This is a genomic window from Finegoldia magna (assembly GCF_003182075.1).
Taxonomy (GTDB): Bacteria; Bacillota; Clostridia; order Tissierellales; family Peptoniphilaceae; genus Finegoldia; species Finegoldia magna.
Genome location: NZ_QGTH01000001.1, coordinates 173,014 through 230,684 on the forward strand (window position 1 = coordinate 173,014; position 57,671 = coordinate 230,684).

The window sequence follows — 57,671 nt, forward strand, 5'->3', positions numbered from 1 at the left end:
CATGACTGAATCAGAAATATCCTCATTAATTAAAGAACTTGAAAAAATTGACGGCAAAATCGACCAAGAAAAAAAGGCAATACTACAAGCAAAATTACTTGCAGCACAAAGAGCTCAAGCTGAAAAAAGAAGACGTGAAATGTTGCAAAGAAACAAGGCATTCAATACTAATATTTCAGCACCAGTCATCAATAATGACGGAGCATACTTACAATGGCCAGTACCATCATCTCACAGAATGACTTCTTTTTACGGATGGAGAAGTGATCCATTTGGACATGGTTCAGGATTCCACACAGGACTTGATATTGCAGCACCATTGGGAACACAAATTGTATCTGCAGAAGATGGAGTTGTAGTTCATGTTGGATGGAGCGGTGGCTACGGAAATCTTGTAAAAGTTCAACACGATAATGGAGCATTGACATACTATGGACACTTGAGTGGATATAACTGTAGCGTTGGTCAAAGAGTAAAACGTGGACAATTAATTGCTTTTATGGGATCAACTGGATATTCAACAGGATCTCACCTTCATTTCGAAGTAAGATTTAATGGTCAACACACTGATCCACTAAATTATTTAAGATAATTATGAAACTAAGTTAGCAATAACTTAGTTTTTTTATTGCAATAAATCTCCAGAAAATATTTGGAGAAATATATAACCAAATGTTTGACAATTAAGTATTTTATTTGTAAGATGGAATTGTAGAAAACGATTGACAATATTTAAGAGGAACTAAAATGAAAAAAACTAAGAGAATTCAAAAAATATTTTTATTCTTACTAACGTGCATTCTTGCATTAAATATGCAAACACGAGGATTTGCAAAGAATGAATTGGATAATGAAATTCTTACATTTCCAATAGAAGATAATTTGAAATTAGAAAATTACAATCCCGATGATTTAAGAGTTAAACAATTGGGGAAAATTGAATTAAACAGAGTACTTACGAAATCTGAGTATGAAAAAGATATGAAGAATTTTATCAGTTATTATTTGGAATGGCAAGCTTATTTAGGAAATTCTACAAGAGAAGAATTAGAAAAACTTGGGGAAGAACTGTTGAAAACATCGGATAATAAAACGGTATCTGATTTAAACTTGGATTTTGCAAAATTAATTGCAAACACTCATGATGGACATACATCAGCTATGTATGAAATAGGGAAAAGCTGTATGCCAATTAAGATTAGAATTATTAATGGAGATTATTACATAATTAATACAACACCTGAATACGAAGATTTATTATATTCTAAGATAATAAAATTTGATGATATTGATACCAAGGACATAACAAAAAGATTATACAAATACACTTCAGCAGAAAATAAATATTTCAAAAATACGATAATAAAAGATTTCTATCTATATTATGGAGATGCACTAGAAAAAGAAAATATAATTAAAAATGGAGAATTAAAATTACAGATAGAAACTGATGGCAAAAAACTTAATAAAACAATCAAAATGATAGATTTGCCAGATGTTAAAATAAATAAATATCATTATGAAAATACGGATTTTTCTCAAATCATATACGATATGACAGATATCGCAAAAGATAAATTCATAAAAAATGACAAGATGAGATACATGCAAATGAAACCATTTCATTATTATATAAACGATAATAACTTAATTATCCAATACAACAATTGTTATAATACTGATAAAGATAACATCTTGGAAAATATGATAGAAAAAATGGATAAAGATGTTTCACAAAATAATGTAGAAAAAATAATTGTAGATGTCAGATACAATACAGGTGGTTGGCCAACACATGCAAGAGAACTTGAATTGGCACTGAAAAGATATCAACTATTGAATCCAAAATTGGAAATAAAATTATTAACTGGATCAAAAAATTACTCTGCTGGATCCTTTTTCGTAGATGGAGTCAAGAGAAATTTTGATAATCTTCAGATAATTGGGGAAAATACTGGAGGACCTTCTGGTTGGACGACAGAAACGTCAACAATTATGTATTTAGGAAATAGTAAATTATTTGTCAAAAAATCAAGTGGAGTTAGAAGATACGATTATACATTAGAAGACGTAGTACACTGTTCCAATCTTAATAAAAGAGATGGATTAACGTGGTATCCCGATATGTTTATCGAAAATCAAATCCAAGATTACGCCATTGGCAATGACAGGGTTATGAATTACGCATTGAGAAATCAATAAAATTAAATATAGGAGGAGATTTATGAAAAAATTAAAAACAATAACTTTGGTGTCTGTGTTAATAATAGGTCTGTTATTAACAAATACAAACAGTTTTGCAGATAGTGAATTAGATGATGTTGAAGTATTAACAATAGATGTAAATTCTATGTTTCAAGATGAAAATGTAGACTACAGTAAGCTTAAGACGACTGTTGTACAAAATATAGATTTTAATAAGACTTTAACTGATAAGGAATATAATACAGATTTATCTAATTTTCTTCATTATTTTAATCAATCTCAGTCTTATCTTGGGTATTCTACAGAAGATGAAATGAAAAAAGAATTAAATAAAATTATACAAAACAAAACAGGGCGAACGGTTGCTGATTTGAAGTTTGATATGGATAAAATTATCGCTATGACTAATGATGGTCATGCTCTTGGCATGTTTAATGTAGGTAGTGCTTATTTACCGATAAAAATGAAAATTATTGATGACGATATTTACATAATTAATACTACAGAAAATTACAAGAATTTACTGTATAGTAAAATTATTAGCATCAATGGAGAGTCTGCAAAAAGTTTGCTTGATAAGTTTTATAAATATGTTTCAGGAGAAAATGAATATTTTAAGAAAGCTAAACTTGAATCATATTACTTGAGTTATATTGATATATATAATAAAGAAAATATAAGTAAGAATAACAGGTTATCACTAGAACTAGAAAATGATGGCAAGATTCAAAATATCGATATAGAAGCTATAAAAATGGAACCTACTAAAATCTTCAAACAATATTTTGAAGGTAGTGAATCAAAGAGATTTGTTTATGATATTAATGATAAAATAGGTAAAAAATTCGTACAAAATAATAAGGAAAGATTTACCGATGACGAAGCATTTTATTGTTACGAAAGAGAAGGAAGCCTCATTGTAAAATATAATCAGGCAGCTGATAAAAGTGATGAGATTAGTTTAAAAAATCTAGAAAAAAATATGGATAGTATTATCAAGAAAAATAATACGAACAAGATCATATTAGACCTTAGATACAATAATGGAGGAGAAACGACACATTTTAGAGAGCTATCTAGAAAATTACAAACATATCAAATATCAAATCCACAACTTGAATTCAGAGTTTTGACAGATTACAATTCTTATTCAGCAGCGACATTTTTAATTGATGATATTAAGAGGGGGTTAAATAATGTTACTATAGTAGGTAATTTTACAGGAGGACCATCTGGTTGGACAACATCTGCAGGTTCTATGTTGTATTTTGGAAATAGTCACCTATTTATTTCATCTGCATCAAGTTATTTATTTAGATTTGACTATAACTATAATGATATAATGCACTGTTCTAATCTTAATAAAAGAGATGGTTTGACGTGGTATCCTGATATGTTTATCGAAAATCAAATCGAAGATTACGCCATTGGCAATGACAAGGTTATGAATTATGCTATTAACAATTAATAATTTAATTAATATCTTCTTTTATTTATTAAAAGAGGATATTTTTTTAATTAAAAGCACAATAATCTTAGACAAATTGTAACTCAATTTTAATACAAAAAATCGTTAATCTGTTATACTATATATTAGTTAGAGGTGATTTATGAAAACATTTAAAAAAGTTTTTATTGGATTGGGGCTTTGCTTATTGGTGTATCTAAGTTTTTCTGTAGGAAATGCTACAGGAAAAAGAACAGCGATTGCCAATGAAAATGGTATTCCATTAGCGAAGATCAATAAGATTGAAAACTTGATTGACCAATATTATCTTTTTGATATAGACAAGAACAAGCAACAAGAAGGAGCTGTTGAAGGCTATGTAAAAGCTTTGGGAGATCCTTATTCTGAGTTTTTGACTAAGGAAGAGATGGATAGTTTGAATCAACAAACTGAGGGAGAATATGCAGGTGTTGGAATTGTGGTTACTCCTTCTGAAACTGGTGCTATAACTGTTGTTAGCGCTATTAAAGGCAGTCCAGCTTTTGAAAAAGGCATCAAAAAAGATGATATTATACTTAAAATTAACGGCAAGGATTACAATGCATCACAAATGAATGATGCAGTGAAGGTTATGAAAGGTAAACCTAATACAGATGTTAAGCTTACTATTGCCAGAATGGAGAATAAAACTAGTAAGATTTTCGATGTAAATATTACGCGTCGTATGATTAGTTTGACTACTGTTAATTCTCAAAAAATTGGAGATATTGGATATATCAACATAACTCAATTTGATAGGAAAACTGACAAGGAGTTTATCGAACAATACGAAAATTTGAAAAAGCAAAATGTGAAATCAATTGTTTTGGATTTGCGTAACAACCCTGGTGGTTTATTGGATTCTACGGTTAAAATAGCAGATTATCTTCTTCCACAAGGAGTAATAGTTAAGACTGTAGATAAGAATAAAAAAGAAGATGTCCAAAAGAGTGATTCTTCGGAACAAAATCTACCAATGGTAGTTCTTGTGAATGGTTCAAGTGCATCTGCATCTGAGATTTTGACGGGGGCTTTGAAGGATTACAAGAAAGCTACAATTGTCGGAGAGAAAACTTTCGGAAAAGGTATTGTTCAAACGATTATTCCGATGGAAAAAGGCGAGGGATTGAAGCTTACAATTAGCGAGTATTTTTCACCAAAGGGTAACAAAATTCACAAACAAGGTGTTAAACCAGATGTTGAAATTAAATTAGATGAAAAATCTAAGGGTATCGGAGTTGAGTTTATGAAAGAAGATAATCAACTTCAAAAAGCTTTAGAGATTTTAAATAAGAAATAGGAGAAATTATGAGAGAAGAAAGAGAAGCGAGAAGAAAACGCAAGAGAAGAAAAAAAATCATCAATTCAATAGTTCTTTTGGTTTTTGTGTTGGCTGTAGGAAGTTTTATTGCAGTAAAAGTGGCCAACAGCGAACAAAGTCTTAATCCAAAAGTAGCTGAGAGTTCTTCCAAGAAATCAAGCAAAAAAACTGCTGATAAAAAAGAAGAGCCAAAACCAGATCCTAATAAATTAATGAAGGGTTCAAATCATATTTTAAAAGCAGATTCTTATGCTTATGATGCCAAAACAATTAGTCAATTTATTAGACCTACAAAGTCTGAAGGCTATGTTAAAAATACAGACAACAAAAAAATTTGTTTCTTGACTTTTGATGATGGTCCAAATCACAGCATAACTCCACAAGTTTTGGATGTATTAAAGAAAGAAAATGTTCCTGCTACATTTTTTGTAGTTGGTAAACATATCACACAAGATGCAAAAGATATTTTGGAACGCCAATTAAATGAAGGTCACGCAATTGCTCTTCACTCTTTTGAACACGATTATTCAAAATTATATCCAGGAAGAGTTGCAAACGCTGATAGAATTAAAAAAGAAGCTGAAATGGCACAAAAAGCATTGCAAGATGTGCTTGGTCCTGATTTTAAAACGAGTGTGTGGAGATATCCGGGCGGACACATGAGTTGGCAACAATTAAAGCCAGGCGATGATGCATTAGAATCTTTGGGCATTCACTGGATAGATTGGAACAGTTTAGTTGGAGATGCTGAACCAAAAAGCAGAAGACCAACGACAGTAGAAGGTATGGTTGAATTTGCAAATACTTCATTAACTTATCAAGCTGAGCAAGATTTAGTTGTAGTTTTGTGTCACGATGCACCAGGAAAACAACTAACTGTTGATTCACTTTCAGCAATTATTAAAAATTTTAAAGATAAGGGATATGAATTTGGAATTTTAAAATAATTTTAAAATTATAAATATTAGCTTAAATTTGCCACAATTAAATTATTATGCAGAGCACCTTTTTGATAAGGTGCTTTTTTAATGTTTTAAATCCTACTAACTATATATAGTATGAATAAAAATCAAAAACCCACATATTGATACTATCTGTAGTATTTGATATAATAAAGCAGTATTAGGAAATAGTAAAAAAATAATTTAATCTTATAAAAAAAGGAAAGAGAAGAGGGATTGCAAATGCTAACTGTAGAAAAAAGAGACGGACGACAAGTTGAATTTGATGCTAAAAAAATTGTCGTTGCGATAGAAAAAGCTATGAATAGTAGTACAGGAATTTACGAGGAAAATTTGGCTGAAAAAATCGCCAAAGAAATTGAAGGATATGCCAAAACGATTGGAAAAGTTTTGAGTATTACCGATATCGAAGACCAAGTGTATTATAAGTTAATTCAGTACAACAATCCCGCTACGGCAAGAGCATACGAAAACTATAAAGCCGTACAAAAATATAAAAGAGAAACTAACACGACTGATGAAAGTATAATCGGTTTATTGGAAGAAAGTAACAAGGATTTGTTAGAAGAAAACTCCAACAAAAACGCTGTGATAGCTTCTACTCAAAGAGATTTAATCGCTGGTGAAGTTAGCAAGGATATTGCTAGAAGAAAACTTATTCCACAAGATTTGCTTCAAGCTCACGATGAAGGAGCAATTCACCTTCACGATATGGATTACATAATTCAACCTATGTTTAACTGTTGTCTTGTAAATATGAAAGATATGCTTGACAAAGGAACTGTTGTAAATGGCAAATTAATCGAATCGCCAAAATCATTCCAAGTTGCTTGTAATGTAATGACTCAAATAATCGCGCAAATAGCAAGTAATCAATACGGTGGTCAAAGTATCGATATTAGATGTTTGTCAAAGTATTTGAGAAAATCTTACGAAAAGAATTTGAATTTGTGTATTGAAACTCTTGGAGACATCGATATGGCTGAAAAAATGGCAGATAAGATGACTCAAAAAGATTTGGAATCGGGAATTCAAACAATCCAATATCAAATCAATACATTGATGACTTCCAATGGACAAGCTCCATTTGTGACTTTGTTTATGTTTATTGAAGATCACGATGAATACAAGGAAGAAACTGCAAAGATAATAGAAGAAATTTTGAAGCAAAGAATTCAAGGAATTAAAAATGAAGCAGGAGTGTATGTTACACCAGCATTCCCTAAATTAATTTACGTTTTGGATGAAAATAACATTCACAAGGACAGCGAATTTTATCATTTGACTTCACTTGCAATTCGTTGCACAGCTAAGAGAATGTACCCTGATTACATTTCGGCTAAGAAAATGAGAGAAAACTACGAAGGAAATGTCTTCAGTCCAATGGGATGCAGAGCGTTCTTGTCTCCATGGAAAGATGAACATGGAAACTATCAATTTGAAGGTAGATTTAATATCGGAGTTGTTACGATTAATTTACCACAAATCGGAATTTTGGCAGATGGAGACGAAGATAAATTCTTCGAAATATTAGACAAAAGATTAGAAATGTGTAAGCGTGCAGGAGTGTTGCGTTACGATTTACTAAAAGATGTCACTAGTGATTCTTCTCCAATTCATTGGCAACACGGAGCTATCGCGAGACTTAAACCACACACACCAATCAAAGATTTGTTGATAGGAGGATATGCGACTGTGACTTTGGGTTACATTGGAATTTACGAAGCAACGCTACTAACAATTGGTGAAAGCCACACAAATCCAAAAGGCAAAGAATTTGCAATGAAAATAATGGATATCATGAATGAAAAAATAAAACAATGGAAAAAGGAAACTAATCTAGGATTTGCATTGTATGGAACTCCAGCAGAAAGTCTAACTCACAGATTTAATAGTATCGACAGGGAAAGATTCGGAGTAATCGAAAACATCACAGATAAAGGTTACTACACAAATTCATTCCACGTTGATGTAAGAGAAGAAATATCTGCTTTTGAAAAGTTCTCATTTGAATCGAAATTCCAAGACAAATCATCAGGCGGATGTATTTCTTATGTAGAAATTCCAAACATGAGCAAGAATTTGAAAGCTTTGGAAACTCTTGTCAAATACATTTACGATAATATTCAATACGCAGAATTCAACACAAAAAGCGACTATTGTCAAAACTGTGGTTTCGATGGAGAAATTACAATCAACGAAGATGGTGATTGGCAATGCCCACAATGTGGAAACAAAGACCATGCTACGATGAATGTTGTTAGAAGAACTTGTGGATATCTTGGAGAAAATTTCTGGAACGAAGGAAGAACAAAAGAAATCAAAGATAGGGTATTACACATTTAATGAATTACGCACAAATCAGACAATACGATGTGGCAAACGGCCCTGGAATTAGATGCACGTTTTTTGTAACAGGATGCAGCCTCAATTGCAAGAATTGTTTTAACAAAGAATATCAAGATCCCAATTTTGGAGAAAAATGGACCGATACGCAAACAAATCAAGTAATAGATTATTTGAATCGAGAAGAAATTGATGGACTCACAATTTTAGGTGGAGAACCATTCGAATCATGCGATGATTTGATAGAAATTGTGGCAAAAATCAGAGAAAATACGAACAAAAGTATCTGGATTTTTTCGGGATACACTTACGAAACACTTTCTCAAAAACAAAACTGCAAAAAACTATTGGACATGTGCGATGTACTTGTTGATGGAAGATTCGTAGAAGAATTAAAAGATTTGAGATTGAAGTTTCGTGGATCTTCAAATCAAAGATTGATTGATTTGAACAAAACCACAATGGACGACATCATATTAGTTGATGAAAATAAATTATAAATAAACCGTTAGAATCAGCTGGTTCTAACGGTTTCGTTTTGCAATTAATTACATATTAGATATTATATTTTTGATAAATGAGCCGACGGTTTTGCTAAACATTTCAGGAGATTTAATGTAGCAGAAATCATTAGTGAAGATTTCCTTCTCAAAAGTCAAATCGTCTTGTGATCCAGTGAACACACCTAGTAATTTTATTTTTTGCATTCTAGTCAAGAATACTTCTTTTGCGCTGTCTTTTACTGCCAATTCTCCGACATAATCTTCTGCTTTAAATCTGGTTTTGCCAACAAAATTGAGATTTACAATATTGTTGGGCTTACCATCTGTTAGCATTATCAAAAGTTTGGACTCCATTTGTTCCGTCATAATATTTCTCATAAATTTGAGTGCCAATCCATCTCTGTTTGAGCCTTCTGGATGATAATGAAAAATATTTTTGCAGTTTTGCTCGTCGTAGTCTTTGAATTTTGTAATTATCAAATAATCGTACATATTTTGAAAACCAAGTACACGAACTTTTATGGACAAATCACTTAATGCTTTCGCTATAACATAAGCTTGTGCTGCTATTATTTCCTTCTTCCCACTTTGACTCGCAGACATATCCAGCAATAAATCAACAGACATTGGACTGTTTTCGTTTTTGTAGATTTTGTTAAAAATTTTATTGTCGTTTAGTTTGGTGTGACGCCATGCTCTTTTGATATCGATAGTTCCGAACGTCGACCTTCTAACATCATCATCTTCATTTTTGAGAAGAGCAAGTTTCAGCATTTCACTTAAAACATTGACTTGGCGATTGTAAATGAGGATATTTTTCTCGAAATGTTTAATATTCTCATTGTAAGATTCTACCAAAAGATTCGTTCTGTAGTTTTCAATTCTAGTGGAATTGGCATTCACTATGTGAAAATTTATATCAGAATGAATATCGGTAGACAGTTTATTTTTCAAAGAATTCAAAATAGATTGATCGACGATACTTTTTCCGTACAATCTTTCGATATTTTGATGAACATCCTTAGTACGGGAAGTTTTTTGAGTGGAAGAGTCGTTGTCGACATCCTCATCTTCCAATAATTTGTACAAATCTTCAGTAAATTCTTGTGATCCAATGGAATATTTTTCAAGTTGAGATACATTTTCTTGTTTTGTTATAATTTTCTGATTAGTTTTCTGGATAACTGGTTTGACTTCTTTTTTTATCTTTTCGAAATTATCATTATTGCTAATATCTTTATATGAGTAGAAATATTTATTTATAATCTCAATCAAAAGATTTATAAGAGACAAGCTATCATTGCACTTTGTTTTAGTCAACATCAAGATTTCTCTGATGGATTTTGTAGTTGTCCAGGGCTTATCAGTGTAATGATATTTTTCCAATTCTTCAGAAATGTTTCTAGGATTGGACCTATAATACTTGTCAGAATAGTATAATTTCTGTAACTTGTCAAAATCCTCAAGCCCATTTCTTTCATTTAACATTTTTTCTTTTAGATTGTTATCTAAAATTATCATCAAAATAGTAAAAATATCCGTTTTATTTGACACATTATCAATTATTTTCATAACGGAATTCATATCGTAGAATCTGTGGGCAAATCCAAAAAGCGCAGTCTGAAAAATCTCTGAATTGACATTTTCTTTTGTAATAAAATCTAAATTAGGGTTAATGTTGTAATCTTCACTCAACAACCAAAATAGATTTTTGGACCTTGAATCTTCCATTATTCAAATATCTCTTCCGGTTTTAAATCGTCCTTAAATATAGTATCGATAATATCTTGCACGATTGTTTTTTCAAATTCATCAAATGTTTTATTGACAATTCCAAGTTTTAAGCTTGATTTAACGCTCAAACCTCTTTTCATAGCATGGATTGAAGATAACAAACCACGCAAGTCGATACATCTTCCAGAAATTTCAGAATTCAAACTTTTTTCTTGTAAATCCATAAAAAATCTCACGAACATTTTTTGAGCGGTGTCTGTCAATGAAAATTCTTCTGAAAGTATCTTGTTCAAAGTTTTTTCGTCTGTTTTTGGCATATCTATGACAAAAAATCTGGACAACAACGCTTCATTGATTTCACGAGTACCAGCGTATCCGTAATTCATTGTAGCTAAGAATCTTGTTTTATCGTGAATATCTACTTTTTCAAAACCAGGTATATCTATAATTCGACGATAATCCAAAACGGAGTGCATAATAGCAACAGAATCGTTCTTAGCCATATTAATCTCATCGAACACGCAGAAACCTCCATTCAATGAAGATTCCAACACCGGACCTGCTCTGAAAATAACTTCATCGTTTTTCAAAGTATCCATACCAATCAAACTTTCAGAATCCGTGTTCACATGAAAAGAAATATTCCATTGTGGTCTTTGGAAAATATATGCCAAATTATCGCACAATATATTCTTGCCGGTAGCTTTAGGACCAACCAATAGCAAATTATTCGCTTCCAAAATGCTTGTTATAGCCATCTCCAAAACTTCTTTTCCATAGTAGTTAAATCGTGGTTTAGGAATTCTGGATTTGAATTTGTCATTTACATCATTGTCCTTCAAAAAGTTTTCTACATCTTTTATTAAATTTTTATTTATATTTTGTGATTCAAGTAAATTAATCATATTACCTCTTTCATAAACTATCTAATTTGTGTCATTAGTATGATATAATAAATTAAAAGAAATTGGAAGTAGGTGAATAAATGAAGAAAGCATGGGGAGGTTTCGTAAAAGGATTTGCGAAATTTTTAGATGGATTTTTCGGATTTTTAATAGCATTTATAGAAACATTGGTGAATTTAACTGTGGGATTTAGGTATGTACTAGGATCCATATTATCCTTCGGTTGTATATTTATATTGTTCTTTCCTTATATATTTTTCAAATACAAATGGATTACATTTACGGTTTTGTTCATAACGATATTTCCTATTTTGGGTAAAGGATTCGTCAATTATCTAAAATATGTAAAATATTCTATGGTTGAATTCTTACTTGGATACGGGGATTATTATCTCAATAATTCACAAACAAAATACACCTCTTATTCTGATTACAAGAAAAAATACATCTTCAACAAACAAGAAGAAGAAAGAAAAGCGCGTGAAGAACGACAAAGACGTGAACAAGAAGAATGGACTAGAAGATTTAACGAATGGTTCAATCAAAACGGATTTGGCTTCGATGATTTCGGGTATTACCAACAACAAGGTCAATACGGTGGATACAACCAAGGTTATGGTCAACAAGGATATGGATATCAAAATCAATACCAAAATCCAGTAGACGATTTTGTGAGAACTTACGAACAACATTGTGACACGTTGGGAGTTGGATACAACGCAGACAAGTACGAAATAAAATTGAACTACAGAAAACTTGCCAAGAAATATCACCCTGATATAAACAAGGCAGCTGATGCAACTGCTAAGTTCCAAGAAGTTAACAACGCATACGACTTTTTGTCCAATGAACAAAACATAGAAAGATACAATAGAATCAAAAACAAAAAATAGTTTATCGCTGGGAGAATATCTCCCAGTTTTTTATTGGGGAAACTTAAAAAAAAGTCTTGACACATTACGAGAAATGGTATAAATTAAAGTCAATACAACATAAATAATATAATCAATAATGAAGTTTAAGAAAAAACAAAATGCTCAACATTGTTATATAATTTAACAATAAAAATGAAAAAATGAAAGGAAATTAAAATGAAAAATTATAATAGTAGAGAAAAATCAACAAAAAAATTAACTATTGTTTTATGTATGGTTGTTTTTGCAATTGTGTTTAGTTCAACAGTTTATGCGGTTAAATTAGTTAATGAACAATCTAAGGTTAATGAATTAGAATTACCAGAATTAGATTCTATGAAGATTACTAAACAAATAAAAAATAGAGAAAAAAATATTAAACAACAATCTATTTCTAGAATGAATTACAAACAAATTCAAGAACAATTGGAAGTTTCCCTTTTAAATAGTGAACTTTCAAAAGACGATAGATATATGATTACAGATGTTGAAACTGACAATAAAGATTATGCGATAATCAAGTGTGATAATTATATTCTTGGAGACACATCAAACTATTCATATAATGATGAAGGATTTTATAGTTTTGATGAAGGGAAATTGTACAAATCTCCAATATCACTACAAGCAGATATAGTTTTAAGTGAAACTCAGCTTAATAATTTATGGACTACTGATTATTTAGGAATGTATAGTTTCGTAGAGCAGTTCGTTTCAGAACAAGGATATAAGGTTAATTTAATCGAAGAAAAAAATGACGGTAATCAACCACAAGATTTCGTATCTAAAAAGATAGCTGTTTTTGTAGCGGATGGAATTAGATATACATTGACAGGTAGAACAACTGTTGACAATATGAAACAAATAGTAAATTCAATGAAATAAAGTATTTGGGTGCTGCACAATAAAAAGTGCAGCATTTTTTATTGAAAAAATTTTAAAATTTCAATCACAAAAAGCAAAACTTTGTCTAAATTTTTAAAAATTTATTTTTCATTTTAGAAAAAGTAAATTAAAAATATCAAAGTTACAGCAATCAAAAAAATATAATAAAAATGTTTTCATTTATATATATAGCAATTTTTATAAAAAATTCAACAATATATCTAAAATCAATTTAGATTTAAAAAATTATATGGGTTATAATAGTTAGATGTGAGGAAGTGAGTTTATGAAAGATGTAATCAATAAAATAATTGAGATTGATAAAAAAGCACAGGATTTGGATGAAACTTTTCAAAATGATCTTGTGACTGAACAAAAAAAACAAAAAGAAGCTATAAGAGAGCTTGAAGACAAATATCAATCAGAATCTGTAACTAAACTTAATTCTGTCCATGAAGATATTATTAATAGCCAAAACAATAATATCGAAAATCAAAAGAAGAGTATTGAAGAAAAGAAAAATCACTTGAAGGAAATCTTCGATAAAAACGAGGATAAATTGGTGGATAAATTCTTCAACATTATTACGGAGTAATTATGGGATCTGCAAGATTATATAGTGCGCTTAATACTAAGATTTCTAAGATTAGCTCAGAGCTTTTGTCTGATGAAGATTTTAAGAAATTATTAGAAGCTGATACTAATAAGGATCAATATGATTATCTTTTGAAATTGGGAAAGATTGAGGGTGAATACGCAAACGAGGGCGTGAGTCAGTTTGAAAATAGTCTTAATGATAAGATGATTAGAACTGAAGAAAAGTTGAAGTATTATATGAACGGCAGATACAAGGATTTTTATAATTCTTTGTTGGAGTATTATGTCGTTGAAGATATTAAAACTTTGGCGCGTGTTATCGTTAGAAGGGAATACACCGATAGGTTGAATGATAATCTTATAGTTCTCAAGGATACAAAATTTTCTCGAATTTCTTCGTCGACTACGATTCAAGATTTTGTGGATATGTTAGATGAGCCATACAAATCTATTGTCGATAGGTACAAGGAAGAAAATCGTCACAGAATTTTGTTTTTTATTGAGATGAACTTGGATAGAAATTATTATTCAAACATTATCAAGATGAGTCAAGGTTTATCGAAACAAGATTCTAAGATTGTCCAAGATTATTATGGTGAAAAAATCGACTTATTGAATTTGGAATGGATTTATAGAGCTAACAAATATTATGAAATCAATAGCGAGATTATTTTCAACTTTACGATTTTGGGCGGTAAATTGTTCCAATTGGACGATTTGAAGAAGATTTCGTATATGGATTTTGATGAGTTAATGAAGTTTATTTCCGAAAGCAAGTATTCTTTCTTAGTTAATACCGAAAATGATATTGATTTGTACATGGATAGGAGAGTTTACAGATATCTTTATTTCAAGGCTATGGATTTGCTACATACTAATAAGTACAATATTTCGAAACTTATTGCGATTGGCGAATTACTTGAGTTTGAAAAATTTGATATTGAAAAAAGTGTGGAATCTAAGAGATTTAATTTGGATTTTGAAAAGTCCAAGTCTTATCTGATTAGAAGAGTTTAAGGAAGTGGTAAATTGAGAGCAGAAAAAATGTACATGATGAATGTAGTTGGAAATCTGAAGTATCTTGAATCCACTATAAAAGATTTGTTGGATATTGGAAGTGTCGAACTTACTGATAGTTTGAGCCAAATCGAAAACAATACTTTTATCGTTAATATCAATAGTGAAAATATCGAAAAAACTATGGAGTTTAATAATGTTACTGGTTTTGAAAACAGGGATGTTAAGGATTTGAACTCTATTGCTGACAATTTGAAGGATATTTTCAAAATTGATTTGAAAGATGAGAGATTAAAAAGAGAGTACAACGAAGATGAAATCAAAGACTTCTACGGTTCTATTAAATCTAAGGTGGACAAGATCTACGATTGTGAAAACCAAATTGATGAAAATAAAAAAGAATTGGAAGATTTGTATTTGATAGAAGATTTGGATGTATCTATTGAAAGCTTGTGTGATATGAAGTATTTCGATTATCGCTTTGGCTATTTGTCTAAGGAAAATAGATTAAAGTTGAAGAAAAACTACGATAATATCATGGCAAGTGTACTTCATTTGGCAAGTAAGAACAAAAAGGAAGTTTATGTAGCTATTTATCCAAAAGATGTGTCCATTGAAACAGACAGAATTTTGAGATCGTTGAATTGGACTGATATCAATATTAATAAAAATAGAAAAGAGGTTCCAAAAGAAATAATTTCCAAAATTGAATTGGAAAATGAAAACTTGGGAGCTGAAATCTCAAAATTAAATCAAAGCTTAAATGAGATTTACAGAGATAACAAAAGCAAAATCATTGATATGGTGATTTCTGCTAATTTGTTGATTCAATTAGAAGATGTGAAGAGTTTACTGGCAAGAAGTGAAAACTACTTTTACTTGGCAGGATGGGTTCCTGAATCAGCTAAGAGTGTTGTTCAAGAAAAATTATCTGCATACGATGATATGTTCATTAATTTCTTGGATGCAGATGACAGTGGACTAACTCCTCCCACCAAGCTCAAAAACAACAAATTTTTTAAGCCGTTTGAGCTTTTAGTTAATATGTATGGCACTCCAAATTACAAGGAAATCGACCCTACTGTATTTTTTGGGTTGACTTATATGTTGTTGTTCGGTGCTATGTTTGGGGATTTGGGACAAGGCGCTGTGATGTTTGTAGCAGGTGTCTTATTAGCGAAATTCAAAGATAAGATGATGGGCGGACTTCTTGAAAGAATTGGTGCAAGTTCCATGGTGTTTGGAATTCTTTACGGTTCTTTCTTTGGACTAGAAGGAATTATTCCGGCATTGTTTTTGAAACCATTTGAAAATATCAACAAAGTTTTGATTATAGCTATTGGACTTGGTGTCGTACTTTTACTGATAGCTTACATTTTGGGATTATGTAACAATTACATTTTCAAAGATGTGCAAGAAGGACTTTTCGGACAAGAAGGTTTGGCAGGATTTTTGCTATTCTTGTTATTCTTATTATTAGCTGCAACAGTTGCATTAGAATTGCACATTGTTTCTGTTGGAGTGATTGCGGCGTGTATGTTGATTGTGATTTTTGTCATGATTTTCAAAGTTCCATTAACACAGCTTTTGTACAAGAGACGACCTCTTCACAATGGTTTGGATGTTACAGGTTATTATGTTGAAAGTTCATTTTCAATTATTGAAACTTTGATTTCAATGTTTTCTTCAACTGTATCATTCATAAGAGTGGGTGCTTTTGCTATCAACCACGTTGGTTTGTTCTTGGCATTTACATCTATTGGTAAAATGATTGGAACTAATGCAGGTAACATAGCTATGATAATCGTAGGAAATATCGTGATTTTGGGTCTTGAAGGTTTGATTGTGTTCATTCAATCATTGAGACTTGAATATTATGAATTGTTTAGTAAATATTTTAAGGGTGATGGAATTTTGTTCCAACCAACTATAAAGAGAATTTAAAGGAGATAAATTTATGTATTTTATTTTAATTTCAACAGCAATAATAGTTTTATTGACTATAGGTTCAGGTGTTTATTTGTTATACAACAACACTGATTCATCAAAAACAAAATTAAAGAAAGCATTAAGAACTAATCTTTTTGCTATAATTCCATGTCTTGTAATGGCATTTGTATTCTTAATGCCTAACTCTGCATTTGCAGAATCTGCTGCTGGTGCAACTAATGGTCTTGGACTTTTGGCAGCTGCTTTGTCAACAGGTCTTGCAACAATTGGTACTGGTTATGCAGTAGGTGTTGTAGGCTCATCAGCATTGGGAGCTGTTAGTGAAGATCCATCATTATTAGGTAAATCATTAATTTATGTAGGATTAGCAGAAGGTATTGCAATTTACGGATTGGTTATTTCAATTCTTATTTTGCAACAATTATAATTATGAAATCCGTAATTATAAGTGCGGATAATGTTACAAATCTTGGTATGCGCCTTGCTGGAATCACAGGTTTAGTTGCGAAAAACGAAGCTGAAATGAAGAGAGCTTTTAAGGCTGCAACTATTGATGATACTTTGGGCGTTGTCATTATCACTGAAGAAGTGTTCAATACTATAAAAGATGAAGTGACAAAACACAAAGACAAGGGTAAGAAGCCGTTAGTTGTAACAATACCCGGAAGAAAAGGACTTGAAGACAAAGATTTCTTAATGAAATACATTAAGGGGTCTATAGGAATTAAGGTAGATTAGAGGTAGAAATGATTTTATTAGAAAAGAAATTAGATATTTTTAACAAAATAATCTATGCAAATAAGAAAAAAGATTATGAAAAGAAACTTCTTGAAGTAAAAAACTCTAATCAAAATGAGCTAAAAGAATACGAACAAAAATTAATTGATGAATACAATTTAAATTTGAAAAAAAGAACCAGAAAAGCTGAACAAAAATCTATCGAAAAATTGAGAACTGCTGAACAAGAAAGCAGAAGAGAGCTTTTGGTTTTAAAAGAAAATGTATTGCAAAAATTGTTTGATAATGTTACTAAAAAAATATTGGATTTTGTGAAGACTGATGAGTATAAAGAAAGATTAATCAAGAACATTGAAGAAAACTTGACTGATTTGGATTACAAGGTAGTGTTGTTGGTTTTACAAAACGATTATGATTATGTAACTAAGAATTTCAGTTCAGAAAAAGTCGAAGAAATCAAATCCATTGCGAACAATTACTTGGGTGGATTTATGATTCAAGATGTAGAAGAAACGGTGAATTTTGATTACACTTATTTGTCAAAAATGCAAGATTGCAAACATGAAATGGGTGAAGATATTCATAATCTAATGACAGGCGGTGATATCAATGAATAATGGTAAGATTTTTTCTATTAATGGTCCTGTAATAAAAGGAAGAAATATGACCGATTTCACAGCGAAAGAAATGGTGTTAATCGGTGAAAAGAAATTAATCGGAGAAGTTATCAGCCTTGAAGATGATATCGCAGTTATCCAAGTTTACGAAGAAACTGAAGGATTGAAAAAGGACGATGAAATTTATCACACTAATAAACCACTTTCATTAAAATTAGGACCTGGTTTATTGAAAAATATGTTTGATGGAATAGAAAGACCATTAAAAGAAATAAGAGATAAATTTTCAACTTTTATCCCAGAAGGTATCGGACTTATTTCCATCGACGAAGAAAAATTATGGGATGTCACTATAAAAGTTAAAAATGGTGATACAGTTACTCAAGGACAAATAATAGCAGAAGTTCCAGAAACAGAAGCTATCGTTCACAAAATTATGATTCCAGTTGGAGTTAATGGTACTGTAAAAAATGTTCTTGAAAATGGCAAATACAATATTGAGACTACTATTATGCAAGTGGAAGATGATTTTGGAAACTTAACAGATATAAAATTGTACCAAGACTGGCCAATCAGAATTCCAAGACCTTCCAAAGAAAGACTAGATGTCGATCGCTTATTGGAAACTGGTCAAAGAATTTTGGATGTGTTCTTCCCACTTGCAAAAGGTGGTACTGTAGCAATTCCTGGTGGATTTGGTACAGGAAAGACAATGACACAACACCAATTGGCAAAATACGCCGATGCAGATATTATTATTTACATTGGTTGTGGTGAACGTGGTAACGAAATGACAGAAGTATTGGAAGATTTTCCAAAACTTATCGACCCTAATAACGGGAAACCACTTATGGAACGAACTGTATTGATAGCCAATACTTCCAACATGCCAGTAGCAGCCAGAGAAGCAAGTATCTACACTGGAATTACAATGGCAGAATATTTCAGAGATATGGGATATGATGTCGCTATAATGGCGGACTCTACTTCTCGTTGGGCAGAAGCTCTTCGTGAAATTTCTGGAAGACTTGAAGAAATGCCTGCAGAAGAAGGATATCCTGCATATCTTCCATCTAGAATTGCACAGTTCTACGAAAGAGCGGGAATTGTGAAAACTTTGAACGACAACGAAGGATCAGTTACAATTATCGGAGCTGTTTCACCAGCTGGTGGAGATTTCAGTGAACCAGTTACAGAAAACACTAAGAGATTCGTAAATGTATTCTTGGGTTTGGATAAGGACTTGGCATATTCAAGACACTATCCAGCTATTAACTGGATGAGCAGTTATTCTTCTTATGTAGAAAAATTAAGAGATTATTACGAATCTAAACTTGGCGAAGATGTTGTAGATTTGAGAAATCAAATGCTTAAATTGTTATACGAAGAAGACAAATTAAAAGAAATAGTAATGCTTGTTGGTGAAGATGTTCTTCCAGACGATCAAAGATTGATTTTGGATATTTCAAATGTAATGAAGCTAGGATTTTTGCAACAAAATGCTTTTAGCAAGGTGGATACTTATGTTCCTCTTAAGAAACAAGTTGAAATGCTTAAAACTATAAAATTACTATACGAAGAAGGACACAAGGCAATCAAAGAACAAATTCCTATTTCTCAAGTAAAAAATGCAGATTTGTATTCAAAAGTTATCGCCATGAAGAACACAATTTCCAACGAAGATTTAAGTGGAATAAAAGATTTGAATGACGAAATCAAAGAGTTTTACAGCGATTTGATTAGCAAATACGAAAAGTAGGTGATTTTATGATAAAAGAATACATTAAATTAAAAAAAGTTGAAAGTTCAATTATAGAAGTTGAAAATGTAAATGAAGCATCTTTTGGTGAAGTTGTCGAAGTAAAATCATCTGCATCAGATAAATCAATGGTCGGTAAAGTTGTAAATATTAACGATGATACTGTTACTATACAAGTTTTTGGTGACAGTACAGGAATGAGTACACAAAATACTAAAGTTAGATTTTCACAAAGGCCATTTGAAATAGCTTTGTCAGAAGATATTTTGGGAAGAAAATTCAACGGAATTGGTCAACCAATAGATGATGGAGGAGATATTTACGCAGCAAAACGCTACAACGTAAATGGACGTGCCATCAACCCGGTTTCCAGAGTTTATCCTAGGGATTTTATCCAAACAGGAATTAGTTCGATAGATTGTTTGATGACTTTGATTAGAGGACAAAAACTTCCAGTATTTTCTGGATCTGGAATGAGTCACAATAGATTGGCTGCACAAATCGTTCGTCAAGCCAAAATCAAAGGCGCAAACGAAGATAACTTCGCTATTGTATTTGGAGCGATTGGTGTAAAACACGACGAAGCAAGATTTTTCGAAGATACTTTCAGACAATCCGGTGTATTGAATAATGTGTGTATGTTTGTAAATTACGCTGACGATTCAATAATGGAAAGAATTATTACTCCAAGGGCGGCACTAACTGCAGCAGAATACTTGGCTTTCGAAAAAAATTATCACGTATTGGTTATCATTACTGATTTGACAAGTTATGCAGAAGCTCTTCGTGAAGTTTCATCAAAAAGAGAAGAAGTTCCTTCCAGAAAGGGCTATCCAGGATATTTGTATTCTGATTTAGCGTCATTGTACGAAAGAGCAGGTATGATTAAAGATGCAGAAGGCTCTGTAACTTTGATTCCGATTTTGACGATGCCTAATGACGATATCACTCATCCTATTCCGGACTTAACAGGATATATTACTGAAGGACAAATTGTTTTGGAAAGAAGTTTGATGCAAAAAGACATATATCCACCAATCAATGTTCTTCCATCATTATCGAGACTTATGAAAGATGGTATTGGTGAAGGATACACAAGAGAAGATCATCCGGATGTAAGTAGCCAATTATTTTCAAGTTATTCTCACGTTCAAGAAGTCAGAGATTTGGCACAAATTATCGGAGCAGATGATTTGAGTGAAGCTGATCAAAAATATTTGAAATTTGGAGACGAATTTGAAAACAAATTTGTAAAACAAGATTATTATGAAAACAGAGAAATAGAAGAAACACTAGATCTTGCGTGGGATTTATTGAAGATATTACCAGAAAACGAATTGGACAGATTATCACCAGAAATGATAAAACAACATATGAACAGGTGATTATATGGCAGTTTATAAGATGACTCCTACAAAGGGGAATTTAATAAAAGCTAAAAAGACATTGGATTTTTCCAAAAAAGGTTACAATCTTTTGGATAAAAAAAGAACTGTCCTCATCAAAGAAATGATGGGACTAATGAAAAAAGCACAAACTCTTCAAGATTCCATCGAAAAAGAGTTCGATGAGGCTTACGAGATTTTGACAGAAGCATCCATAACAGTTGGAACTGATAGACTTGAAGAAATTTCCCATTCGATTAGTCACGAAAAAGAATTCGATATAATTTACAAATCAGTAATGGGAGTTGAAGTTCCGAATATTGTATATCCAAAATCAAAAGCCGAAGCACAATATGGTTTCTTCAGAACTAATGCCTCATTCGATAGGGCGGTTCTTGCATTCAACAAAATCAGAGAAACTATATACGAATTGGCTGAAATGGAAAATGCAGTGTATAAATTGGGTAAAGAGATTAAAAAAACTCAAAAACGTGCCAATGCATTGGATAAAATACAAATTCCAAAATACGAACAATCCATCAAAGATACTGAAGATATCTTAGCTGAAAAAGAAAGAGAAGAATTCTTCAGATTGAAGATGGTAAAAAAGAAGAAAAAATAAATTTCGGTTGGGCAGTTGATTTGCCTGACCGTTTTTTTGTTATAGTATAGATATAACAAATCAATTTAAAGGAGAGATGAGAACTTGATAAAATTTTTAGCACAATGTATTTGGTGGCAAGATATTAGAAAACCAAAGAAAATTTCTGAAAATATTTTAAGAATATTGTATATTGCATTAGAATTATTTATCAGCTGGTTATTGATAATATATTTGACAAATTTCAGCTTGAATAAAGTTGTTTATGTGATTTTGTCTGTTTATGTAGTGTTATCTTTATTGACATTCGGGGCTATTAAATCGTATGAGTTGGAAATATATGAAGACAAACCTCTTTTATCTTGGGGATTGTGGATTTTAGGATGGCCACTTTCTTTAATCGGCTTATTCTTTTTAGCTTTTAATAAAGAAAATATTTTGAAAATAACTGAAAAATAATTTTAGGGAATTCTAAAACGAATTCCTTTTTTGTTTGTGATTGATGTGTGTTTGAGGTATTATATAAATAGAGGTGATTTTATGTGTAATTGGGATTTGTCCAAGATGTATAAGGACAAGAACGCAATCGAAAAAGATATTAAATTAGTTAACGAAAATATTAATAAAATTGATGAATTGAAGAAAAATGAAAAGGATAATTTCGTAGAAATATTGGATTTACTTTTCGAAACTGACAGAGTAATGGATAATTTGTACACTTACGCTTCAATGAAAAAGGATGAAAACAGCAAGGTTTCAGATAGTGTAAAATTGGAATTGGAATTATCATCATTGTACAACAAGCTACAATCTAGATTTTCTTTTGTTGAACCATTTGTTTTATCATTAAAAGAAGATGAACAAGACAAACTTATAAAAGAAAATCCAAGTTATGAAATATTCTTCAAGAAGATTTTGAGATTTAAGGAACATACTTTATCTGCAGAAGAAGAAAACATTATTTCTCTTATGAGTGAAGCTATGTCAAGCCCACACAATGATTTCTACAGTTTGCAAAACACAGATATGGAATTTCCATATGTAGAATCAATCGATGAAAAGCTTACAAATGCAAATTTTGTTCCACTATTATCTAAGCTTCCACGTGAACAAAGAAAAGAAGTTTTTGAAAAATATTACGATGAATTAGCGAAGTACAACAATACTTTTGGCTCTACTTTGTATGCAAATATCAAAAACTTGGTTATACTATCTAAAATCAAAAAATACGACAGTGCAAGACAAATGGAATTGTTCAACGACGATGTTGAAGAAGTTGTGTACGATAATTTGATCGACATTGTGCACGAATATTTGCCATACATGTACAAATACTACAAGGCAAGAACAAAATTGTTAGGATTAGATGAGCACCACATGTACGATGTTTATGTTCCATCTACAAAAGGTTTTGACCGTGAAATCCCATTTGAAGAAGCTAAGAAAATGGTGATTGAAGCTGTAAAACCAATGGGAGAAGAATATCAATCTATTATGAAGAAAGCTTTTGATGAAAACTGGATTGATGTTTATCCAAAAGATGGTAAGAAACCAGGCGCTTACAGTTGGGGATCATACGATTCTTATCCATACATTTTATTAAACTACACAAATGATGTGGATTCTGTGTTCACTTTGATTCACGAATTGGGTCATTCAATTCATTCATATTATTCAAGAGCTAACAATGAGTTCAAATATGCAGGCTATACTATATTTGTTGCAGAAGTTGCAAGTACTTGTAACGAAATGTTGTTGTTGGATTATATGATTAAAAACGCTAAGAATGACGATGAAAAACTATACTTGTTAGATCATCACATCAACTCATTCAAATCAACAATTTTCAGACAAACTATGTTTGCAGAATTTGAACGAGAAACTCACAAATTAGTTGAAGAAGAAAAGGCATTAACTGGAGAAGATTTCAACGAAATCTACCTTAACTTAAACAAAAAATACTTCGGAGATAGTGTTGTATCAGATGATTTGATTAAGTACGAATGGTCAAGAATCCCTCATTTCTACACTAACTTCTATGTGTATAAGTATGCTACAGGTCTTAGTTCATCATCAATCTTGTCACAAAAGATTTTATCGGGAAATGAGCAAGATTTGGAAAACTACAAGAATTTCTTAAAAGATGGTAACAAAAACTATCCTCTAGTACAACTTAAAAACGCTGGAGCAAACATCCAAGATAAAGAAGTTTTGAGAACTGCTTTTGAAGTTTTTAAAGAAAAAGTATTAGAATTTGAAAAAATTGTCAATAAATAGGGGAGAAATTCATGAAATATAAATCATTACACACATGTATCAGAGTAACTAACTTAGAGAAATCAATCGAGTTTTATGAAAAAGCTTTAGGTATGGAAGTTACTAGCAAAAAAGATTTCCCTGAAGATGAGTTCACACTTGTGTATATGACAAGCGATCACGACTACGAAATTGAATTGACTTATAATTACGGAAAAACAGATTATACTCATGGAGATTTCTACGGTCACATGGCTTTTGAAGTTGAAGATTTGAAAAAATCACACGAATATCACAAATCTTTAGGTTATGAAGTTGATGAATTAGGTGGACTTGAAGGTGTTGCAAAATTTTATTTCATGAAGGATCCAGATGGATTTAACATCGAAATAATTGGTAAATAGTATGAATCTTGAGTTAAAACATGTGAACAAATCTTTTGGAGATAACAAAGTTTTAACCGATATTTCATTTAAAGTTGAAAGCGGACGTGCTTTTGGGTTTTTGGGTAGAAATGGAGCCGGAAAAACTACAACTATGAGAATCATTACGGATGTTTTGAGTGCTGATAGTGGACAAGTTTTGATTAACGGCTCTCCCATTAATTATAATGAAGTTAATATCGGATATCTTCCAGAAGAAAGAGGGTTGTATTCCAACGAAAAAGTGTTTACACAATTGTATTATTTTGCCAGACTCAAAGGTACAGATAGAAGAAGTGCTCTTCAAAATGTAAGATATTGGTTGGATAGGTTTGATTTGGCAAAATACAAGAACAGAAAATTGTCCACTTTATCCAAAGGTTTAAGGCAAAAAGTTCAAATCATTTCTGCTCTTTTAAATGATCCAGATATTTTGGTTCTTGATGAGCCGTTTTCTGGACTTGATCCAATCAATGCCCACGAACTAAAATTGGCTGTTGGAGAATTTATACAGAATCAAAAAATAGTTATATTCTCCAGCCATTTGATGAGTTATGTAGAAGAATTTTGCAGAGATATATGCGTTATTGAAGAAGGTAGAGTTATTTTGAATGGGGATTTGAATGAAATCAAAACTTCTATGGCTGAGAAGAAAATGCTACTTAATGCAAACAACATGGGAATTTGGGAATTAAAAGAACTGTTAGAAGCAGAAAAATTGATTTATCCAGATGCGGTTGTCAGAGAGTTCAAACTTTTGGTTAGACTTACTGAAAATGTAACAAAAGAAGATATATTGGAATTCATGATGCTCAATCAGATTGACATCAATTGTTTTAGCCAATATGAACCAAGTCTTCAAGATGTGTTCGTGTCAAAGGTTGGTGTTACGGAATAATGAAAAAATTCAGTAGAGTATTTAATTTTGAATTCAACTCCATAATCAGACACAATTCTTACTTGATTGCGACACTGGTGATTACGGTATTGGTATTTGCTTTGTCTTTTTTGCCAAGATTTATGCCATCTATTTTTAATAACGCCAATGCAGGGGCAAACAAAAACGCAACCGTTGATATTAATGCACTCACATTTAAAAACACATGCATTTATTCATCTAATAAGGATATTGATGTTGAATATTTGAAGACTATAATGGGTTTGGATAGCAAAGATGTGCTTACATCTGAGGCTGATGTAAAAAAATCTGTAGAAAATGGTGAATACAATATAGGATTTGTAGTAGAAACTCCAACAAAGTTCAATTCTTATATCAAAAACAAAGAATTTATGGACGATCATTCCGAAAGGTTCACAAGGACTTTGGAAAAGTATAATTACGACAAAAGTTTAATTAATAATGGAGTAGATCCTGGAATAATTGAGAAAAATTCAAAAGCGGAGATTAATTTTACAGAAAAAGTTTTGAATAAAGACAGGTCGCATTCATTTGTGTTTTCCATTGTTTTTGTTATTCTTTTCGATTTGATGATACTATTTTATGGAAGCGTTATGAGTAACAATATTTCAAGAGAAAAGAAGGACAAGACAATTGAAGTGCTCTTATCATCTGCAAAGCCAAGTGTGTTTGTATTTGGTAAACTTTTAAGTTCAGCAGTTTTGGGAATAATCCAATACTTTATATTTATTATTGCGGGAATAATCGGAATATTTGTCAATAAAAACTATTATCCAGAAGGCATATGGACGTTTTTCACAAATACTTTGAGTCTAAAATTCTTGTTGACTATACTTTTGTTTGTAGTGTTTGGATTTGTTTTGTATTTGATATTGTTCCAAATTCTTGGCCTTGCTGTAAAAAGAGCGGAAGAAGTTAATTTCCTAATAGTTCCAATATTTTTGGTACTCGTTGGATTATTCTTTGTAATAATCAATTCATTAGGAAAAGACAGCGATATTTTGATTAAAATATTATCGTTTGTGCCTTTTTCATCTGCAACCTTGATGCCAGTTAGATTTTTATTGAATGATGTGAAGTTATTGGAAATAGGAATATCATTTGGATTGATGCTTGTAGTGATAGTTTTGTTGTTAATAAAAGCAATAAAAATGTATCGAAAAAGCGCAATGGAAAATATCGATTAAAACACTTGACAGAATATGCAAATAGTGTTAGTGTTATATTGTAACAATTAGATAATTATCTTATTAAGAGTAGTGGAGGGAATGGGCCCTATGAAACTCGGCAACCTATTAAATTAGGTGCTAAATCCCACAGGAAATCCTGAAAGATAAGTTTACACATCCTTACCTTTTCAGGTGAGGATTTTTTTATGGAGGTATTATGAAAAACATATTTTTAACATCTGAATCAGTAACAGAAGGTCACCCAGACAAAGTTTGTGACCAAATTTCAGATGCAATATTAGATGCAATAATTAAAGAAGACAAAGATGCAAGGGTTGCTTGTGAAACTTGTTCAACAACAGGACTTGTTATGGTAATGGGAGAAATCACTACAACAAGTTATGTAGACATCAGATCAATAGTTAGAAAAACTTTGGCTGAAATTGGCTATGATAATGCAGATTATGGTATTGATGCAAGAACTTGCGCAATCATCACTTCATTAGAAGAACAATCTACAGATATCGCACAAGGCGTTGATGAATCTGAAGAATACAAGGGCAACAAATCAGACGAATACGATAGATACGGTGCAGGAGACCAAGGAATGGTATTTGGTTATGCAACTAATGAAACAGAATCAGGATTGCCATTGCCATTGGAATTATCACACAAATTAGCTAGAAGACTTGCTACTGTAAGAAAAGAAAAAATCTTGAATTATTTGAGACCAGATGGCAAAACACAAGTAACTGTTGAATACGAAAATGACGCTCCAAAAAGAATTGAAGCTATAGTAGTTTCAACACAACACGATCCAGATGTTGATTACGAACAATTAAAAGAAGACATCAAAAGAGAAGTTATCTTGAAAATCGTAGATGAATCTATGATTGATGAAAACACAAAATTCTTCATCAACCCAACAGGAAAATTCGTAATTGGGGGACCAATGGGAGATGCTGGACTTACAGGAAGAAAAATAATAGTAGACACTTACGGTGGATTCTGTAATCACGGAGGTGGAGCATTCAGTGGAAAAGACCCTACAAAAACTGATAGGTCAGCAGCATATTTTGCAAGATATATTGCAAAAAATGTCGTAGCAGCTGGACTTTGCGACAAATGTGAAGTAGGTTTCTCTTATGCAATCGGAGTTGCAAAACCAATCAGTATGTTCATCAATACATTTGGAACGAATAAAATCGAAGAAGAAAAAATTATTGAAGCAATAAATGAAAACTTTGATGCAAGACCAAAAGCAATAATCGACAAATTGGATTTACAAAGACCTATTTACAGAGATGTTGCAAGCTACGGACATTTTGGACGTAATGATTTGGATTTATCATGGGAAAAATGTGACAAAGCTGAAGCTTTGAAGAAATATTTATAAAATAAAAATCAGTGAATGTTGAAATATTTTAACATTCACTGATTTTTTTAGTACTTTTTTAGTACTCCAAAAAAAATAGATAGCTAATTTTAGCTATCTAGAGTATGTATGGCGGGAAATGGTAGGAATCGAACCTACCCGGGCAGCTCCTAACTACCTGAGACGGTTTTGAAGACCGCAGGGCACACCAGCACCCATCAATTCCCAAATACCTTAATATTATACCAAAAACAAAGTTAATTTACAAATTATTTTACAATCAATTCACAAAACTGTAATAAATATAATAGATTAGGGCAATGCACAAGCAAAGCCCAGCTCTATTATTTAAAATCTTTTACTTTAACCCTGTCATTTTCAATTCTTTTAGTGTAGCCTTTAATGTCCAATGTTTCTAGAAGAGTGATTGCACTTTTTCTTGACATATTGAGCATATCTTTGAGTTCTTTTACATTCAAAGTTTTGTTGTTATTGAAATGATCATCGACAGTTTTGATGAATTTGTCGTAACATTTTTTAGAAATCAAAAAGTTATCTCTTAAAATTACGACGTCTTTTTGCAATAAAATTCCCAAAATAGTCTTGTCCTTTTGGTTGTGAACAACATTGTCTATCTTCAATAATTTGTCGAACTGGTTTTGACAAATATCTTGAAGCATTTTCTTTCTGATTTTTTCATCTTCATCACTTAATTGAACTTTGTGAGATTTAGAAGATATTATACCACTTTCTTCCATCAAAACCTCTTGGTCGTTTAAGTCTTTAAGCATGTAATTGAAGAATGGTCTATCGTCATCAAGTTGTAATTTTTTAAGAAGTTCTTCTTTGTTAATACCAGGTAATAAAGGATTTGTCTTGTGGAATGATATCACAAACATTTTTAATTTACCTAATAATTTTAAGTAAGCTTCTTTTTCTAATACTTTATCATTTCTAATTACAACTTTATCTTCTTGTTTTAGTTCGTCTAATTCTTTTAAAACTTTGTCTTTTGATTCAGAAGAATAGAATACCAAATCATCAATTTTAGTAGGAAAAATCTCGTCTCGCAGATAATTTAAGATGATGTCTTTGATTTTACCTTCTTCTTTGATTTTTAGATTTTCAATGATTTCTTCATCGAATAATTTATGTTTTCTAACAGAACCATCTATTATAATGCCGCCACCAATTGTAACTTGTGGTGAAAATTGTCTCAAAATAAATGGGTCGGACGTTTTTGCATAAATTTTTTCTTCAAGTCTTATTTGAACCAAAGCTTGAGTTCCTGGTTGTATTACTTGCTTATCAAGAGGGACAACTCTTCCGAAAATTTCTTTTGTTCCGTGGAATAATCTAACTCTGTCCCAGTGGTTAAGAGGTGAGGCACTTTCAAGTAGCGTAAGCCTAACATCTATCATATTAAATGCTTTCAATGAGTTTTTCTTAGCTATTACATAACCTCTATCTATTTCATCTAAATTAAGATTTATATTCAAAGCAACCCTCTGTGATGGGTGAGCTACATTCACATTTTTGTTATGGACTTGAATATTTTTAATGTTGATATCTTTTTCTATTGGATAAATGAAAGATTCTCCCTTATGAATATCTCCGTCTAATAAAGTTCCTGTAACAACTGTTCCAATTCCTTTTACGTTGAACTTTCTGTCAATATTCATTCTGTAATCTCTTTCTGCATGTTTTTGCTTTAAATTCTTGGATTCAGAATCTATCATTTGAATCAAATTATCTATTCCTCTTTTCGAAATAGAATCTACTTCGCAAATAGGACAATTTTCAAGGAAAGTTCCTTTTACTAATTCTTTAACTTGTTCGATTGTTTTTTCAGTTTCTTCATCAGTTGCCAAGTCTCTTTTGGTTAAAACGACAATGCCTTCGGTTTTATTTAAAAATCTAAGTATATCCAAATGTTCAACAGTTTGTGGCATAACGCCTTCTTTACTGTCAATGCATAAAAGGATCATATCCATTCCAAAAGTACCGGTCATCATATTTTTTACGAATTTTTCGTGACCTGGTACGTCAATTATTCCAGCTCGTTGACCACTTGGAAGATCAAAATAGCTAAAACCTAAATCGATAGAAATTCCTCTCTTTTTTTCTTCCGGTAGTCTATCAGTGCTATTTCCGGTTAAAGCTTTTATTAATGTAGTTTTTCCATGATCAATATGGCCTGATGTACCTATAATAAAATCCATATAACCTCCAATTAATTTACTAATTCATATTATATCATATTTTTCTATTTTGTATAAAACATAAGGAAATTATTTTCATAAATTTTTGTACAAACATATTAATTTAATTAAATGAAGTAATAACAATTCAAACTTATCAATTACTTTATCAATATAACAAAGTTGATTATCCGAACAATGCATTACAAAGAATACATATGCAATAAAAGTGCGGAAATATGATAATATTTAAAATGATAATGAATATTAATGTGGTTTTTAAATATAATACTAATTTACTTTAGGCAATATAAGTGGTATAATTAAGAATATAAAAGAAAAAATAATTTTAATAACGGAAGGAAAACAATTTTATAGGAGGATTTTAATGAGTTTTACATTTGACTTAAAAGAACATGCTTCTCAAGTCGAAGAATTTCGAGAATTTGTAAGAAGCAAAAAGGATATTAAAGGTCCTTTGATGCCCGTTTTACAACGTGCACAAGATGAATTTGGTTATTTGCCTAAGGAAATTATTACAATGATTTCTAAAATATTAGACATTCCTTTGTCAGAAATTTACGGTGTTATAACTTTTTATGCACAATTTTCTTTGATTCCAAAAGGAAAATACGATATTCAAGTTTGCGAAGGAACTGCTTGTTATGTAAAAGGAGCTCAAAGAGTTTCTGAAAAACTACAAGAGATTTTGAAGATTCCAGCAGGTAGCACTACTGAAGATCAAAAATTTTCTATCACACCATGTAGATGTGTTGGTTTGTGCGCATTAGCTCCAGTTATTGTTATTAATGGCGATGTGTACGGTAAGGTAGCTGTTAATGAATTAGAATCAATTGTTAGTAAATATAATTAGTTATTAGGGGATTTGTTATGAATATTGAAAAACTTAATGAGATAAGAGAAGAGTATGCAAAAAATATCAAAATGCGTGAACTCGTAAAGGATAAAATTTATGTTGAACATACTAATCCAAAAGAAAAACAAATAGTTGTGTGTGGTGGAGCTGGTTGTGAAGCTACAGGCGCTAAATCTTTGATTGATGAGTTTAACAAATATATAGAAGAAGAAAAAATCGAAAACGTAGTGGTTGTTCCAGTAGGATGTATTGGACTTTGCGAAACTGGTCCTAACGTTGTTGTATATCCTGAAGGAATTTTCTACACAAGAGTTAAATTATCAGATGTTAAGAGCATTGTCGATAAATCTATTGTAAATGACGAAGTTGATGAAGATGTAGTTTACGAAAATGCAAAACAAGACGATAAGATTTTGAAATACAATTCAGTTGATTTCTACGATAAACAATTTAAGATAGCTTTAAGAAATGTAGAAAAAATTCAATTAGAATCTTTAAATGAATATATTGGTGCAGATGGTTATCAAGCTTTACATAAAGCCATTTTTGATTTAGACCAAAAAGAAATAATTGAAGAAATGAAGAAATCAGGATTGAGAGGTCGTGGAGGAGCAGGTTTCCCTACAGGTAGAAAATGGGAATCAGCTTATAAAGTAGAAAATAATCAAAAATATGTAATCTGCAACGCAGACGAAGGAGACCCTGGTGCTTTCATGGACAGAGCGATTCTTGAAGGAGATCCTCATTCAGTATTAGAAGGTATGGCTATTTGCGGTAGAGCGATTGGCGCTAATCAAGGTTTTATCTATGTAAGAGCAGAATATCCAATTGCTGTTAAAAGATTGAGAATTGCGATACAACAAGCAAAAGAAATGAATCTTTTAGGAAACAACATTTTTGGATCTGATTTTTCATTTGATATCGAATTGAGATTGGGTTCAGGAGCTTTTGTATGTGGTGAAGGTACTGCCTTGATGGAATCTATCGAAGGAAGACGTGGAATGCCTCGTACTAAAATATTCAGAACTGCTGAAAGAGGATTGTGGGATAAACCAACTATTATCAATAACGTTGAAACATTTGCTAATGTTCCAGCAATTATGTATAAAGGTGCAGATTGGTTTACAAGTTTTGGTACAGAAGGTTCACCAGGAACTAAAGTATTCGCTTTAGGTGGTAAAGTTGTAAACACTGGTTTGGTAGAAGTTCCAATGGGATCTACTTTGAGAGAAATAATATTTGATATCGGCGGCGGAATTAAAGATGGCAAGAAGTTCAAAGCTGTTCAAACAGGTGGACCATCTGGTGGATGTATTCCAGAAGAATTCCTGGATACTCCAGTTGATTTCGAATCATTAGGAAAAATCGGTTCAATCATGGGATCAGGTGGAATGATTGTAATGGATGAAGACGACTGTATGGTTGATATTGCTAGATTCTTCCTTGAATTTACTGTAGATGAATCTTGCGGTAAGTGTGTTCCATGTCGTGAAGGTACTAAGAGAATGCTTGAAATTCTAGAAAAAATCACTTCCGGAAAAGGTGAAGATGGAGATATCGAAGCATTAGAAGAATTGTGTGATACTATCACATCAGCTTCACTTTGTGGTCTTGGACAAACGGCTCCAAATCCAGTTATCTCAACATTAAAATACTTCAGAAATGAATATGAAGCTCACATTTACGATAAGAAATGTCCTGCTCATGCATGTAAGGCACTTTTATCATATGAAATTACAGACAAATGTATAGGTTGTACAAAATGTGCAAAGAATTGTCCTGTAAGTTGTATTGAAGGAGAAGTTAAGAAACAACACGTTATCGACAAATCTCAATGTATTAAGTGTGGTAACTGCGAAACTGTATGTCCTGTTCATGCTGTAGTTAGGAGATAGATAGTATGATTACTGTAACTATTGACGGAAAAGTAATTAAAACTGATAAGCCTAAATTCATTATTGAACTAGCAAGGGAAAATGGAATAGATATTCCAAACTTATGCTATGACAAAAACTTGGATGTAGTGAGTGCGTGTAGACTTTGTTTAGTTGAAGTTGAAGGAAGCAAAAAATTAATGACTGCTTGTTCTACTTTGGCAAAAGACAACATGGTTGTTCATACTAAAACAGATAGATTAATAAAACACAGACAAAGAATTCTTCAAATGTTGTTGGATTCTCATCCAAATGATTGCTTGACATGTCAAAAATCTGGAGAATGTCAATTACAAAAATATTCTTATGAATACGGAGTAAAATTCAGAGAACATGACGGAGCAAGAAGAGAAAAATTAGTAGATGATTCTTCTCCATACATCATTAGAGATGATAGCAAGTGTATACTATGTGGAAAGTGCGTAAGAACTTGTAATGTCATGGATGATAGAAAAATTCTTAATTTCTCAAATAGAGGATACGAAACAAGAATTAACTTAGATATTAACGATACATTTGAATCTTCTTATTGTATATCTTGTAATAGATGCGTAGTAGCTTGTCCAGTAGGTGCATTGATGGATAAGAGAGCTATGAATTTAGGAAGAAAATGGGAGTTAGAAACTAAGAAAGTTCAATGCAAAGTTTGCGAATACGGTTGTGAATTTGAAGTCTTGAGAAAAAATGGAAAGAATCTTGCATTAAGAGCATTAAGTCCAGAAAATGGGAGACCACTTTGCTTAAAGGGTAGATTGACTACAGAATTATTGAATGTGGATAACCCAAAACAACCTTACAAAAAGATAGGTGGAGAATTTGTCGAAGCTAGCTGGAATAATGTATTAGGTTTGGATAAGATTCTAGACAAAATCGAAAAAATAGATAATTAATATATAAATAAATAGAATGAATAGGTGAAATAATGAATAGAGAACAATTAATATCAATTATTGATGATGCTGTAAATAGAGAAGATGATTCATATACATTTTACAAAGATGCAGCTGAAAAAGCTAAAGATCCTCAAACTAAAAGTCTTTTTGAAAGGCTTAGCAAGGAAGAATTGAAACACAAAGATTACTTACAAAAATTCTTAGAAACTAAAGCTGAAACTATCAAAATTGATGATAGTGAAGATTATAATTTATCACAAGATATTGATAGACCAAGAATGACTACGGAAATGGACTTCAGAGATGCTATCAAATTAGCTATCAAAAGAGAAGAAGAAGCTATGCAATTGTACGCTGATATTGCAAATTCTTGCTTAGATAAAGCTGAACAAGATATTTTTGCTGGATTATCTAAAATGGAAAAATTGCATAAAACTGAACTAGAAGAAATATTTTTGAATGTAGGATTTAACGAAGTTTGGTAGGTGTAATATGTTAAATATAAATATTGATGGTATTGATGTTCAAGTTGAAGAAAATACCACTGTATTAGAAGCGGCGCATAAAATAGGGATTGATATTCCGACATTGTGCCACGATAAATACCTGAGCGAATTTGGCGGTTGTAGAATGTGCTTAGTTGAGATAGAAGGATCCAGAAAACTTCAAACGTCATGTTCTACCATGGTCAAAGACGGAATGGTTGTTAAGACAGAAACTGATCGTTTAGTAAAAACTAGACAAAATATACTTAAACTTTTGATGATGAATCACCCTAAAGATTGCCTAACTTGTTCAAAAGTTGGTAGTTGTAGATTACAAGATTTGTGCTACAGATATGGTGTTAAAAATCCAGAAGTATTAGGCAAATACGGTAATTATGACATAGAAGTTCAAAATCACGAAGTTGATGACACAAATCCATTGATTTTTAGGGACCAAAACAAATGTATTTTGTGTGGAAAATGCGTCAGAGTTTGTGAAGAAGTCCAATGTACACATACAGTAGATTTTAAAAATAGAGGATTTGATTCTTATATTTCTACAGCTTTTGATCTTCCTTTATCTAAGGAAAACTGTCGTATGTGTGGACAATGCATAAGCGTGTGTCCAACAGGTGCATTAATCAATAAACAATTAAAAGATACAAGACCTTGGGAAGTTGAAAAAGTTAAGACAACTTGTCCATTCTGTGGAACTGGATGTCAATTCAATTTAATTGTAAAAAATGGAAAAGTTCAAGGTGTTGAACCCTGTGATGGTTATGTAAACCAAAATGCTCTTTGTATCAAAGGTCGTTTCCATACAGATATGATTCACTCAGACGAAAGATTGACTACTCCATTGATTAGAAAAAATGGAGAACTAGTTGAATGTAGTTGGGATGAAGCTATAGGTTATGTTGGAAATAAACTAAGAGATATTAAGATGGAATTTGGCCCAGATTCTATTGCTGGTCTAAGTTCTGCTAGATGTACAAATGAAGATAACTTTGTATTCCAAAAAATGATGAGAGCAGCGATTGGAACAAATAACGTCGATCACTGCGCCAGAACCTGACACGCTCCAACAGTTGCAGGTCTTGCAGCTACATTAGGAAGTGGAGCTATGACAAACTCTATCGAAGAAATTCTGGGTGCAGAATTATTGTTTGTTATAGGTTCTAATGCTACTGAAGCACATCCTATTATTGGTAATAAGATGAAACAAGCAGTTAAAAAAGGAACTAAACTTATAGTTGTAGATCCAAGAAAAACTGGCTTGGCGGAAGAAGCGGATATTTGGTTGAGATTAAATCCAGGTACGGATGTGTTCTTATTGAATGCAATGATGAAAGTTATCATAGAAGAAGGATTAGAAGCCAAAGATTATATTGAATCTCGTGTTGAAAACTTTGAAGGCTTGAAGAAAACAGTAATGAAATACGATTTGGATGAAGCTGAAAAAGTTACAGGTGTGGACAAGGAATTAATCAGACAAGCAGCTTTGTTGTACGCAAAGACTGAAAAAGCTGGTATATTTTACACGCTTGGTATCACAGAACACACTCATGGAACAGAAAACGTAATGAGCTTGGCAAATCTAGGAATGCTAACTGGACACGTTGGAATTGAATCTGGCGGTATAAACCCTATCAGAGGACAAAACAACGTACAAGGAGCATGTGATTTAGGAGCATTACCTAACACTTATCCTGCTTATGCAAAAGTTACTGATCCAAAAGCTCGTGAATTTTTCGAAAGCGTATGGAAGACTCCATTGAGTCCAAATCTTGGATACCAAATCCCTGAAATGTTTAATCAAGCAGTTAAGGGAAATGTTAAAGCAATGTATATAATGGGAGAAGATCCTGTTTTATCAGATCCAGATGCAAATCACGTTAAGAGAGCTTTGAACAATTTAGATTTGTTAGTAGTTCAAGATATATTTATGTCTAACACAGCAAAGCTTGCAGATGTTGTATTCCCTGCAACTTGCTACGCAGAAAAAGATGGAACTTTTACAAATACTGAAAGAAGAGTTCAAAGAGTTAGAAAAGCTGTTGCTCCTCCGGGACAAGCTAGAAATGACTGGTCAATTTTATGCGATGTAAGTAAAATCATCAATCCAAATGTATTCTTTGATTATGAAACAAGTGAAGATGTATTTGAAGAAATGAGAGTAACTATGCCAAGTTACAGAGGTATGACTTACGAAAGAATTGACAAAGTTGGATTACAATGGCCATGTCCTACAACATCTCACCCTGGTACAAAATACTTGCACAAAGGAATATTTGCAAGAGGTCAAGGTCAAATGATGGAAATAGAATACAGACCATCAGAAGAATTGCCAGATGAAGATTATCCAATGATTTTAAGTACAGGAAGAATGTTGTATCATTACAATATAACTACGAGATACTCAAAAGATTTGGATGGAGTAAGTCCTTACGAACTTGCAGAAATCAATCCAGTGGATGCAGAAAGATTGGGAGTAAAAGATTTGGATACTATTAGAGTTACATCCAGAAGAGGAAGTATCGTAACTCGTGTTGTAGTAACTGATAGAGTATTACCTAATATGATATTCATGACATTCCACTACAGAGAATCTCCAGTAAACGAAGTGACATCAAATCACTACGATCCAATTACAGGAACTGGTGAGTATAAAGTGTGTGCAATTCATGTTGAAAAAGTTGATTTGCATCCAGATCATGAGGATACAATTCAAAGATTTGTTAACATGGCAACTTTATTATCAGACGAACACAAAAAAGATAAAAAAGTAATTTAAATAAACAAAAAAAGATCTCAGATTTTTAAAATCTGGGATCTTTTAAATTGCGATTATTTTAAAATATCTTCAATCAATTTTAGCAATTTGTTGTTTGATTGCTCATCCAAAATACAAAATCTAAAAAAGTATTCATTCAAATTATTAAACGATGCACAGTCTCTTATGATAAGAGCATGAGGAATTAGTTTTTCTCTTAATTCATGTGCAGTTAATTTTTTGTTCAATATTTCGCATAGTACGAAATTTGATTTTGAAGGATAAACTTTCAAGCAATCTATTTTTTCTAAAGTAGATATCATTTTTTCTTTTTCACTATTAATAAATTCGAACACGTTTTTGTGGTAATCAGTATCCGTGAACATCTCGCCACCAAGAATATCGGCAAAGATATTTATGTTCCACAAATTGGTGTGTTTATTTATTTCATCGTAAAGTTTTTTATTTCCAGTTATTCCGTAACCCAATCTTATTCCTGCAGCTGCGAAAAACTTCGATGTAGAGCGTATAACAAGTAGGTTGTCGCATTTTTCAGTTAAATTTACTGCTGAATATTTGTCTACATCTGAAAACTCAACATAAGTTTCATCTATCATAAAATAGCAATTGCTTGATTTGATGAGTTCTTCAAGTTTTCTGTTTTCAATAGCGTATCCTGTTGGATTGTTAGGATTGGTTAATATTACAAGACTTACGTCATTTTCTTTTATCATTCTCGATAATTTCTCACAATCTATCGCAAAATCATTTGATTTATCCAAATCGTAAGAAATTATATTGGAGTTGATTTTGTTGAGTTCTCTTTCGTACTCAGAATAACTAGGGTTGAATATTATTGCGTTTTTTGGATTGATTAGAGATATAAATGATGAAATCAAATTAGTGCTACCAGATGTAAGCAAGATTTTGTCTCGTGATACGTTGGTGTATTTTTCAATAGATGATAATAATTGATCGTAATTTGGGTCAGGATATACTCCGACTTTATTAAGATTTTTTTCAAGCTTAGTCATGGCTTTAGGACTTGGTCCCAAAGGATTGACGTTTGAACTGAAATCCTTGATTTCATCTATATTAAATCCGTATTCTTTTTGAATTTCAAAAAGATTTGCTCCATGAGATGATTTCATTTTTTCTCCTTATAAAATATTAATACCTCTGGTTTTATCTAATAAAATTGAGATAGATTCTTCTCTGTTGATGTGGTGAATAAATTCACTCATCAATTCGCTCATATCTACAGCGTGGAACCATTCTTTGTTTTTGATTGATTCTGGTACGTATGTTAAGTTTGTAGAATAAACTCCGTCAATGTATCCTTCTTTATTCATTTGATCGAATTTGTCAGGACCTTCAGTAAATAAAGCGAAACTTACTGCGCAGAATATTCTGTTTGCGTTTTGTTTTTTCAATTGTTTTGCAATATCGATAACAGATCCACCAGAAGCAATCATATCATCTACGATTAATATGTCTTTGCCTTCTACTTCACGTCCGATGTATTTGTGTTCAATAATAGGGTTCTTGCCGTCGACTACTTTAGTGTAATCACGTCTTTTGTAGAATAATCCTATGTCTTGTTTTAAAATATTAGAATAATAAATTGCTCTATCCATTGCACCGGTATCAGGTGAAATAATAATCATGTTTTTCTTGTCTAATTCATCAGTAGTAATATTTTCTTTTTCTAAGAAGTGAGTAACTATTTCTGCTGTAGGATAGATATTTTCAAATGTCATCAATGGGATTGCGTTTTGTACGTTTGGATCGTGTACATCAAATGTATAAATTCCATCTACACCCATGTCTTCTAATTCTTGAAGTGCCATTGCACAGTCAAGTGATTCTCTTGATTTACGTCTGTGTTGACGAGATGCATATAAAAGAGGCATCATTACATTGATACGTGAAGCCTTTCCATTAATTGCGGAGATAACTCTTTTGATATCTTGGAAGTGTTCATCTGGACCAATTATAGTTTGTTCACCGAACATATTGTACTTCAATCCATAATTTCCAACGTCTGATATGATTAAAATATCACGACCTCTAACTGATTCATCGATTGTAACTTTACCTTCACCATTACTAAATCTGGATTCTGTTATCTTTAATAAATAACTTTCTGTTGCACCGTTTTTTTTCATTAAAAGTTCGTCAACTTCTTTTGCCAAACCTTCAATGTTTTTCATTGCTATGATTCCAAGTTCTCCGTATGGAAACTCTTCAAATTTTGATTCTGACATAAGTCCTCCTTAAATACTACATTATATATAAAGAATATCACAAACAATTTCCGTATTCAAATTTAAATAACACAAACTTTTTGATATAATCGGATAGGAAAGGTGTTTTATAAATGATGAATAATGATGATGAAAAATTCATGATGAAAGCTATCGAACAAGCGAAGATTGCATTTGATATGTACGAAGTTCCAGTTGGATGTGTTATTGTAAAAAATGGTGAAATAATTGCTCAAGCTTATAACAGTGTGGAAACAGACAACAATGCGACAATGCATGCAGAATTAAAAGCTATTAATCAAGCAACTAAGGTTATTGGAAATTTTAGGCTTGATGATTGTACAATGTATGTGACATTGGAGCCTTGTGTGATGTGCACAGGTGCTTTGGTGTATTCAAGAATACCAAAAGTTGTGTTCGGAGCTTTTGATAAAAAAAGAGGAGCTTGTGGGTCTTTGATTTCATTAAATGATTACGAAGGACTCAATCATAAAATAGAAGTAAAAAGTATTATGGAAAAAGAGTGTGTCGATTTGATGCAGAGTTTTTTCAGGAGGATTCGTGAAAAAAATAGAAATAAATAGATTAAGTGATTATTTGAAAAAAACATACGGCACGAAAGTTTACAAATTACCGTTAGATGGTGGATTCAGTTGTCCTAATAGAAAAAATTCTAAAGGTTGTATTTTTTGTTCTGAAAGTGGATCTGGTGAATTTACTTTTAATGAATATTCAATTAAGGACCAAGTCGAATTGCAAATTAAAAGATTATCTGAAAAGAAAAAAGCAGACAAATTCATTGCGTATTTTCAATCGTTCACCAATACTTACAAGCCTGTAAATGAACTTAGGAAAATTTACTCAGATGCTATTGATAACGAAAATGTGCTGGTACTTGATATAGCCACCAGAGGAGACTGCTTAGATGATGAGAAGATAAAGCTTTTGATTGATATAAACAAACAGGTGGATGTGTGGGTTGAAATGGGCCTTCAATCCACTAAAAAGTCTACGATAGAATTAATCAATCGTGCTTATAGCAATGATGTTTATTTTGATATGGCAAAAAAACTTATGGATAATGACATTAAAGTAATCTCGCATGTAATAGCAGGCCTTCCATATGAAACTGAGGATGATTTTTTGGAAAGTGTGTATCAAACGCAAATGCATGATATTTGGGGAATCAAAATTCATTCATTATATATACAAACAGATTCAAGGTTGTACGATTATTATCTACGAAATAAATTTAAAATTCTAACGATGGATGAATACACTGATTGGGTTGTAGATAGTTTCAAAATTTTAAATGAGGATACAGTTGTGCATAGAATGACTGGAGATGCTTACAAGCCAAAACTTTATCTGCCTAAATGGTCTTGTGATAAATTGAAAGTAATTTCTGAGATAAATAGTAAAATTAAAACATACAATACATAAAAAAATTTATTGAAGTTTTTGTGCGTTTGAAATATACTAACTTAGTATAGGAATATGGAGGGAATAACAAAAATGAAAATCCACATGGGATTAGATGTAGGTTCAACTACTGTCAAGCTTGTCATTATAAATGAAAACTACGAAATTTTATTTCAAGAATATACTAGACATCGTTCTGACATAGAAGAAACTACCAAAAATGTTCTTAAACAAGCATACGATTCACATCCAGAGTTCAAAAACAGCGATTGTACAATTATGGTCACTGGAAGTGGCGGAATGTATGTTGAAGATAATCTAAATATCGAATTTATACAAGAAGTTGTGGCTGGAACTACAGCTATTAAAAAATATATCCCTAATGCCGATGTGTGTATTGAGCTTGGGGGAGAAGACAGTAAGATAACTTATCTAAAAGGAAACGTAGAACAAAGAATGAACTCCATCTGCGCAGGTGGAACTGGAGCATTCATAGACCAAATGGCAGCTTTGTTAAAGACAGATGCATCTGGTCTTAACGAATTAGCCAAAGATTACAAGAAAATATTTTCGATTGCAAGTAGATGCGGAGTATATGCAAAAACTGACATTCAAGCTTTGATCAACCAAGGCGCAACAAAAGAAGACATGGCAGTAAGTGTATTTCAGTCTGTTGTCAATCAAACAATATCAAATCTTGCTTGTGGTAGACCTATTGAAGGAAATATCGTATTTTTGGGTGGACCACTTTATTTCTTATCAGAATTAAGAAATAGATTCATCACGACACTAGATGATGGTGTCAACACATTCTACAGTCCTGAAAATGCTCAAGTATTTGTGGCATTGGGAGCAGCTATTGCATCAATGGATGGAGAAGTTGTGAAGTATGAGGATTTGTTGAACAGATCTTACGATAAAAAGCAAGAAATTAGCGATGAGTTAATACTTGAGCCACTATTTAAAAATGAGAAAGAAAAAGAAGAATTTTATGAAAATCACAAGAAATCTAACGTAAAATTCAAAAATCTTGACGAAGTACAAGGAAACTTGTATTTGGGGATTGATGCGGGCTCAACTACTAGTAAAATTGTAGTAATTGATGAAGATTGCAACATTGTTTACGATTTTTATGCGAATAACCAAGGAAATCCTCTTGATTTAGTTAAGGAACAATTATCTGTAATTTATTCTAAACTAAATGATAACCAAAAAATTGCAAGTAGTGGTATAACAGGTTATGGTGAAGATTTTATAAAACAAGCTTTGTCGGTCGATTTTGGTGAAGTAGAGACAATAGCGCATTTGACTGCTGCTAGATACTTTGATCCAGATGTTGATTTTGTTTTGGATATTGGCGGTCAAGACATGAAAGCTATGCATGTAAATGATGGAATAATTGATTCTATTCAATTGAACGAAGCGTGTTCTTCTGGTTGCGGATCATTTATTGAAACCTTTGCTCACAGTTTGAATTTATCCATACAAGAATTTCAACAAAAAGCACTTGAATCAAATAATCCTGTGGATTTAGGTTCAAGATGTACAGTTTTTATGAATTCGAAAGTGAAACAAGCACAAAAAGAAGGCGCCAGTGTCAGCGACATTGCAGCAGGTTTGTGTTATTCAGTAATCAAAAACGCAATTCAAAAAGTTATCAAACTTAGAGATCCATCAAAATTAGGTGAACATATCGTAGTTCAAGGTGGTACATTCTACGGGGATGCGATACTAAGAGCCTTCGAAAAAATCACAGGCAAAGTTCCTACAAGACCAAATATTTCTGGACTTATGGGAGCTATGGGAATGGCTTTGATTGCAAAAGAAAAATCAACAGGATATTCTACGATTTTATCTGAGGATGAACTTGAAAAATTTGAATATACTCAAGAACAAGCAGAATGTAAATATTGTTCTAACCATTGCAAATTAACTATCAACAAATTTGCAAATGGCAAAAAGTTTGTTACTGGAAATAGATGTGAAAGAGGAGCTGGAATTAGTCTGGATAAAAAGGACAAGCTTCCAAATATGTACGATTACAAAAACAAGAGATTATTTGGATATAAGAGCATTCCAAAAGATAAAGCAAGAGCAACTGTAGGAATTCCTAGAGTGTTGAATATGTACGAAAATTATCCTTTCTGGCATACATTCTTCACGAATTTAGGATACAGAGTTGTATTGTCTTCTAAATCATCAAGAGAAATTTACGAAAAAGGAATTTCTTCTATTACAAGTGAGACATGTTGCTATCCTGCGAAATTAGTTCACGGTCACATTGAAGATTTGTTAGAAAAAAATGTCGATATGATATTCTATCCTTCGGTATTTTTTGAAAAACAAGAATACGATAAGGCGAATAATCACATTAACTGCCCAGTAGTTACTGGATATCCGGAAGTTATTAAAAATAATGTCGATGGATTGAAAAACACGAAGTATTTCAACCCATTCATATCATTCCAAGATAAAAATAAATTAAAAACAAGACTTATTGACGAATTAAAAGAGCTAGGACTTTCTGATAAGGACATTTCAAACAGCGTTGATAGAGCATGGGATGAACTTGAAAAATACAGAAAAGATGTAAAGGTTGAAGGAAAGAAAGCTTTGTCCAAAATTCGTGAAATGGGCAAAAAAGCAATTGTGTTAGCTGGTAGACCTTATCACGTTGATTCAGAAATAAATCATGGAATTCCTGAACTGATTACTTCATTAGGTCTTGGAGTTTTATCAGAAGATTCTATAATTGATTATGATGACGATGTAGATAGCGATTTGAGAGTATTGGATCAATGGGTATATCACTCTAGACTTTACAGAGCAGCAGAAATTGTTGGAAACAGTGAAGATTTGGAAATGGTTCAACTTAATTCATTCGGTTGTGGAATTGATGCTGTAACTACAGATCAAGTTAATGAAATATTGTCTGCTAAAGGAAAAATCTATACTGTATTAAAAATCGATGAAATTAGTAACTTAGGTGCCGTTAAAATCAGAATAAGATCATTGATACAAGCGCTTGAAAAGAAAAACTTCGTTCCAAATGTGAAAAAATCATATCACGTTGAAAAAGTTGAATTCACTAAGAAAATGAAAGAAGAATACACAATCCTAGCACCACAAATGGCGCCGGATCACTTTGAAATAATGGAATCTTTATTCAAAGATAATGGCTATAAAGTGGAATTTTTGAAAGATGTTAATTCAAAAGTAATCGACGAGGGATTAAAATATGTAAACAACGACGCTTGTTATCCATCTATAACTGTTGTTGGACAAATGATGGAAGCTATAAATTCTGGTAGATATGACACTGACAAACTAGCTTTGTTAATGAGTCAAACTGGTGGAGCATGCAGAGCAAGTAACTATGTTGGTTTCATAAGAAAAGCATTAAAAGAAGCAGGATATGAAAATATTCCTGTAATTGCTATTTCTTGGCAAAATATCGAAACGAACGAAGGCTTTAACCTTTCTCCATTAGTATTACAAAAAATGATTGTTGCAGTATTATATGGGGACTTGATAATGAGATTATCAAACTTCACAAGAGCCTACGAAAAGGAAAAAGAAACTGATACTTTAAAACAAAAATGGATTGAAGAATGTCAAAAGAGAGTTTTGAAATCAAGTTCAAAACTATTTAGACAAACTGTCGATGAAATTATTGAAGATTTTTCAAAAATAGAATTATTGGATATACAAAAACCAAAAGTTGGTATTGTGGGAGAAATTCTAGTAAAATATCTTCCTCAAGCTAATAATAATTTGCAAGATTTATTGGAAAAAGAAGGCTGCGAAGTAGTAATGCCTGATTTGACAGATTTTGTACTTTATTGCTTGAGAAACGAATACCATAAGGGAAACTTCTTATCCAAATCAAAGTTCACAGGATTCATGTGCAATATGGGAGTAAATTTGATTGAACATTACAGAAAATACATCAGAAACCAATTAATCAAATCGAAGTTTACTCATCCACTTAAGATACAAGAACTGGAAGATTACGCACAAGAAATTGTATCGCTAGGAAATCAATATGGTGAAGGATGGTTGTTAACTGCAGAAATGATAGAATTAATTCACATCAACGCCAACAACATTGTATGTATCCAACCATTTGGTTGCCTTCCTAACCATATCACAGGAAAAGGAGTAATTAAGAGAATTAGACAATTGTATCCACAAGCAAACATAATTCCAATTGACTACGATCCTGGTGCAAGTGAAGTAAACCAAATTAACAGAATTAAACTTATGCTTTCACAAGCAAAGGAGAAAATTAATAATTAAAACTTACAAAAAATCAAATTTAATGTAAATTTTTATTGTTTTTGATATAATTAAATAAGTGTTAAGACAAAGCACCGGTGAATCCGAGTGCTTTGTTCATTAAAAAAGTAATTGGAGGATAGAATGAAGAAAAGAGCTGTTATTGTCTTTTTTATTTCGCTAGCACTATTTTTGGGAGTTTATTTCGGTGCTGGTAAATTTTTGGGAAGCTTAAAAACAACTGGCTCTGATATTAAAGGCGATGAATTAGGAAAAAATAACGTAATTGAACAAAATATACCGGATGAATTTTTGTTTGTCCTATTAGGAATTGACAAAGAAGTAAGCACAACAGATCATCAAAGATCTGATACTATAATGGTTTGCAAAGTTAACTTTAATTCTGGTAATGTGGACATACTGTCTGTGCCAAGAGATACTCAAATTAGATTGAATGGAAATATTCACAAAGTAAATGCAGCACACGCTTATGAAGGAGCGAAGGGATCTTTAAAGGCGTTGAGAGATTTATTGGGAATAGATTTGGATTATTACGTTGAAGTTGATTTTGATAGTGTAGAACACATCGTAGATGCTATGGGTGGAGTTGAAGTTGATTCACCAGTGGAAATTAATCTTCCTACAATAAATATGCATATTCCAAAAGGAAAATCCAAATTAGATGGCCCTGAAGCATTACAGTATGTAAGAGCACGTCATCCATTCGGCGGATCTGATGACGCTAGAATTGAAAATCAACATTATTTTATAAAAACATTGATAGATCAATTATTGAGTCCTGCAAATATTACAAAAATGCCAAAGATGGTTGAAATATTCAAAAGAGATGTAAAGACGAATATTCCATTGGGAGATATGACGGCTTATCTTACAAAACTTCCTAACTTTTCATCTAGTAAAATACATAGCTATATACTACCAGGAGAATATAAGAATGACGGAATTAGTTGGTATATGGCTGATGAAGAACAATTACCAGAAATTGTAGACAGGTTATTTGCTGAATACAAACTGGATGATCAAACCACTAATCGTGAAAACAACGAAAAAAATGAAAATGAGGAAGAATCACAAAATAATTAGCGGTTTTGTTTTTTTGGAGGTATTTTTGTGGAAAGAAAACAAGAACACATTGAAAACTATTTAAAATCAGAATACAAGGGCAACAATTTATTTGATTGTGTGTATTTGGAGCATACATCACTACCAGAATTAGATTTGCATGATGTCGATTTGTCGATAGAATTTAATGGCAAAAAAATCGACTATCCTTTTATGATAAACGCCATGACTGGGGGCGGAGATTCCTGTTGTGACATCAATGAAGATTTGGCTAGATTGTGTAAAACATTCAATATTCCAATGGCAGTTGGTAGTCAAAAAATAGGTCTTGTTGAACCAGAAGCGATTGAAAGTTTTGAACTTGTACGTGAAAATTTGATTAAGAACGAAAACATCGTAATAGGAAATCTTTCTGCAAGAGAAAGCTTGGAATCAGTTCAAAAAGCAATTGAGATGATAGACTCTGATATGTTTGGCCTTCACTTAAATCCAATTCAAGAGTTGATTATGGAAGAAGGAGACCGAGAATTTTCCGGAATAAAAAATAACATTAAAAATATAGTAGAAAATGTAGATGTGCCTATAATCGTAAAAGAAGTAGGTTACGGAATGAACAAAAAAACAATCTATGATTTATACAATTTGGGTGTTAGATACATTGATATTGCTGGTTTTGGTGGAACAAATTTTTCTGAAATAGAAGATAATAGAAGATTCGATATGGAATTTTCTGAATTTTACTGTTGGGGAATTCCTACGGCGAAGATTTTATTGGACATGCAAGATAAACCTGACGATTTGTTTTTGATTGCAAGTGGTGGAATAAAAACATCAATTGATATTGTAAAAGCATTAGTCCTTGGTGCAGATATGACAGCGATGAGCGGCGAAGTGTTATCTTATTTAATGCATGGTGGTTATGAATTTGCTAAGGAATTTTTGGATAGCTTGATTTATAAATTAAAAATGCTTATGGTAATGCTCGGAGCAAAAAACATCAATGAGCTTAAAAATGTGGACTACAAAATATTTGGAAAATTAAAAGAAATTACAGAATAAAAAAAGTCATACAAATTTGATTTTAATATCAAATTTGTGTGACTTTTTTAAATGTATTTTTCTATTCTTTTTGTTACGAAACTAAAAACCAATGCTTTTAGCATATCTCCAGGTAAGAAAACTATCATACCAGTAAACAATAATTTCCACAAATCAAATTGTTTGTTGGATAATTTGAAAAATATTCCCATGTATGCGACACCAAAAGCATAAATTATAATTGATGACACCATGAACATAATAAAAAGATTTATCTTAGATAAGTTTCGTTTTTTGTATTTAACATAAAAAGTTTGTGCTAAAAAGCCAAGTATATAACCAAAGCTTGGTGAGAATATTGCCTGCATTCCACCTTTTCCTCCAGCAAAAACAGGAAGACCTATAAGACCAAGTATAATATATAATAAAACTGACATATTTGCGTATTTTTTACTTAAATAATATCCAGATGATATTGCGAACAAACTTTGTAGTGATATAGGAACAGGAAATAGAGGGATAATTATATATGATCCAATTATTATTAGAGCGCTAAATAAAGCGATTTTTATAAGTTCTTTTGTATTTGATTTATTAGTCATCTTGCTTTTCTCTCATGTCTTGTCTGTAATTTGCCATTACTTCGTGGAAAATTTCTGCTGATGTTGGTGGAGTATAACTTAAAGCATTTGCTCCAGCATTGATCGTATCGATAACATTTTGCTCATTGTCACCGCCTGTTGCAATTATTGGAAATTCATATCCAACTTTTTTTCTGATTTCTTCAACTAAAAATGCAGTTTTCTTTCCACCAGATACATTTAAAATATCTGCACCAGAATTTATTTTACCTTCGATATCATCGTATGCAGATACGATTGTAGCGACGATAGGTATGTCTAAAACTTTTTTCATCTGAACAATAGTCTCGTTTTTCATTGGGGCATTTACGATTACTCCGTAAGCTCCTAACATTTCTGCTTGTAATGCCATATTTACACTTCTAATTCCAGATGTAATTCCACCACCTACTCCGGCAAAAACTGGAAGACTTGAAGACATTATAATAGCATTTGTGATTGATAATGTTGGCGTGAAAGGATAAACTGCCATTATTGCGTGACCATTTGTATTATTAATTATTGCAATGTCTGTTGTGAAGACAAGAGTTTTTATTCTTTTTCCTAAAACTGTTATGCCAGATGCTTTGTACATAGCTTCTGGAATATGTACCATTCTGTGTCTCAAATTAGATTTTACTTCTGGTATAAATTTCTTTTCCATAAGATGCCTCCATAAAATGAATTTCATATTTATATTATAATAGATAAAGCCATTCTGGCAAATCAAAAAGCTAAAAAATATTTTGGGAATTTGTTGTAATTCTTAGAAGATTATGGTAATATATATAGGTAAATCCTTGCTCCGGATAGGGGCCAAATAGACCACAAGGAGGTGTCATATGAATAAATATGAATTAGTGCTAATCTTTAAGCCAGAATTATCAGAAGAAGACAGAAATACTGTATTCTCAAGAATTCAACAAGTAATTGACGAAAATGGTAAACTTGAAGAAGTTCACGATTGGGGAAAAAGAAAATTAGCTTATGAAATTAACTACATTAAAGAAGGATACTATTATATTGTAAACTTTGATTTATATCCACAATTTGTTAAGGAAATCGAAAGAAGATGTAGATTATTCGACCAAATCATTAGATACATGGTTGTTAGAGTAGACGAACAATAATCGTAAGAGGAGGAAATGTTTTGAATAATGTTAGTTTGATGGGTAGATTGACAAGAGACCCTGAAGTGAGATATTCAGCGAATACTCAATTAGCTAACGCTAGATTTAGTGTTGCTGTAGATAGAAGATTATCTAAAGAAAAAAGAATGGAAGCTGAAAACAACAATCAACCAACTGCGGATTTTATCAATTGCGTTGCTTTTGGAAGGACTGCAGAAGTTATTGGACAATATTTCCACAAAGGAAATAGAATTGCGATTACAGGTCACATTCAAACGGGATCTTATGAAAACCAACAAGGACAAAGAATTTATACAACTGATGTAATTGTCGATCAATTTGATTTTGTTGAATCAAGTAATTCACAACCAAATTCAGGTAACTATCAAGGTTACAACAATAACCAATCATTCAACAATAATTCTTTCCAAAACAATAATTTCCAAAATTCAAACGATATTCATAAGAGTAATGACGATTTCGGAATGGGAGACAATGCAGTTCCGACTGATATTGACGAACTTCCATTCTAATAGTAGGAGGTTTTAAAGATATGCAAAGAAGATTTAGACCTAGAAAAAAGATAGATCCATTCCAAAAGGATAAAACAAAAGTTATTGATTATAAAGATGTAAATATGCTTAAAAACTATATCAGCGAAAGAGGTAAGATTTTACCAAGAAGAGTAACTGGATTAAACGCAAAACATCAAAGACAAATAACTGATGCTATCAAAAAAGCTAGACAAGTTGCACTATTACCATACAGTGCTGAATAAGAAAAAATTAAGCTACCTTGATGGTAGCTTTTTTTACATATAAGGAGATATAAATGAGTTTAAAAATCGAAAAAACAACAACACCAAAACAAAAATACTCTAATAGTGAAGAATTGGGATTTGGAAAAATATTTACAGATCACATGTTAGTAATAGATTATGACAAAGAAAATGGTTGGCACGATGAAAGGATAATTCCATATCAAAATATTTGTCTTGATCCTTCTTCTATGGTCTTTCATTATGGACAAACTGTTTTTGAAGGGATGAAAGCTTATAAAAATGACGGCAAAGTATATTTGTTTAGACCATTAGAAAATTTAAAAAGATTAAATAAAAGCAATGATAGATTGTGTATTCCACAAATCGATGAAGAAAAAGTTTTGAAATATTTGTACAAATTTGTCGATTTGGAAAGAGATTGGATACCTGAAGAAGAAGGTTGCTCATTGTATATCAGACCTTTTATCATTGCAACTGATGCACAATTAGGAGTAAAAGTTAGTAATGAATACAAACTTATCATAATAGCTTCTCCAAGCGGATCTTATTACAAAAATGGTTTGAGCCCTGTTAGTATTTATGTAGAAAAAGATTATGTGAGAGCTGTAAGAGGCGGAATGGGAATGGCAAAAACTGGTGGAAATTATGCTGCTAGTATGAAAAGCCAAGATATTGCTCACGATAGGGGTTATTCACAAGTTTTATGGCTAGATGGTGTAGAAAGAAAATACATCGAAGAAGTTGGTGCGATGAATATATTCTTTGTGCTAAAAGACAAAGTTATAACGCCAATGATTAACGGAAGTATTTTGGAAGGAATAACTAGAAAATCTGTTATCGAATTACTAAGATACGAAGGTATGGAAGTTTCAGAAGAAAGAATTTCCATTGACGATATCGTAGATTATTACAAAAATGGAGAGCTTCTAGAAATATTTGGAACCGGAACTGCAGCTGTTATCAGTCCAGTTGGAAAGCTATTGTATGATGAATATGAAATGATTATTAACGATGGTCAAATCGGAAAAACTAGCCTTCACGTTTATGAAACATTAACTAATTTACAATTTGGAAAGATTGAAGATAACTTTAATTGGAGAGTTGAGATTTAAACGGTAAAAGTCATTTTCCAAATAATTTTATCTTGTATTTATGGTATAATGAATACGATAAGTAATATTTGTCAGAGGAGTTAAAATGAATAAATACAGAAATATAGTATTGGCAATTTTAGATGCTATAATCATTAATATATCGTATATTGTAGGTTTACTTTTAAGATTTGACGGACAAGTACCTTCAAGATACATGAGTTACTATCTTAAATACGCAGTTGTAGTTACAATAATACAAATTTTAATACTTTTTATTTTCAAAATGTACAAGGTAATGTGGAGGTATGCAACATTTGAAGACTACCTAAAAGCTGGTGTATACACTGCTATTGCAAGTGTTGGTTCATCATTGTTTTTGATTTTAGTAAAATCAACGCTTCCAAGGTCAAGCTTTTTGATTGCGCTTGTTTTTGAAGTTATTTTGATTTTAATAGTTCGTATGATTGCAAGAACTCAAACTGATAAAAAATCAGCGGTCGAACAAACTATCGAAGGTCAAGTTAATTCAATGGTAATAGGAGCAGGTGCTGCGGGAGTTTTGGTTGTACGTGAAATGTTAAATCACCCTGAAATGAAATCCAAACCTGTGTGTATAATCGACGATGATAATACAAAAATAAACAAAAGTATTTCGTCGGTTCCGGTTGTAGGTGACACAAATGATATTGTTAAAAAGGCACATGAGTACAACGTTGAAGAAATTGTTTTAGCGATACCAACTATAGATTCAGAACGAAAGAAACAAATTCTTAATGAATGCGAAAAACTTAATGCAAAAGTTAAAATAATGCCTGGCTATTATGAATTTATAGATTCCAAGGTTGATTTGAAAGATTTAAGAGATGTTCAAATCGAAGACTTGCTTGGACGTGACCAAGTAGTATTGGATAAAGAAATTCTTAATGAATTTTTGAATAATAAAGTCGTAATGGTAACTGGCGCAGGTGGATCAATAGGTAGTGAGCTTTGTAGACAAATATTAAAATATAAACCAAAAAAATTGGTGATGATTGATATCTATGAAAACACTACTTATGATATACAAAATGAAATTTTGAGAAATGATCCTGATGCACCAATTGATGTTATTATAGAATCTATAAGAAACTTCGATAGAATGAATGCGATTTTTGGAATTCACAAACCAGATGTTGTGTTCCACGCTGCAGCTCACAAACACGTTCCTTTGATGGAACATTCACCACAAGCAGCTGTTTTGAACAATGTATTTGGAACGAAAAATATAATAGATTGTTGCGATATTCATAACGTCAAGAAATTCGTATTAATTTCTACAGATAAGGCGGTTAATCCGACATCTGTAATGGGTTGCACAAAGAGAATTTGTGAGCTATTAGTACAATCTAAAAATCAAATTTCTAAAACAGAGTATGTGGCAGTTAGATTTGGAAACGTGCTTGGATCAAATGGTTCAGTAATTCCACTATTCAAAAAGCAAATTCAAGAAGGTGGACCAGTTACTGTTACCCACAAGGATATCATTAGATATTTCATGACAATTCCTGAAGCTTGTCAACTTGTTATGCAAGCTGGAGCAATGGCAGAAGGTGGAGAAATATTTGTGTTAGATATGGGAGATCCTGTAAAAATAGTAGATTTGGCTAAAAAATTGATAAAGTTGTCAGGTTTGGAATTGGACAAAGATATCAAGATAGAATTTACAGGACTTAGACCTGGAGAGAAACTTTACGAAGAAACTTTGATTGAAGCTAATAATATAAGTAAGACAAAATATGATATGATATTTGTAGAAGAACCGGTGGTTCACGATATAGAAAAATTATCTGACGACTTAGTAGATTTGAAGAAAACTACAGAACAAAACTCTAAGTTAGTAATTGTAGAACAATTGCAAAAGATCGTACCCAATTATACTCCGGATGTAGAACATCAATAAAAGAGGTGGAATATGGCTGACAAGAAAAGAAAATCAAGTTACAGTGATATTAATAAAAAATATGGTTTTTCAAGCGGCAGAGTTTCAGAAAGCGAAATGAGACGCAGAAAGAAAAACGCCGAGAAAAATCGTAGAGAAATGAGACGACAAAGAAATAGTTACAATCATGAACAAGACATGGGCAAAACAATAGTTTTGACCCCAGAAATGGTTGAAATGGAAAGAAAAAGAATAGCCAGACAAAAAAGAATAGCTAGACAGAAAAAGTTGAGAAGAAGAAGAATTATTTCCGCAATCGTGGCAATAGTTTTGATACTTTTAATAGTTTTTGCGGTTAAGAAAGTTGCAAATAAAAATAACGCAAAACCAAAACAACAAACAACAATAACTAACCAAACACCAGTAAAACCACAACCGATTGTTCAATCATTAGTTAAGTTCTCAAAGACAAATAAAATGACTAATTTGTATGAAAAGAGCGAAAAAGTATCCACTGTCCTTGAACAAATCCCTAACAATGCATATGTAAAGTATTACTCAGATCAAGGAGATTTCTCATACGTAGTGTATAATGGCAAAAAAGGATATATTTTAAAATCTGATTTGTCAGATATAGAAAACAAAAATCAATTCAAAGTAATAAAAGGAGTTTTGATTGTAAACAGTGACTACACATTGCCATCAGATTACGATCCAGGTATTGATGAAGACGCTCGAAAATCATTTACTTTAATGGTTAATGATGCAAACAAAGACGGTGTAATACTAAGAAGTGTTAGCGATTATAGATCATTCGAACAACAATCTAAGTTAGAAGATGTAGAAGATGTAAAATTTGTAAAAGCTGGTAGCTCTGAACATCAAGCAGGGCTTGCTTATGATTTGATAGGTGAAGATTACACTCTAAAATATAAATTAGATTTCTCAAAATCAAAAGAATACAAGTGGTTGATGGACAATGCTTATAAATACGGTTTCGTATTGAGATATCCTGAAGGAAAGAAAGACATCACAGGGTTAAGCTTTGCTCCATGGCATTTCAGATATGTTGGAATTGATTTGGCTAAAATTCTACATGATCAAAATTTGACATTGGAAGAATACCTTAAAGTTGCTGATGAAAATGTAACAAATACAGACAACAAGAAAGAAGATAGCGACAAACAAAACAACGAAGAAAAAGAACCATCAAATTCTGAAGAAAACTCTGAGAGAAAATCGGATAGTGAAGACTCAAATAATAACAGAGATAATTCTGATAACGAAAACTCAGAGAACTCCGATAGGAAGAGAAACAATCAAAATTCTGAAGATAATGGACAAAATAATAATCAAAATGACAGAAATAACGACAACAACGACAACAATGATAACAATAATTAGAGGTGAAATATGATTTATTTAAACAATGAAAACTTTGATGAAGAAGTAATTCAAGCAAAAGGCAAAATTTTGGTAGATTTCTATGCAGATTGGTGTGGACCATGCCAAGGACTTGCCCCAATAATTGAAGAAATTGATGAAGAAAACAAAGACGAAAACATCAAAATCTGTAAACTAAATGTAGATGGAGCACAAGAAATTTCTAGAAAATACAAAGTAATGAGTATTCCTACAATTTTGGTATTTGAAGATGGAGAAATCATAAAATCTACTGTAGGTATGGTTGAAAAAGAATATATTTTGGATATGCTAAAATAACAAATCTAATAGCTTGCGATAAGTCTAATCTCAAAAAGGGGTTAGACTTATTAATTATTGTTTATAATGGAGGTTTAACATGAAAAGAAAATCATCAAAGAATGGAGTAAAAAAACCTATTTATAAAAAATGGTGGTTTTGGATCATAGTAATTATAGCCCTGATGGGAATTATAGGAAGTCAAGGAAATGAGAATAGTAGCAAAAATAACGAAAAACACTCTATAAAGGCTTCGGATTCAGATAAAGATAATGAAAAAACTAGTTCTAAACAAGAAAAAGATGTAACTTTTACGGTTACAAAAGTACGAAATGATAAAACTGGAAGATGGAGAATTGCTACTATATCAGAAGATATTGAAATTCAAAATTATGCCTTAAAGTATTATAAAGATAACTTTAAAAAGGACGATGAAATACATGCTATAGTAAATTTTTACAATAAAACCACTACTAGAATATCAGTTATTGGGAATATGTTAGATGTTGCAATACATGATTACGTTGACAAAGAAGAGCATGATGCAGATAAATTATTTGGAGGTACTCTTTTAAAGGAATACCACATAAACATAGAAACAGGAAAAATTGAAGAGGTTAAGTAAAATCAAATAACTTATAATAAGTCTAATCTAAAATGGGGTTAGACTTTTTTGCGCGAAAAAATTATGAGATTAGTTCTTTTTTAATAAAAAGTTAAAAAAATAAAAGGGGCTTATATTTTTACGAAAAACATTGTATAATAAAGGTGAGATAGAATATAAAGAAATTGTAAATTTTATGTAAAAACTTACAAATATTTTAAGGTATAAAATTATGGAGGTATATTATGATAAACAAAAAAATAATTAGCATAGGTGCAGGAATAATAGCTGGAGCTATTGGTGGAAAAGTTTTGAATTCAAAGCTAGCTAAAAAAGCTGCTGTTAGTACAGTTGTTGGAGGATTAAAAGTTAAAGAATCTATCGATAAAACTGTTGAAAATATAAGAGTTTCTGCAGAAGATGTTATTGCAGAAGCAAAAGATGTAAAAGAAAGAGAAGAAAAAGAAGAAGCTAAGAAAAACGATGAAATGGACATCGAAAAAGTAGCTGAAGAACAAGAAGAAAAAACTGAAGAAAAAGTTGAAGATAAAAAAGAGGAAGAAAATAAATAATGAGAGCGTCAATAGCCCACAGAATAAAGGGCAGATGCCGTTTTGTTTATGAAGATAATTTAAAAAAAGAAAATCTTAATAAACTTAAATATTGTATAGAAGAAGTTAGTGGAGTGAGATCATGTAAGATTTCACTTCTTACTAATTCTATTACTGTTAGTTATGATGAAAACTGTGTTTCGAAATTGGCGAAGTTTATTCTTGATTTAGATATGGATACAATTGAGAATACATCAATAGATAATGTAGATTTTCAAGCACAATCAGAAAATGATTTGTTTAATATTCTGAGAAATGCGATGTATCGAAGAATCTTTTTCAAATATATGCTTCCTGCTCCAATAGGAACAGTTGCATTGTTCTTTAGAGCTTATCCGTTTATAAAAAATGGTATTAAATCTTTACTCAATAGAAAACTAAATGTTGAATTGTTGGATGCAACAGCTATTTCTGTATCTCTTGCAACAAGACAGTTTGCAGATGCTGCTAATATTATGTTCTTGTTGGGATTAGGTGAAGAAATAGAAGATTATACAATGAAAAAATCTCAAGAAAATTTGGCACATTCTTTGGCATTGAATATAGATAATGTATTTGTCATTGAAAATGACGGAAAAATCATTAAAAATATTAAAGATGTTGAGATTGGAGATATTGTCGAAGTTGAAATGGGTAATAGTATTCCTGTTGATGGAAAAGTCATCAAAGGTGTTGCCATGGTTAACGAATCTTCATTCACTGGAGAATCAAATCCTGTCAAGAAAACGTCGGGTAGTGTTGTATTTGCTGGAACTGCAATTGAAGAAGGTTCTATTCTAATCGAAACGGCGAAAAAACACGATGATTCAAGATTATCTCATATTATCAGTTTGATTTCAGAAAGTGAAAAGAACAAGTCACTCGCTCAAAAGAAAGCTGAGAACACGGCTGATAGTCTTGTGAAGTATTCATTTATAGGCACAGCATTGACTTATTTATTCACAAGAAATCTTCAAAAAGCTAAGTCCTTCTTAATGGTGGATTTCTCATGTGCATTAAAATTAACTATTCCAATTGCCGTAATGAAGGCGATTAGTCAAGCATCTGAAGAAAAAATCCTTGTAAAGGGCGGAAAATATTTGGAAAACTTGTCTGAAGCAAATACAATCGTGTTTGACAAAACTGGTACGTTGACAAAATCTGAGCCAAGAGTAGCAAAAGTAATAGCTCTCGATAAAATTTCGGAAAATGAGTGCTTAAGAATAGCGGCTTGTCTGGAAGAACATTTCCCACATTCGATTGCTAAAGCTGTGGTTGAACACGCAAAGCATAAAAATTTGAAGCACGAAGAAATGCACTCTAAACCAGAGTACATTGTTGCTCACGGAATCAGAACTAAGATTGTTGACAAGGATGCCTTGATTGGATCTGAACATTTTATTCTTGATGATGAGGGAATAAAAATTAATGATGAAACAAAACAAATTATAGATAAATTAAAAGAAGATTATTCGCTATTGTACTTGGCATTTGCCGGTAGATTAATCGCTGTAATTTGTATTGAAGATCCTCTAAGAGATGAGGCTTGTGATGTTGTAAAATCATTGAGAGATTTGTCGTTTACAAACATCACGATGTTAACTGGCGATGCAGAAAATTCTGCTCACAGTGTTGCTTCACTATTGGATTTGGATTATTATCAATCACAAGTTTTACCTGAAGATAAGCAAAACTATATCTTGCAAGAAAAAGAAAAGGGAAATAAGGTTGTAATGATTGGCGATGGTATTAACGATTCTGTTGCATTATCTAGCGCAGATGTGGGAATTTCAATGCATCAAGGAGCAGATATTGCGAAGGAAATCTCGGATATTTCGATTGGATCAGACAGCTTAGAAGGGCTTGTTGATGTTGTAAAATTATCAAAAGCTATGAAAAAAAGAATTGATTCTGAT

51 protein-coding genes, 1 tRNA gene and 1 riboswitch (2 of these 53 only partly in view) are annotated in these 57,671 nt (G+C 31.8%); of the genes, 44 read left to right on the forward strand and 8 right to left on the reverse strand.

The window, feature by feature from the left end; translation table 11 throughout:
* From DES33_RS00730 to nrdG, 7 genes are all read left to right on the forward strand, one after another.
* Positions 1-592: the 3' portion of a murein hydrolase activator EnvC family protein gene (locus DES33_RS00730; RefSeq protein WP_110057820.1), read on the forward strand. Its footprint begins 632 nt before the window's first position; 592 of the gene's 1,224 nt are visible here — the last part of the coding sequence; its start codon lies beyond the left edge, outside the window; it ends in the stop codon at positions 590-592.
* 155 nt (positions 593-747) lie between these two features.
* On the forward strand, positions 748-2,202 hold the full coding sequence (locus DES33_RS00735) for a S41 family peptidase (RefSeq protein WP_110057821.1): 1,455 nt from the start codon (positions 748-750) through the stop codon (positions 2,200-2,202).
* 22 nt (positions 2,203-2,224) lie between these two features.
* Positions 2,225-3,673 carry a S41 family peptidase gene (locus DES33_RS00740; RefSeq protein WP_110057822.1) on the forward strand — a complete coding sequence of 483 codons (1,449 nt, stop codon included), beginning with the start codon at positions 2,225-2,227 and terminating at the stop codon, positions 3,671-3,673.
* A 142-nt stretch (positions 3,674-3,815) separates the two neighbouring features.
* Positions 3,816-4,991, forward strand: coding sequence for a S41 family peptidase (locus DES33_RS00745; RefSeq protein WP_110057823.1), 1,176 nt, complete (start codon positions 3,816-3,818; stop codon positions 4,989-4,991).
* A gap of 8 nt (positions 4,992-4,999) precedes the next feature.
* The gene (locus DES33_RS00750; RefSeq protein ID WP_110057824.1) at positions 5,000-5,959 is read left to right on the forward strand and encodes a polysaccharide deacetylase family protein; all 960 of its coding nucleotides are present in this window, start codon (positions 5,000-5,002) and stop codon (positions 5,957-5,959) included.
* A gap of 237 nt (positions 5,960-6,196) precedes the next feature.
* On the forward strand, positions 6,197-8,320 hold the full coding sequence (gene nrdD / locus DES33_RS00755; RefSeq protein ID WP_094223669.1) for an anaerobic ribonucleoside-triphosphate reductase: 2,124 nt from the start codon (positions 6,197-6,199) through the stop codon (positions 8,318-8,320).
* Positions 8,320-8,820, forward strand: a complete 501-nt coding sequence (gene nrdG, locus DES33_RS00760; RefSeq protein WP_110057825.1) for an anaerobic ribonucleoside-triphosphate reductase activating protein — start codon at positions 8,320-8,322, stop codon at positions 8,818-8,820. The genes nrdD and nrdG overlap by 1 nt, the downstream gene beginning before the upstream one ends.
* A gap of 48 nt (positions 8,821-8,868) precedes the next feature.
* Here nrdG and DES33_RS00765 read toward each other — a convergent pair whose 3' ends face one another.
* Positions 8,869-10,554, reverse strand: a complete 1,686-nt coding sequence (locus DES33_RS00765) for a vWA domain-containing protein (RefSeq protein ID WP_110057826.1) — start codon at positions 10,552-10,554, stop codon at positions 8,869-8,871.
* Entirely contained in the window at positions 10,554-11,462 is a 909-nt protein-coding gene (locus tag DES33_RS00770) for an AAA family ATPase (RefSeq protein WP_110057827.1), read from the reverse strand. The genes DES33_RS00765 and DES33_RS00770 overlap by 1 nt, the downstream gene beginning before the upstream one ends.
* An 80-nt stretch (positions 11,463-11,542) precedes the next feature.
* Here DES33_RS00770 and DES33_RS00775 point away from each other — a divergent pair, with 80 nt between their 5' ends.
* From DES33_RS00775 to metK, 17 genes are all read left to right on the forward strand, one after another.
* Positions 11,543-12,355: a J domain-containing protein gene (locus DES33_RS00775; protein ID WP_094207416.1), complete on the forward strand. Its 813-nt coding sequence runs from the start codon at positions 11,543-11,545 to the stop codon at positions 12,353-12,355.
* A 198-nt stretch (positions 12,356-12,553) separates the two neighbouring features.
* Positions 12,554-13,261, forward strand: a complete 708-nt coding sequence (locus tag DES33_RS00780) for a hypothetical protein (RefSeq protein ID WP_110057828.1) — start codon at positions 12,554-12,556, stop codon at positions 13,259-13,261.
* Positions 13,262-13,547: 286 nt separating this feature from the next.
* Entirely contained in the window at positions 13,548-13,856 is a 309-nt protein-coding gene (locus DES33_RS00785; protein ID WP_110057829.1) for a hypothetical protein, read from the forward strand.
* A 2-nt stretch (positions 13,857-13,858) separates the two neighbouring features.
* Complete coding sequence (locus DES33_RS00790; RefSeq protein ID WP_094224951.1) at positions 13,859-14,875, forward strand: V-type ATPase subunit; 1,017 nt, start codon at positions 13,859-13,861, stop codon at positions 14,873-14,875.
* Between the two features lie 12 nt (positions 14,876-14,887).
* Positions 14,888-16,819, forward strand: coding sequence for a V-type ATP synthase subunit I (locus DES33_RS00795; RefSeq protein ID WP_110057830.1), 1,932 nt, complete (start codon positions 14,888-14,890; stop codon positions 16,817-16,819).
* A 13-nt stretch (positions 16,820-16,832) separates the two neighbouring features.
* On the forward strand, positions 16,833-17,252 hold the full coding sequence (locus tag DES33_RS00800) for an ATP synthase subunit C (RefSeq protein ID WP_094207412.1): 420 nt from the start codon (positions 16,833-16,835) through the stop codon (positions 17,250-17,252).
* A 2-nt stretch (positions 17,253-17,254) separates the two neighbouring features.
* Positions 17,255-17,563, forward strand: coding sequence for a V-type ATP synthase subunit F (locus tag DES33_RS00805; RefSeq protein WP_060790370.1), 309 nt, complete (start codon positions 17,255-17,257; stop codon positions 17,561-17,563).
* 8 nt (positions 17,564-17,571) lie between these two features.
* Positions 17,572-18,180: a V-type ATP synthase subunit E gene (locus tag DES33_RS00810; RefSeq protein WP_110057831.1), complete on the forward strand. Its 609-nt coding sequence runs from the start codon at positions 17,572-17,574 to the stop codon at positions 18,178-18,180.
* On the forward strand, positions 18,173-19,939 hold the full coding sequence (locus DES33_RS00815; protein ID WP_002837283.1) for a V-type ATP synthase subunit A: 1,767 nt from the start codon (positions 18,173-18,175) through the stop codon (positions 19,937-19,939). Before DES33_RS00810 ends, DES33_RS00815 begins: the two co-directional genes overlap by 8 nt.
* A gap of 8 nt (positions 19,940-19,947) precedes the next feature.
* Positions 19,948-21,324 carry a V-type ATP synthase subunit B gene (locus tag DES33_RS00820; RefSeq protein ID WP_094208897.1) on the forward strand — a complete coding sequence of 459 codons (1,377 nt, stop codon included), beginning with the start codon at positions 19,948-19,950 and terminating at the stop codon, positions 21,322-21,324.
* A 4-nt stretch (positions 21,325-21,328) separates the two neighbouring features.
* Positions 21,329-21,946 (forward strand): V-type ATP synthase subunit D, encoded by a 618-nt coding sequence (locus tag DES33_RS00825; RefSeq protein WP_110057832.1) that lies wholly within the window; start codon positions 21,329-21,331, stop codon positions 21,944-21,946.
* A gap of 84 nt (positions 21,947-22,030) precedes the next feature.
* Positions 22,031-22,384, forward strand: coding sequence for a hypothetical protein (locus DES33_RS00830; protein WP_102163663.1), 354 nt, complete (start codon positions 22,031-22,033; stop codon positions 22,382-22,384).
* 81 nt (positions 22,385-22,465) lie between these two features.
* Positions 22,466-24,202, forward strand: a complete 1,737-nt coding sequence (gene pepF / locus DES33_RS00835; RefSeq protein ID WP_110057833.1) for an oligoendopeptidase F — start codon at positions 22,466-22,468, stop codon at positions 24,200-24,202.
* Positions 24,203-24,213: 11 nt separating this feature from the next.
* On the forward strand, positions 24,214-24,585 hold the full coding sequence (locus tag DES33_RS00840) for a VOC family protein (protein ID WP_094203941.1): 372 nt from the start codon (positions 24,214-24,216) through the stop codon (positions 24,583-24,585).
* A 1-nt stretch (position 24,586) separates the two neighbouring features.
* Positions 24,587-25,501, forward strand: a complete 915-nt coding sequence (locus DES33_RS00845) for an ABC transporter ATP-binding protein (RefSeq protein WP_110057834.1) — start codon at positions 24,587-24,589, stop codon at positions 25,499-25,501.
* Entirely contained in the window at positions 25,501-26,709 is a 1,209-nt protein-coding gene (locus tag DES33_RS00850; RefSeq protein WP_110057835.1) for an ABC transporter permease, read from the forward strand. The genes DES33_RS00845 and DES33_RS00850 overlap by 1 nt, the downstream gene beginning before the upstream one ends.
* A gap of 57 nt (positions 26,710-26,766) precedes the next feature.
* Positions 26,767-26,862: riboswitch (SAM riboswitch) on the forward strand.
* Positions 26,863-26,908: 46 nt separating this feature from the next.
* Positions 26,909-28,087: a methionine adenosyltransferase gene (gene metK / locus DES33_RS00855; protein ID WP_102163653.1), complete on the forward strand. Its 1,179-nt coding sequence runs from the start codon at positions 26,909-26,911 to the stop codon at positions 28,085-28,087.
* Positions 28,088-28,196: 109 nt separating this feature from the next.
* Here metK and DES33_RS09615 read toward each other — a convergent pair.
* Positions 28,197-28,293: transfer RNA gene (locus tag DES33_RS09615), tRNA-Sec, on the reverse strand.
* 117 nt (positions 28,294-28,410) lie between these two features.
* Positions 28,411-30,288 carry a selenocysteine-specific translation elongation factor gene (selB, locus tag DES33_RS00860; protein ID WP_110057836.1) on the reverse strand — a complete coding sequence of 626 codons (1,878 nt, stop codon included), beginning with the start codon at positions 30,286-30,288 and terminating at the stop codon, positions 28,411-28,413.
* A gap of 367 nt (positions 30,289-30,655) precedes the next feature.
* Here selB and DES33_RS00865 point away from each other — a divergent pair, with 367 nt between their 5' ends.
* From DES33_RS00865 to fdhF, 5 genes are read left to right on the forward strand one after another with little or no spacing between them, the layout of a single operon-like run.
* Positions 30,656-31,141, forward strand: coding sequence for an NADH-quinone oxidoreductase subunit NuoE family protein (locus DES33_RS00865; RefSeq protein ID WP_094207401.1), 486 nt, complete (start codon positions 30,656-30,658; stop codon positions 31,139-31,141).
* A 17-nt stretch (positions 31,142-31,158) separates the two neighbouring features.
* A complete protein-coding gene (locus DES33_RS00870; RefSeq protein ID WP_110057837.1) occupies positions 31,159-33,039 on the forward strand; it encodes an NADH-quinone oxidoreductase subunit NuoF in 1,881 nt (626 codons plus the stop codon).
* 5 nt (positions 33,040-33,044) lie between these two features.
* A complete protein-coding gene (locus DES33_RS00875; RefSeq protein WP_110057838.1) occupies positions 33,045-33,968 on the forward strand; it encodes an NADH-quinone oxidoreductase subunit G in 924 nt (307 codons plus the stop codon).
* Between the two features lie 32 nt (positions 33,969-34,000).
* The gene (locus DES33_RS00880) at positions 34,001-34,456 is read left to right on the forward strand and encodes a ferritin-like domain-containing protein (protein ID WP_110057839.1); all 456 of its coding nucleotides are present in this window, start codon (positions 34,001-34,003) and stop codon (positions 34,454-34,456) included.
* Positions 34,457-34,463: 7 nt separating this feature from the next.
* Positions 34,464-37,250 carry a formate dehydrogenase subunit alpha gene (gene fdhF, locus DES33_RS00885; protein ID WP_110057840.1) on the forward strand — a complete coding sequence of 929 codons (2,787 nt, stop codon included), beginning with the start codon at positions 34,464-34,466 and terminating at the stop codon, positions 37,248-37,250.
* A 53-nt stretch (positions 37,251-37,303) separates the two neighbouring features.
* Here the strand turns inward: fdhF and DES33_RS00890 are convergent, their stop codons facing one another.
* Together DES33_RS00890 and DES33_RS00895 are read right to left on the reverse strand one after the other, a co-directional pair.
* Complete coding sequence (locus DES33_RS00890; RefSeq protein ID WP_110057841.1) at positions 37,304-38,380, reverse strand: pyridoxal phosphate-dependent aminotransferase; 1,077 nt, start codon at positions 38,378-38,380, stop codon at positions 37,304-37,306.
* Between the two features lie 9 nt (positions 38,381-38,389).
* A complete protein-coding gene (locus DES33_RS00895) occupies positions 38,390-39,496 on the reverse strand; it encodes a ribose-phosphate pyrophosphokinase (protein WP_110057842.1) in 1,107 nt (368 codons plus the stop codon).
* A 113-nt stretch (positions 39,497-39,609) separates the two neighbouring features.
* On the opposite strand from DES33_RS00895, the gene tadA reads away from it, so the two are divergent.
* From tadA to fni, 5 genes are all read left to right on the forward strand, one after another.
* Complete coding sequence (gene tadA / locus DES33_RS00900; RefSeq protein ID WP_227930635.1) at positions 39,610-40,080, forward strand: tRNA adenosine(34) deaminase TadA; 471 nt, start codon at positions 39,610-39,612, stop codon at positions 40,078-40,080.
* Positions 40,058-40,939, forward strand: coding sequence for a tRNA modification radical SAM protein MnmL/YtqA (mnmL, locus tag DES33_RS00905; protein WP_110057843.1), 882 nt, complete (start codon positions 40,058-40,060; stop codon positions 40,937-40,939). Before tadA ends, mnmL begins: the two co-directional genes overlap by 23 nt.
* Positions 40,940-41,011: 72 nt before the next feature.
* Positions 41,012-45,217: an acyl-CoA dehydratase activase-related protein gene (locus DES33_RS00910; protein ID WP_110057844.1), complete on the forward strand. Its 4,206-nt coding sequence runs from the start codon at positions 41,012-41,014 to the stop codon at positions 45,215-45,217.
* A 123-nt stretch (positions 45,218-45,340) separates the two neighbouring features.
* On the forward strand, positions 45,341-46,300 hold the full coding sequence (locus tag DES33_RS00915) for an LCP family protein (RefSeq protein WP_094224934.1): 960 nt from the start codon (positions 45,341-45,343) through the stop codon (positions 46,298-46,300).
* Between the two features lie 27 nt (positions 46,301-46,327).
* A complete protein-coding gene (fni, locus tag DES33_RS00920; RefSeq protein ID WP_094224933.1) occupies positions 46,328-47,338 on the forward strand; it encodes a type 2 isopentenyl-diphosphate Delta-isomerase in 1,011 nt (336 codons plus the stop codon).
* 47 nt (positions 47,339-47,385) lie between these two features.
* Here the strand turns inward: fni and DES33_RS00925 are convergent, their stop codons facing one another.
* Positions 47,386-47,919, reverse strand: coding sequence for a biotin transporter BioY (locus tag DES33_RS00925; protein ID WP_094224932.1), 534 nt, complete (start codon positions 47,917-47,919; stop codon positions 47,386-47,388).
* Positions 47,912-48,601: a hydrolase gene (locus DES33_RS00930; RefSeq protein WP_094224931.1), complete on the reverse strand. Its 690-nt coding sequence runs from the start codon at positions 48,599-48,601 to the stop codon at positions 47,912-47,914. Before DES33_RS00930 ends, DES33_RS00925 begins: the two co-directional genes overlap by 8 nt.
* A 178-nt stretch (positions 48,602-48,779) precedes the next feature.
* On the opposite strand from DES33_RS00930, the gene rpsF reads away from it, so the two are divergent.
* The 10 genes from rpsF to DES33_RS00980 form a co-directional block, all read left to right on the forward strand.
* Complete coding sequence (gene rpsF, locus DES33_RS00935; RefSeq protein ID WP_094224930.1) at positions 48,780-49,067, forward strand: 30S ribosomal protein S6; 288 nt, start codon at positions 48,780-48,782, stop codon at positions 49,065-49,067.
* Positions 49,068-49,087: 20 nt separating this feature from the next.
* Positions 49,088-49,600 carry a single-stranded DNA-binding protein gene (locus DES33_RS00940; RefSeq protein WP_002835042.1) on the forward strand — a complete coding sequence of 171 codons (513 nt, stop codon included), beginning with the start codon at positions 49,088-49,090 and terminating at the stop codon, positions 49,598-49,600.
* A 20-nt stretch (positions 49,601-49,620) separates the two neighbouring features.
* On the forward strand, positions 49,621-49,845 hold the full coding sequence (gene rpsR / locus DES33_RS00945) for a 30S ribosomal protein S18 (RefSeq protein WP_002835041.1): 225 nt from the start codon (positions 49,621-49,623) through the stop codon (positions 49,843-49,845).
* A 53-nt stretch (positions 49,846-49,898) separates the two neighbouring features.
* Positions 49,899-50,960 carry a branched-chain amino acid aminotransferase gene (locus tag DES33_RS00950; RefSeq protein ID WP_094224929.1) on the forward strand — a complete coding sequence of 354 codons (1,062 nt, stop codon included), beginning with the start codon at positions 49,899-49,901 and terminating at the stop codon, positions 50,958-50,960.
* 85 nt (positions 50,961-51,045) lie between these two features.
* Positions 51,046-52,881, forward strand: coding sequence for a polysaccharide biosynthesis protein (locus tag DES33_RS00955; protein ID WP_110057845.1), 1,836 nt, complete (start codon positions 51,046-51,048; stop codon positions 52,879-52,881).
* Positions 52,882-52,893: 12 nt separating this feature from the next.
* Positions 52,894-54,264, forward strand: a complete 1,371-nt coding sequence (locus tag DES33_RS00960; protein ID WP_110057846.1) for a D-alanyl-D-alanine carboxypeptidase family protein — start codon at positions 52,894-52,896, stop codon at positions 54,262-54,264.
* Positions 54,265-54,273: 9 nt separating this feature from the next.
* On the forward strand, positions 54,274-54,582 hold the full coding sequence (gene trxA, locus DES33_RS00965) for a thioredoxin (RefSeq protein WP_002835037.1): 309 nt from the start codon (positions 54,274-54,276) through the stop codon (positions 54,580-54,582).
* Between the two features lie 79 nt (positions 54,583-54,661).
* Positions 54,662-55,186 (forward strand): hypothetical protein, encoded by a 525-nt coding sequence (locus tag DES33_RS00970; protein ID WP_110057847.1) that lies wholly within the window; start codon positions 54,662-54,664, stop codon positions 55,184-55,186.
* A gap of 224 nt (positions 55,187-55,410) precedes the next feature.
* Positions 55,411-55,737, forward strand: a complete 327-nt coding sequence (locus tag DES33_RS00975) for a DUF6110 family protein (RefSeq protein ID WP_102163629.1) — start codon at positions 55,411-55,413, stop codon at positions 55,735-55,737.
* On the forward strand, positions 55,737-57,671 hold the 5' portion of the coding sequence (locus DES33_RS00980; RefSeq protein ID WP_110057848.1) for a heavy metal translocating P-type ATPase. It continues 141 nt past the right edge of the window; the window shows 1,935 of its 2,076 coding nt (coding positions 1-1,935); it begins with the start codon at positions 55,737-55,739; its stop codon lies beyond the right edge, outside the window. The genes DES33_RS00975 and DES33_RS00980 overlap by 1 nt, the downstream gene beginning before the upstream one ends.

What these genes read in the sequence shown, in the direction of transcription:
- DES33_RS00735 (WP_110057821.1), top strand. Translation starts at nt 748, where the DNA reads ATGAAAAAAACTAAGAGAATTCAAAAAATATTTTTATTCTTACTAACG.
- DES33_RS00740 (WP_110057822.1), top strand. Translation starts at nt 2,225, where the DNA reads ATGAAAAAATTAAAAACAATAACTTTGGTGTCTGTGTTAATAATAGGT.
- DES33_RS00745 (WP_110057823.1), top strand. Translation starts at nt 3,816, where the DNA reads ATGAAAACATTTAAAAAAGTTTTTATTGGATTGGGGCTTTGCTTATTG.
- DES33_RS00750 (WP_110057824.1), top strand. Translation starts at nt 5,000, where the DNA reads ATGAGAGAAGAAAGAGAAGCGAGAAGAAAACGCAAGAGAAGAAAAAAA.
- nrdD (WP_094223669.1), top strand. Translation starts at nt 6,197, where the DNA reads ATGCTAACTGTAGAAAAAAGAGACGGACGACAAGTTGAATTTGATGCT.
- nrdG (WP_110057825.1), top strand. Translation starts at nt 8,320, where the DNA reads ATGAATTACGCACAAATCAGACAATACGATGTGGCAAACGGCCCTGGA.
- DES33_RS00765 (WP_110057826.1), bottom strand. Translation starts at nt 10,554, where the DNA reads ATGGAAGATTCAAGGTCCAAAAATCTATTTTGGTTGTTGAGTGAAGAT.
- DES33_RS00770 (WP_110057827.1), bottom strand. Translation starts at nt 11,462, where the DNA reads ATGATTAATTTACTTGAATCACAAAATATAAATAAAAATTTAATAAAA.
- DES33_RS00775 (WP_094207416.1), top strand. Translation starts at nt 11,543, where the DNA reads ATGAAGAAAGCATGGGGAGGTTTCGTAAAAGGATTTGCGAAATTTTTA.
- DES33_RS00780 (WP_110057828.1), top strand. Translation starts at nt 12,554, where the DNA reads ATGAAAAATTATAATAGTAGAGAAAAATCAACAAAAAAATTAACTATT.
- DES33_RS00785 (WP_110057829.1), top strand. Translation starts at nt 13,548, where the DNA reads ATGAAAGATGTAATCAATAAAATAATTGAGATTGATAAAAAAGCACAG.
- DES33_RS00790 (WP_094224951.1), top strand. Translation starts at nt 13,859, where the DNA reads ATGGGATCTGCAAGATTATATAGTGCGCTTAATACTAAGATTTCTAAG.
- DES33_RS00800 (WP_094207412.1), top strand. Translation starts at nt 16,833, where the DNA reads ATGTATTTTATTTTAATTTCAACAGCAATAATAGTTTTATTGACTATA.
- DES33_RS00805 (WP_060790370.1), top strand. Translation starts at nt 17,255, where the DNA reads ATGAAATCCGTAATTATAAGTGCGGATAATGTTACAAATCTTGGTATG.
- DES33_RS00810 (WP_110057831.1), top strand. Translation starts at nt 17,572, where the DNA reads ATGATTTTATTAGAAAAGAAATTAGATATTTTTAACAAAATAATCTAT.
- DES33_RS00815 (WP_002837283.1), top strand. Translation starts at nt 18,173, where the DNA reads ATGAATAATGGTAAGATTTTTTCTATTAATGGTCCTGTAATAAAAGGA.
- DES33_RS00820 (WP_094208897.1), top strand. Translation starts at nt 19,948, where the DNA reads ATGATAAAAGAATACATTAAATTAAAAAAAGTTGAAAGTTCAATTATA.
- DES33_RS00825 (WP_110057832.1), top strand. Translation starts at nt 21,329, where the DNA reads ATGGCAGTTTATAAGATGACTCCTACAAAGGGGAATTTAATAAAAGCT.
- pepF (WP_110057833.1), top strand. Translation starts at nt 22,466, where the DNA reads ATGTGTAATTGGGATTTGTCCAAGATGTATAAGGACAAGAACGCAATC.
- DES33_RS00840 (WP_094203941.1), top strand. Translation starts at nt 24,214, where the DNA reads ATGAAATATAAATCATTACACACATGTATCAGAGTAACTAACTTAGAG.
- DES33_RS00845 (WP_110057834.1), top strand. Translation starts at nt 24,587, where the DNA reads ATGAATCTTGAGTTAAAACATGTGAACAAATCTTTTGGAGATAACAAA.
- DES33_RS00850 (WP_110057835.1), top strand. Translation starts at nt 25,501, where the DNA reads ATGAAAAAATTCAGTAGAGTATTTAATTTTGAATTCAACTCCATAATC.
- metK (WP_102163653.1), top strand. Translation starts at nt 26,909, where the DNA reads ATGAAAAACATATTTTTAACATCTGAATCAGTAACAGAAGGTCACCCA.
- selB (WP_110057836.1), bottom strand. Translation starts at nt 30,288, where the DNA reads ATGGATTTTATTATAGGTACATCAGGCCATATTGATCATGGAAAAACT.
- DES33_RS00865 (WP_094207401.1), top strand. Translation starts at nt 30,656, where the DNA reads ATGAGTTTTACATTTGACTTAAAAGAACATGCTTCTCAAGTCGAAGAA.
- DES33_RS00870 (WP_110057837.1), top strand. Translation starts at nt 31,159, where the DNA reads ATGAATATTGAAAAACTTAATGAGATAAGAGAAGAGTATGCAAAAAAT.
- DES33_RS00875 (WP_110057838.1), top strand. Translation starts at nt 33,045, where the DNA reads ATGATTACTGTAACTATTGACGGAAAAGTAATTAAAACTGATAAGCCT.
- DES33_RS00880 (WP_110057839.1), top strand. Translation starts at nt 34,001, where the DNA reads ATGAATAGAGAACAATTAATATCAATTATTGATGATGCTGTAAATAGA.
- DES33_RS00890 (WP_110057841.1), bottom strand. Translation starts at nt 38,380, where the DNA reads ATGAAATCATCTCATGGAGCAAATCTTTTTGAAATTCAAAAAGAATAC.
- DES33_RS00895 (WP_110057842.1), bottom strand. Translation starts at nt 39,496, where the DNA reads ATGTCAGAATCAAAATTTGAAGAGTTTCCATACGGAGAACTTGGAATC.
- tadA (WP_227930635.1), top strand. Translation starts at nt 39,610, where the DNA reads ATGATGAATAATGATGATGAAAAATTCATGATGAAAGCTATCGAACAA.
- DES33_RS00910 (WP_110057844.1), top strand. Translation starts at nt 41,012, where the DNA reads ATGAAAATCCACATGGGATTAGATGTAGGTTCAACTACTGTCAAGCTT.
- DES33_RS00915 (WP_094224934.1), top strand. Translation starts at nt 45,341, where the DNA reads ATGAAGAAAAGAGCTGTTATTGTCTTTTTTATTTCGCTAGCACTATTT.
- DES33_RS00925 (WP_094224932.1), bottom strand. Translation starts at nt 47,919, where the DNA reads ATGACTAATAAATCAAATACAAAAGAACTTATAAAAATCGCTTTATTT.
- DES33_RS00930 (WP_094224931.1), bottom strand. Translation starts at nt 48,601, where the DNA reads ATGGAAAAGAAATTTATACCAGAAGTAAAATCTAATTTGAGACACAGA.
- rpsF (WP_094224930.1), top strand. Translation starts at nt 48,780, where the DNA reads ATGAATAAATATGAATTAGTGCTAATCTTTAAGCCAGAATTATCAGAA.
- rpsR (WP_002835041.1), top strand. Translation starts at nt 49,621, where the DNA reads ATGCAAAGAAGATTTAGACCTAGAAAAAAGATAGATCCATTCCAAAAG.
- DES33_RS00950 (WP_094224929.1), top strand. Translation starts at nt 49,899, where the DNA reads ATGAGTTTAAAAATCGAAAAAACAACAACACCAAAACAAAAATACTCT.
- DES33_RS00955 (WP_110057845.1), top strand. Translation starts at nt 51,046, where the DNA reads ATGAATAAATACAGAAATATAGTATTGGCAATTTTAGATGCTATAATC.
- DES33_RS00960 (WP_110057846.1), top strand. Translation starts at nt 52,894, where the DNA reads ATGGCTGACAAGAAAAGAAAATCAAGTTACAGTGATATTAATAAAAAA.
- trxA (WP_002835037.1), top strand. Translation starts at nt 54,274, where the DNA reads ATGATTTATTTAAACAATGAAAACTTTGATGAAGAAGTAATTCAAGCA.
- DES33_RS00970 (WP_110057847.1), top strand. Translation starts at nt 54,662, where the DNA reads ATGAAAAGAAAATCATCAAAGAATGGAGTAAAAAAACCTATTTATAAA.
- DES33_RS00975 (WP_102163629.1), top strand. Translation starts at nt 55,411, where the DNA reads ATGATAAACAAAAAAATAATTAGCATAGGTGCAGGAATAATAGCTGGA.